Raw genomic sequence first — 57671 nt, forward strand, 5'->3', positions numbered from 1 at the left:
TTTGACGTACGATGGTGAGCGTTTGCCTTGGTAAGCGTTACGGTTTTTTCTCTGGTTTGCTGCGTCGGCAGCGTTCAGAGCAATAAATCACTGTCTCCCAATTTCGCGCCCATTTCTTGCGCCATGAAAAAGGTCGCTCACAGACGGGGCACAGCTTTGTTGGTAAGTGCGATTTAAAGCCTTTCATCATACTAATTCTCAAACGCTAACCAGTCCTCATTATTGTTCAAACAAGAACAAATAGTCGCCGTAACCCAATTGTGCCATTTTGCTTACTGGCACAAACTTCATCGCTGCCGAATTCATGCAGTAACGCAGCCCGGTTGGTTTTGGGCCGTCGGTAAATACGTGCCCTAGGTGAGAATCACCAAACTTACTGCGAACTTCTGTTCTAGGATAAATCAACTTGTAATCGGTTTTTTCGACGATGTAACCTGGGTTGATTGGCTTAGTGAAACTTGGCCACCCCGTACCCGATTTGTACTTGTCGGTAGAAGAAAACAACGGCTCACCAGTTACGATGTCGACGTAAATACCGGCTTCTTTATTGTCCCAATATTCGTTGTCAAACGGGCGCTCGGTACCTTCTTCTTGCGTTACGTAGTATTGCAACTCAGTCAACGTAGACTTGATCTTCGATTGAGACGGCTTGTTGTATGCTTTTACCTTCGACAGCAGCTTTTTCTCATCGATAAGCTGACGCAGTGTTTTCGGATGTTCTTTGCGATCGTCACCAAACACTTCATCCAAGTATTTGTCTCGACCGGATGCGTAACGATAGTACTTGTACTTTAGGCTGCTCTTTTTGTAGTAATCCTGATGGTACTCTTCCGCTGGATAGAATGTCTCAAACTTGATCAACTCAGTTTTAAGCGGTTTTGGATAAACCTTTGCATTGTCGATTTCCATCATAAACTGCTCTGCGATCTGCTTTTGCTCTGCGTTGTGGTAGAAAATAGCAGGTCGATACTGTGGACCTCGGTCGACAAACGATCCTTTATCGTCGGTTGGGTCAATGTGGCGGAAAAAGTAATCGAGTACTTGTTCGTAATTCACCACATTCGGGTCGTATTTCACTTCGATGGATTCAATGTGTCCGGTTTTTCCAGAAGATACTTGGCGATAGGTTGGGTTTTTCACGTGCCCGCCGGAGTAGCCAGACACCACATCCAAGACGCCAGGAAGCTGTTCTAAGTCCGATTCCGTACACCAAAAACAGCCGCCAGCCAGTGTGGCGATTTCTGCATTCTCTAAAGCTTTCATCTTATCCATCGTATCGGCGGTGCCTGTTTTACTCAAAAGTAGAAACAAGACAGGAAGTGCGAAAGAGAATCCGACCAATAACTTAGATATTTTCTTCATAGCTACCTCAACGTTGTTTTCCGTAGAAAGTGTGACTGAAATAAAAAGTGCTACGTAAATAGAAAGGCAACAGAGCGAAAAAATTACAGCGATTTTTAAAATTCCGTTGCCCTTTTTGATAAGAAAGATACAGTATCGGCACGAAATACACCGCTCAATCGGGCAAAAGTTACACCCAACGAGCGATGCCAAAATGAGGTAAACCATGCAAGCAGAAGTTAAATGGGTCGAAGATTTTAAATTCCTCGGTCAATCGCAATCCGGTCACTCAATCGTGATGGATGGTAACGGTGGTGCAACGGCACCAAGCCCAATGGAAATGGTGCTAATGGCCGCTGGTGGTTGTAGCTCTGTGGATGTTGTGGATGGTTTAAAAAGCGCAGGCCAAAAAGTGGTATCTGTTAACGCTAAGCTAACCACTGAGCGTCGTGAAACCGCGCCGCGTATCTTTACGCAAGTGAATATCCACTTTGAAGTGTCAGGTGATGAGCTTGACCCAGAAGTCGTAGCAAAAGTGGCGGCTGACTCGCTAGAAAAATACTGCTCGGTTTGCCTAATGCTTGGCAAAGGTGTCGAAATGACACACAGCTGGGAAATCGTGTAAATCGATACCCTCCGCAGAATGAAAAAATAGCAAAATAGGAAAGAGAAAAGTGCAGGCTTTTCTCTTTTTTTCTTGTGCAATTCGCGTACTGTGTGTTTGGTCTGAAGTAGTAGGAATTTTCCAATGACCGAACTAGAAAAAATGATGTCCGGCCAAGTATTTGATGGCATGGACAAAGAAATTGACGCCATTCGAACTCAAGCGACTCTTGCCCAGCGCGCCTTCAATAACAACACTGACGAAAGTAAGCGCGACGAATTGCAAAAACAGCTGTTTGGCAAAGCGGGTCTTTGCATTGTTCAAGCCCCTTTCCATTGCGAATTCGGTAAAACCATCGAAATCGGTGAAGAGACCTTTATCAACATGAACGTGGTCATGCTCGATGGTGCCAAAATTACCATCGGGAACCACGTGCTCATTGGCCCGAGCGTGCAATTGTATACCGCTTCTCATTCTGTGGATTACCGAAGTCGCCGACGTTGGGAAACGTTTTGTAAACCCATCACGATTGAAGATGATGTGTGGATTGGCGGTAACTCCGTCATTAACCAAGGTGTGACGATAGGTGCTCGCTCAGTCATTGCGGCGAATTCAGTCGTTAACCATGATGTGCCGCCAGATTGTCTATACGGAGGCACACCAGCGAAGTTGATTCGTCGTCTCAACGAAGAAGAGTAAGAATCGATAGTGATGGCATGATGACTCGCTTTACGGGCGTAAGAGAATCATGCCATCAGAAAGGGATAATTCGTCAAGGAGTCTAAGATGTCGAACAAGACAGAAGTCCTCATGTGCCCTACATGTGGGGTAGAAACGCATCATGTCGTGGTGTTAGTTAGAAAAAAAAGTGGCTATGAAGGCGATAAAAATCGCAACAAGAAAGAGTTCATCGCTGGCTTTCTCAAAAGTGTAGTGTTCGGCGCCTTCCTTGCTTCTATGGATGAATTTGAACGTCACTTGATCTGCGAAAACTGTGGTCATAAAACCATTCAACAGTAACTGATAGTCTTTCTTTCTCTGCATAAGTTCATAAGTGCGGTTTGAAGCACTGGTTATTCAAATCGCATTATCCTCTTTTAGTGCTTTTGCTCTTCTTATGTTCCTCTCTCAAAAATGAGTCACATTAGTACGCATTTTAACCGCTTGGATGCAGGTAACTCACTGCTATGTATAATAAATTTTGTTGGGAAATACGTGTTTCAGCTCGATGTTTAACCTCTGTTCTATCGACACGTTTTGAGTCAGTAAACACTTAAATTTCGTTTGCTTTATGTTGTACGCAGTGCAATTGTGTGAAATTGGTCACATTAATGTTTAATTTATGAAAAAATAATTAATGAATAGTAATTCACAAATATGCTGACCGTATGTGCTATTTAGTTTTGACTTATCTTTTGATTATTCACTTGGTGAATGTTTTGTTGTTTTTAAATTGACTGAAAGTTTGATTTTCTATTCAAACTTGTGAAAGGTTGAATCGATATATTAGAAAACATGAATTTGATCTTGTTTCTATCTTTTGTTTTAAATGCGAAATTCATTATTAACAACGGATGGTTTTGATGATTTCTCTTATGTGTATCCCACCAATTTTAGAAATTGAAAATTAAACTTTCTCAATACAATAACGACTAAAATTAAACGGAATGATGTTCTTATATTTTTATTGTATTTTAACTTATCCATTTTGATTCATTCATTTTAACTGTTTTTGTTGAATTTAAGTTGTTGATAATAATTGTCTTTTAACTTTTATTTTAATGGCGTTGCTTTGCTGCTTCTTTAATGTTGTGGTGAGTGGCTTTGTTTATAAAAAGTCATTTTAAAGTGCGTTTTTAAGCAAAGTAGAACGCGACAATACTCAGATAAATAGTATTAAAAAATTAAATAAGGATTTAACCATAAGAGTAATTTTATGGTTGATAGGTTTATTGGGGTTGATTATCTGAATTTTTATGGAATTTCATCCCAATAATCTGTTTGTCTTTAAGTTTATTCTAATGAACTTAATTCTCATGGAAGTTTCAAAACATGCAGCACACAACAAAGTGGATGATGACGCCGCTTGCAATGTTGTTGGGTACGCTGTTTTCAGCGCCATCATTCGCGGTGGAAACGAGTGTAATTGATAGCACCAGCACGCCTGAATCTACACAAAATGAAGGAGATACGTCCTGTATTGTTTGTAAGTTTAGTGGGGCCGTTTACCTATCTTACGATACAAACATTTACGATAAAGACGACTACCGTTCTGTCCGCAATTTCTCGTGGGGAGGCGATCTCGTTTATTCCTTTTCGAGCGACACAAAAGCCTATTTTTCTACGGGGGGCTATCGTGCCCTAGAAGATGAAGTCGGCACCTACGCGACAGATTCGGTGTTGGGCTTGCAATACACGAACCTATATCGCTTTGGAGATACAGGGAAAATCGGCGTTGCGGGTCAGCTCACCATTCCAACTTCAGAAACATCTCGTAAAGATGAACTGCACACCGCGGTTCGTTTAGATGTGCCGATCTCTTTTTCAGCTTGGAGCGTCGATTTTTCGGTTTCGCCAAGACTGAGAAAAAATTTCCACGAATACAAAACCATGGGGGGACGCTCGCTGACTGAGTGGACTTACTCATTGTTTGCTGTTGCGGAAAAGTCGTGGGAATCGTTCGCAGTGGGGATCACGGCGTTAGGTGGTAATAGCATCAGTTATCAAGGTACGCGCAGAAGCAGTTGGCAGTATGAAGGGGCGTTGTACGGCACATACGAGTTTGATGAAAGCTGGTCATTGCTACTCGCGGCGTCATCAACGGGTTTCTATCAAGATGCAGAGCGAGGCACCTTGGGCAACATCGATTTGTTGGACCAAGAGAAAGCATCTTACATCGCGACAGTGACTTACTCCTTCTAGGAAAATAACAACAATTAAGGATATCCAAATAATGTTTAAAAAATTGACTCTGGTGTCAGCAATAACGGCCGCACTTGCAGGCTGTGGCGCAGATGATCAGGCGTATGACTATGTCGAAAGAGATGCAAAAGAAGTCGCAGTAAAAGACCTTAAAGACGGTCGTTGGTTTTACGTTCCGACGACTGGTGCCGCGCCACGCTTTGCTCTGAACCAATTCCCATTCTTGCAAGGTTCACCTCGTTACGTTGAGCTTTGTTTTACCAAAGAAGGTCTGGAAGTTCGCAGTTACGATAAAAACTACCCAGACGCGCATCTAAGCAAAGATGCTAATAACTACTGCGGTGAAGAGAAATTTGTCGCAGACGACGACGGCGTTAACTTCGCGCAAGTGCTGACGATTCCAGGTGACTTTGCGGCGTATCGCTGTCAAGAAGACGCGCATGGTGATTGCACCAACAAAGAAGAAACCAATGAAGACGCAAGCCTAAACTACAAGAAGAAAACCCACTTCACTCCTCGTCCTGAAGATCTCGAAATTGCAGAATTCAATATGGAAGATCTGTATGGCATTACCGAGGGCATTGATGAAATTGGCGCACCACGATTGATCTCGTGGGACTTTGACCCTAAAAACGGTCTTCTCAATTTCGAACTAGAGCGCACGTTCCGTATCGATTTAGATAATATTTCCGACTACATTAACTTTGCAACGAAAGCGAGCTTGGATGAAGCGCTTGTAGATGGCGCATTTAAATCTCGTTTCTACTACTCGTTAGTGCACGAAAGTGAAGTGGCAACCGAAGGTTACCAACCGATCTTGTACCCAGTGGGTGATGAGAACGACATTGGTTTCTTCACCACGTCGACGAAAAAGCTTAACCCAGTCACGAATAAATACGACCGTGATGTGGTTTACCTCAATCGTTTCAACCCAGATCAAGGCTCTATCAAATATTACTTGAGCGACAATTTCTTTGAAGAGAAGAACAAGTTGTTCTTGGATGCAACGCTGCAATCGATCGACAAGATGAACCAAGCGCTGAATGTATTTGGGGCGGATGCAGGCAAGCCTGAAATCGAGATTGTGAACAAAACCAAAGCGGCTGGTATTCACCCAGGTGATCTGCGTTACAACGTGATTAACCTGATTGACGAGCCTCTAGCGAACGGTCTGCTTGGCTATGGCCCGTCGGTTTCTAACCCGATGACGGGGGAAATCATCAAAGGCCACGTGAACCAATACGCAGGTGTTGCAAGAACGGGTGTGCCTTTCTATTGGGACAACTTGGCGCGTTTCTACAATCGTAATCAACTGGACTTAGATGGCTTAGATCCATTGCCAACCAGCAGCGAATCTGTGAAAACAGAAGTCGCGGATAGAATTGAAGCGCTTTCTACAATGGCGGCGATGGCGAGCCTGAAATCGGATGAAAACATTCATGCGCCGCTCGTTTCAAAAGAAGACATCGTTTCTGGAAAAGCAGCGACGAAGAGCCCAACTCAGCTAATGAAAAACTTCAATGATGACATGGAGTTTGAAAAGGTGGTTGAAGCTGAAGAGAACCGTTTGTCTTTCTGGGCAGAGAACAACGTCTATCCAATCGAAGCGTCGTGGGTTTCTTCAACCAACAAGGCCATGTTGGACAACTTGAAGTTGGATGACGAGCGTTACTTTGAGATCAAACTCGATGACGCAGGTAACGAAGTATCGCGTCAGCTTAAGCGTTGGAAATACCTACCAAAAGAGTTGCAAGTGAAAGCCGCAGATGCGATTACGGTTGCGACTTACAGCAATACGCTTGTTCACGAGCTTGGTCATAACATGGGTCTGCGCCATAACTTTAAAGGCTCAAATGACAAAGCGAACTACTACACGCTAGAGCAAGCGCATCAACTTGGTTTGAACAACATTCCTGCTTACAGTTCGACGATGGACTACGCACCAAGCATGTTGGATGAAACGCCAACTTGGGGTCTGTACGATATTGCGGCGTTTAAGTTTGGTTACGGTCGTAAAGTCGAGACGATTCAAGATTCTTCAGGTTCAGCTCCTGCGCCTGTTGCGAAACCGGCAGACAGTGCGAGCGATGAAGACAAAGCGGCATACGCTCGTTACCTCGCTGATCAGCAAGCCTACCAACAAAGCTTTGCATACAAGTTTGGCAACAATCCAGACAACACATCGCTGATGGTGTGTTCTGAAGTGAAGGCACTAACGGGGAACGAGAAAGGCAAATCACTCTACAACTGTGACTTCAGCCGATTCGATACCGCCGCGTTGTCTGATGATCCAGAACTGAATGCGAAAACTCGTTATGGCGCACTTTACTACCTAGATAAAGTGAATGAAATTGAGCGTAAGTCTTACGATTTCTGTACCGATGGGAACGTTTCTCTAAACAGCGACTGTAACCGTTTTGACGAAGGTACAAACCTAGAAGAAATTGTTTCTTACGAGTGGCAGAACTATCTCGATAGCTATGATCGACGCAACTTGGAGTTATATGGGACGACGGGATTGTTCTCGTCCGATTATCCTGGTTACTTAGTGCGCCGTTATATGGAAATGAGCGCTATCCGTGACAAGATGGAAGATCTTGAGCGCATCGATAACCTGTACACCAATCTTGGTTACACTTCGTCAACGGATAAGCCGGGTGATTTCTTATTGCGCATTGCTTCAAACCCTCAATACTGTAGCGAAGGCAAAGCCGATAACTCATGGTTCTGTGATTACGCGAATGGGGCGAAAAAATCCGCGGCGTTCTTCCTTGATATCTTGCGCACACCAGAGCATCAATGTGTGATAGAAAATGCGGCAGGCAACCAAAAAGTGATTTCTTTTGGTCAACTGTTAGACAACAACTCACACCAAATTCCGGCTGATTACGATCTTTCAACAGCCAGCTGTTTTGATGATTTGGCAGCACGCTTTATCGAAGATTCAGATGAGGGCTATATAGCTGTTGCGGAAACTGCGAATGGACGCTTCCTAAACTCAATTGGTAGCTTTGACCCGGATTACCCTTGGTCAAATGCGGTGTCTGTGTTGGGTAACTGGCCAGACAAAGCGCTTGCGAGCCACTTCTTAGCACGTCGATTCTCGAACCGTTTTACCGATGAGGTGAGCTTTGCATCGCTGCTTGATATCCCTGGGGTGCAAGCTGAATACGAAGACATCATGGGCAACATCGTGGCAAATGATGCGTTAAATACGCCAGTTAAATTGGTGGGTAAAGACGGTAAGGAATACACCAATCTAAAAGGTGTTACCGTGAACCTACACATCACTGAGCAAATGGAGTCCCTACCACCAATGCCTCGTGGTATTGCAAGATTCCTTGATATTGGTGCAGAAGGCCGCGGACGTGTTGGCGATGTCATCTTGAGAATGGGTGTGCGCCAAATGAAGTCTTACGACTACACAGTGAAGACTCGTGGTCAATCTCAGTTTGATACGTTTACGAAGCAACAAGACCGCTACGGTATTATCGCGGGTGACAAAGTTGAGTTTGTTATCGACGGCGAGAAGTTTGTGGCAACAAAAGCAAACAAGCTGGCTTACGACTACGCAAACCAACTGGTGACGTCCAAAGGTTACGATCTAAAAACGTACCTAGATAGCTATGAGCCTGCAACACTAAACAAGGTTGCAGAGAGCATCGATAGCGCTTGGGGGCCATTCCGAACAGCGATTGTCCCAGCGTTCCACGATCCTGTATTGCTGCTGGATGCGCCAATGGTCAACGCAATGAAGCGAACCATTGATGCGGATATCGCGGCAGGTGTGCTGTCGTTCAGCCAGTCTTTCATCAACTTTACGACAGCGAATGTGACTTCGGGTGATTTGGTCATCGATGCAACTTCGGGCACATTGAGCTACAAAGGTGGTAAAGCGCACGATGAGCTGAAAGCGTTCGAAGCTTACACAGATGCGATGCTTTTGATTTACAACGATCACGCCGAAGACATGATGTTCGCGGTCGACAATGTGTACGCAGGGTACATGGCGTCTTCAGATGCTGACAAAGAACTTTGGTTGAAAGATCTCAATATGATTCAAGCGTATTTGCGTGGTGATATCGGCGCTGTGGCTGGTGATTACTACAAGATGCTTGATCGCCTACCAACGGCAGTGAGTTTCCAGTAAATAGCTCTTAATTCACTCATACAAAGGCCTGCAGCAATGCAGGCCTTTTTCGTCATAGGACTGATAGAATTTAGGAGTGAAAGATGATCTGTCCGTCTTCTGTCATCACAAGTGTCGCTTTGCTTTGTTCGATAAGTTGGGCAGCATAAGAAGGGGTAACGGCCTGCATATCACCTTTAGATCGAAGAGTTAAAGATTCCCACGCTTGATCTCGATATTTCCCTGCTTGGGTGTATTGAATCAGTACTTTCATAGCTTCAGGCTCCGGTGTGGTTGACGTGCTACTTAAGTTAACGATCTTAAGTTGGTTGCGCATCTGTTAAAAATGAAACATTAGTTTAACCAAATGTGTCTTTCCAAATATCGCGCATTGAGCAGAGCAATTTAGAATCCTTGTGATGGAGGGATGAAAAACACTCAATCTTTCGATTCATACTGCGCAATATAATGTTTGAGAGATTTGGTTTCCGCACTCTGAAACTCTTCATCATGCATACGCAGTGCTTGGATACGGTCGAGGCGGAACTGGCGGTAGTCATCGCGCAATTCGCACCAGGCGACCAGCGTCCAGACTTTGCCCCAAAAGAACTGGCCTAACGGTTGGATTTTTCTTTCGGTCACTTGTCCGCTTTCATCTTGGTAATCCAAACTGACCTTAAACTGATGATCAATCGCATGGCGCAGAAGCTGCCCTCGTTTGGCAGTCTCGGATTGGGTGTGATAATCGGGCACAATCAGCGGACAATCTTCCACTTGTTGCTTGAGCTTATCGGGCAATACCGAAAGTATTTTGGTGGACGCAGAGTGAGACGCTTCGGCGAGTTCAACATCCGACCAGGCTCGAACCATCCGCATACCCAGTTCAAGCGCCATCATCTCTTTTTCTGAGAACATCAAAGGCGGCAGATGAGAGCCAGCTTGCAACAGGTAGCCGACACCTGCTTCACCTTGAATCGGAACACCAGAACTGAGCAACGACTGAATATCGCGATAAATCGTACGTTCGCTAACTTCCATTCTTTCTGCGAGCTCTTTCGCTGTCACGGCGTAACGCTTTGCGCGCAGAAGCGTCAGTAGCTCAAACAGTCGTTCTGATTTGCTCATGATGTTCCTTATCTAGACCTACTGGTTGTTAGTGGTAGTGTGGCTGATTACTTCTCTAGCTCACTGCACATTTTTAAGTTGTGATGTTTAAGCTCGAAGCTTTCGCAGTCAATCATTGATAACAGAGGCTGAAATTCAACGGCTTGCTTAATCTGTTTTCCCGCCTGTTTTGCATCGTCCATTGAACGCCAGTAAATGATGTCTGTCCACACATCGTCCGTCGCTTCGTGACTGAGTGAGCGATACAAAAAGCCCGGCAGATTCTTCACAAACGTTTGTGACTGTTTGGCAGCAGCGATCACGTCTTGCTCTGTTGTGCCTGCGGTTGGACGAAATTGCACAGTTTCGATAACGGTTTCCATATTGTGATTCCTTATTGGTTTTGGCGGATTGCCTGTTGAGTTCCAAATAAGGTTACGCGGATGGAATGTCAGAACATGTCAGTAGTGAAATCTCACTCACTTATCATCAATATGGTTATTTTTCTGGGCTGCTGTAACGATCCCAGTAAGGTAAATCTGTGCCGAGTTTTTCGCTGATAAAATCGATAAAGGCTCTTACTTTCAACGGCATGTGCTTACGCTCAGGAAAAACCGCATAAATGGCGTGTTCTGGTAGAGAATACTCTTCCATCACCGGTTTTAGATTTCCTGCAGCAAAGTCTCTTCCTGCAATAAACGTCGGCAGTTGAGCAATGCCCGAACCTCTTAACAGCAATTGGCGAATGGCTTCGCTGTTATTGACGATAAAGTTTCCTTTTGGAAGTACCTTGTATTCGCTGCCGTTGTTGATGAACATCCATTCGACGCCGCCACGGAAATAGGAGTAGCGCAGGCAGTTGTGACTGACTAAATCACTTGGTTTTTGTGGTGTTCCAAACTCCGCTAAGTAATCTGGCGAGGCACAAAGCACACTTTTACAAGGGGCGAGACGTTTTGCGATTAGATTGGAAGAGGTGAGTTCACCAATACGGATCCCCAAATCAAAACCGTCTTTAACCAAATCGACCATTTTGTCTTCGAGGTTTAAATCCACTTCAATTTTCGGGTAACGAGCGAGAAACTCGCTGATCAAAGGCGCGATATGCAGTACACCGAAAGACATCGGCACGGTAATTTTGAGCCGACCTTGTGGAGAGCCTTGCAGCTCAGATACCGCGTCTACGCCTTGCTGGGCCAGATTGAGCGCTTGAGAAGCGTGCTCAAAATAGCGTTCTCCCGCTTCGGTCAGGCTCAGCTTACGCGTAGTTCGGTTAAGGAGACGAATGCCCAAATCGTCTTCTAGTTGGTTGATGCGTTTGCTGATCGCCGATTTCGTCAGATTCAGCTGTTTGGCCGCAAGGGAAAAGCTGCTGCATTCGACAACAGCAACAAAAACGGGCAGGGAGGCAATCGCGTTCACATCAATCTCCTATTATCGTGAAGCATTTATTGTTGAGCACAAGGATACAATTAATTTCCAATTATAGAGATTATCTTCAAGAAGAAAACAATCTAGACTATGCACCAGTATTACGACCTTGATTTTGGGAAGAAGAAAATGAAGTACGATTGGATCCTGTTTGACGCTGACGAAACCTTATTCCACTTTGATGCTTTCAAAGGTTTGCAGCTTATGTTTTCTCGCAAAGGCGTAGATTTTACTGAACAAGATTTTGCTTATTACCAAACCGTAAACAAACCGCTTTGGGTGGATTACCAAGACGGCAAAGTAACGGCAGATGAGCTAAAACATAAGCGTTTTACCGAGTGGGCTGAGAAGTTGAATACCACAACAGCAGATCTCAACAGCGCATTTTTAGAAGCAATGGCCGATATTTGCAGCTTGTTGCCAGGTGCAAAAGAGCTGATGGAAGCGCTGCAAGGCAAAGCTAAAATGGGCATCATCACCAACGGTTTTACAGAGTTGCAAGCGATCCGCCTTGAGCGCACAGGGATGACTGAGTACTTCGATAAAGTGGTGATCTCTGAACAAGTGGGCGTAGCAAAACCGGACTTAGGTATTTTTGAATACGCGATGCAGCAAATGGGCAACCCATGCAAAACGCGCGTACTGATGGTGGGTGACAACCTGCATTCCGATATTCTGGGTGGTAATAATTTTGGTATTGAAACTTGCTGGTTAAATACCACAGGCGCAAGCGTCGATGAGCGTATCGCACCAAATTACACCGTTGAGTCTTTGAGTGAACTAAAGAACATTTTGGTGGCGTAACCGAATCGGGTATTATTCCGCAGTAACCCTCAGAAAAATCAAGGAATAATCATGTCAGATATCAAACAGCTAGACAGCAAAGTCGTTTACCAGAATAAGTGGATGACGGTGCGTGAGGACAAAATTTTACGTCCGAGCGGCGCAGAGGGCATCTATGGTGTGGTCGACAAACCTGATTGTGCTGCGATTCTGGCTATCGATAACGGGATGATTCACTTGGTTCAGCAGTACCGTTACACCGTAGGTCAACGTTGTTGGGAGATCCCACAAGGGGCGTGGGAATCAAATCCAGATGCGGATCATCTTGAGCTTGCCAAAGGCGAGCTGCGTGAAGAAACGGGCATGCAGGCGAGCGCCATGGCGTATGTCGGCGCGCAGTTTATCGCATACGGCTTTTTGAATCAGACATGTCACGTCTACTTCGCCACTGATTTAACGGACGTGGGCAATCAACTCGACAGTGAAGAAGAGGATTTGATCACTCGCGCTTTTTCTGTTGAGGAGTTCGAACAGATGATGATCGACGGTACGATCAAAGATTGTGTCACCATCGCTGCTTATGGTTTGGCGAAGCTGAAGAAATTCATTTAGTTATTCATGACGATTTTTTAATGAAAACAGCGGCCTAGTGCCGCTGTTTTTAGTTTGGGTGAGTTCGTTGAGCCATCGCTTACTCGTCGATTTTCTTACCTAAGATTTCCACTTGCGCTTTTTTGGTCACCCCCGCGACTTGCAGCGCAGTGCTGCCAACCGATTCATAGTTCAACTCGATTTTGTCTAACTTCGCGTTATCTTTTGTTGGTAGGCTTAAGCTTCTTGATGACATGCCTTTAGTCAGAACCCCTAAACTGTCGAACGTCTTTTCCTGACCATCTTTCATGATTACTTTAACGCTTTTCAGATCGACCGTACCTTGCGTACATTTTATTTTTATGTGGCTGAAACGAGCGTTAGCAAATGGTGACAGTGGATTGACTGTGTCGGTTTCCGATTTAAAACTGACGGTCTTATCTGCAATCTTGTCCCAATCGTTGTCTCCAGCAACCGATTGGAAAGAGGCTACAGCCGCTAAAAGACAGAGTGCGATGGTGTTGAACAGTTTCATAGCTTTTCCTTACCTTAGGTTTAGATATTCTGTTTAATCAGTTCGATGACGTGTGTGACTTCGTCTTGAGTTAAAGCCCCTTCTTTCACGAATAAAATTTCGCCTTGTTTATTTTGTACGATAATCGCAGAACTTTCTTGCTGCAGATCCCAAGTTGTTGCTAATACGCCATTTTTGTCTAACACCATGGAAGACCAAGAGAATGTCTTTTTGCTGTCCTCTGCCGACGATTTTACAAATGTACCGGTTCCCCATATGGCGTCTTCTTGGTTGATTACGGTTGTGGTCTGATACTGATCTTCAGGAAAGTGAGCGGCAGTGATTGCTGACATCAGCGGCGCGTTCATCTCTTTAGCTTTACTACGACCTGCAATGGCTTGTATCACACGGACTTTGCCTAACATCTGCTGAGTTGCCCAAGGTTGATAAGCCACATCGTCTCCTTGCAGCGTCATTTCGCCATAGGTATCAATGCTGACGGAAGGGGTGGTTTGACCGACAGAAAGGTTATGAGAGAAGGCGAGTGTCGGGGCGAGTGCGAGTAAGAGTGACAGAACAGATGGAGTTTTCATTGGGGGTTCCTGTAACGAAGTGAGGTTAGAGCGAATCAAAATAAGGGGCAAATACGATGCCCCTTATCGGATGTGGCGTTTAGTTAGAAAGTACAACGCGCGCATTTAGCGGTTGCAGCGGACGATTGTTTTGTCCCATGACTTCCATCAGTTTCGCGGCTTGATCTTTGGATAAGGTTTGAGTGTCTTTAAGCACAAACCAGCGCACACCTTCTGAACATGGCGGTGTGGTTAAAGAGCCGTTAAATCGATAGTAGTTTGCAGTTTTTGGCAGTAAGTCGTTAATCTCAAACGTATCTTTAAAGAAAGTGGTTTGATTCTCTTGTGGGATTGCGTTGATCAGTTTAGACAGTGCTGCGTTTTGATCGCCAGCATCAAACATCACCGAAATTACCGCCAACTCGCCGTCTGCGTTGGCGTGCACAAAGTGCGCTTCAAGTGGATATTGGCGGCCTTTGATTTGGTTTTCTGAAGGTGTGTGGAAATGGAACTGTTGCAGCTCGAACGTCTCGCCATCGATGGTGAAGCTGTTACGTCCGTTCACTTGCGCTTGCAGCGTATGACCATTGTTGGTTAAACCAATGACCTGACCAGTGTACGAAAGGTTCAGTGCTTCCAGTTTTGCATCGGCTGGGTTGTCGATGTTGATTGGACTTTGGTTTTTCGTGGTTGCGCAGTCTTTGGCGATTTCTCCCCAGTGCTCTGGCCCGTGTTTGTCATTGCCATAGCCCCATTCTGAAGCCTGAGCCGCGCCTAGAGTGAGAAGTGAGAGTGAAAAAGCAAGTAGTGTTTTGTTCATAATAATGTCTCTGTTCGGTCGCTTTGATAAGCGTTGTTACAAGGCAATGACCTAGAGGTTTGATCACTGCCTGACAAATTAGAAACGGTGGCTGAGTTGGGCACCAATTAGGAACGCATTTGAATGGGTCACGCCCGTTACCATCGGTGCAGGAACACCTTCATACGCGTACTCTTCTACGTTGACATCTTCACCAATCAAGTACGTCATGCCGATGTCAACCGTGGTATCTGATGACCATTGGTAAGAGGCACCCGCAGATAACCAGTGACGGTTCGAATCTGGGATAGAAAGCGAAGTCAGCTCATCGACAGGTGTTTTGTCGAACATGTAACCCGTGCGAAGTGTCCAACGTTCATTGGCGTACCAAGTCGCACCGATGGAGTAGTGCGCTGAGTCTTGCCACTGAAAATCTTTTAGCAACTGATCATCAGCTTTCAAGCTGTCAAATGCTGACCAACCAATCCACTGCACAGAATAGTGCAGGGCAAATTTAGGTAAGACGCGGTGATAACCGGAAAACTCCGCAATATCCGGTAGCGGCATAGCAAGTGAGTCGTACGATTCGCCAGCAAAGTGGATGTCACCCTTGGCATCGATGTTAGGGCTGTGCTTGTAGCTCAAACCCAAGCGATGACGTTCGTTAAACTCGTACATCATGCCAATGTTCGCGCCAAACCCAATGCCGCCAGCTTCCACATCAAGTGCGTTGCCTTTTACGGATCCACAGCGTTGTTCTAGTTCGTTTCCAAGTATGTTCCCACCAACGCAAACACCCACGTCCATATCGCGGTACAGCTCACCAGAGCCGTAAATCACATCAATACCACCACCGATACTAAAACGATCGTTCACCTTGTATGCCAAGCTTGCGCCAAGGTTGACACTCGCTACGCTGGTGACACCGCCAAAAACAGGTGCGCCATAGTTTGGTTTAAACTCCATGTCGGTTCCGAAGTTGGAGTATGCCGATAAGCCTAGATACCAGTCGTCGTTGATAGGGTGAATAAAGTAAAAATTGGGTACAACGGCTGGTTGACCAACGCCATCGACGTCATCAATGTCGGTCACGGTTTGAGAGAAGGACGGGGTAATGTCAACTTGAGGGGACGGAGGAAAACCGCCCATACCAACATTGACATCCGCATTAATATTAGCTCGATGATATTGCGCATTTTTAACGGTAACGTCAGGTTTGACGTAAGTGACACCGAACGATAAGGCATTTTGTTTAAACAGCGTCATCGCTGCGGCGTTGCGGCTGACTACAGACGCATTATCACCAATAACAGCATCACCAGCAAAAGCACGACCAAGACCCGTCGCCGAATGTTCGTTAATTTGAAAACCTCCGGCATACGCCGTCGAGGAGGCTAAACCGATTAATAAATAAATCGGTGAAAGAGTTAATTGTCGCTGCATGTTTTTTCTCATGAATTAATTAGAGGTTGTATTGCAACTAAAAGCAGTAAAATAAACAAATCTGACCAGTATATTTAGGGGTAAAACTAACAGTATGTTGACAATAAATAAATTTAACTTAATAAATATTTATTGATGAATTTATTAATGGTTCATGTCGTGAATGTGGTGATTATTTTACGTGTAAATTAAACTCAGAGCCCCTATTTTTATTTTTGCGGTATTACTTCTCTATTTTTATTGTGCTGACCGTTCCCTAACAAACAGAGGCAAATCCAGCGATAAAGTGTCCGTGATGGAAACTCTGAGTCATTTGTATTTCCATTGCATCCCAACGTTGGTAGTTCGAATCAGCAAGAGAACTATCGTTTTAAACCCACATGACACACTCCTCTCGGTCTTACCTGTGTTATGTGGGTATTTTTTATTTAACTTGCCACTTAACTCCTCTTTAAACTCAATCATCAAAATGACCATAATGAAATTTAAATGGATGGCATATTGAATAAGCTTAGATTTTACTGGTTTGTTGGTATTTAAAAGTTTTGTTTATAATACTTATAACTTAAATTTCTATATTAAAAATGATCTTTGTTATATTTATTGAATGATAAAGTTTTGAAGTGACTATAATATCTCGGATTTTTCACGTTAGTGAAGTTATTCCTTCAGTATCTTGACGTTAATTTACCTATCTTTACGTCTCGTACCCTGTACGGCTAAGACAAATAGCAGTATAAAATCAAAACGATTATTTACTTCACTCCTGCTATGAAACTCAATAAAAAATGGCTCGTTTTGTGTGGCCTACTTGCTATTGGTGCTGGTGGTTATCATTATCTGCAACGTCCAGAACCCATTTCTTCTTACGCGACAGAAGTCGTTCGCAAAGGCAATATCGAAAAGGCGGTATTAGCCAACGGCATGTTGCAAGCGTCCAAATTGGTGAATGTAGGTGCGCAAGTATCTGGGCAAATTCAACGCCTCGCTGTGAACTTAGGGGATGAGATCAAACAGGGGGACTTGATTGCACAGATTGACAGCCTGACTCAGCAAAACAGCCTCAAAGAAGCCCAAGCGTCTCTTAATAGTCTCAACGCTCAGTACCAGGCTAAGCAAGCGCAGATTAAACAAGCAAACTATGAATACGTGCGTCAAAAAGGCATGTTGGCAGCGAAAGCGAGCTCACGAGCTGATTACGAGAATGCCGAAGCGACGCTCGCCATCTACAAAGCCGAGTTAGCGCAACTGGATGCCGAAATCGAGAAAGCCAAAATCAACGTCGACAATGCGCAGTTAGATCTCGGTTACACCACCATCAACGCACCGATGGATGGCACGGTGGTCTACACCGCGGTGGAAGAAGGACAAACCGTAAACGCCAATCAAACCACGCCAACTATTATCGAGTTAGCTAAGTTAGATACGATGACGGTGAAAGCCGAAATTTCGGAAGCCGATGTGATTTTTGTTCACCCCGGCCAAACGGCGCTGTTCACCATTTTAGGTAAACCGAATCAGCAGTTTAAAGGTACATTGCGCGCCATTGAGCCGGGGCCAACCATCATGGATGGCGATGACAGCGATTTGAGCATTTCAGATAGCGACGCCATTTACTACAACGCTGTATTTGATGTGAAGAACCCGCAAGGCATTTTGCGTATTGGCATGACTGCGCAAGTTTCGATTGTCCTTGAGCAATCGGAAAATACCTTGATTGTCCCTTCACAAGTGCTGCAAAAATCTGGCGGCAAAGGCAACTATACCGTGCCAGTGCTTGAACAGGGCCAAGTGGTGCAAAAGCCCGTGACAGTGGGTATTAACAACAAAGTGAACGCAGAAATTCTCTCAGGTTTGAAGGAGGGCGACCAAGTTGTTCTTGGCAATGCTATGGATGGAGAATCATCAAGCCGAGGTGATCGTCGTCGACCTCCGATGAGGTTCTAAGATGAGTGACGTGCTTTTAAAAGTTGAGGATTTAACTCGACGATTTGTCTCTGGCGACGAGTCGCTTACCGTGTTGAACCACATTAATTTAGAGATAAAACGCGGTGAAATGGTCGCGATCGTGGGTGCATCAGGCTCAGGTAAATCGACGCTGATGAATGTGCTCGGCTGCTTGGATAAACCGTCCAGTGGTCGATACTTCATTAATGGGCAAGATGTCTCGACGTTGGAATCCGACCAACTGGCGGAACTGCGCCGCGAGTATTTTGGCTTTATATTCCAGCGTTACCATTTGCTGGGGGACTTAACCGCGGTGGCAAACGTGGAAGTACCTGCGGTTTACGCGGGAGTTCCTCATCGTCAAAGAACGGAGCGAGCGCAGTCGTTATTGGCTCGCTTGGGGCTGGAAGATCGTTTGACTCACAAGCCCAGCCAACTGAGTGGTGGCCAGCAACAGCGCGTGAGTGTTGCTCGTGCACTGATGAACGGTGGTGAGGTGATTCTTGCTGATGAGCCCACTGGCGCATTAGACAGTCACAGTGGGCAAGAGATGATGGCACTGCTTAAAGAGTTGCATCAACTTGGGCATACGGTCATCTTAGTGACTCATGATATGAATGTGGCGAACTTTGCGGATCGCATCATTGAAATCAAAGATGGTGAAATCATTGCAGATACGCCAAATGCACAAGTTGTAATCAATGAGCAAGCAGTACAGACACCGAGCGCGTCTTTTCATCGCCCAGCGCAAGTCGCCAGTAAGTGGTGGAAGTGGGACAGTTTTATTGACGCGCTCAAAATGGCGCTGCTGGCGATGTCTAGCCACAGAATGCGCACGTTTTTGACCATGCTCGGCATCATTATTGGTATAGCCTCGGTGGTTTCCGTGGTGGCACTAGGTAATGGTTCACAACAGCAAATTTTGTCGAATATTTCATCCATGGGAACAAACACCATTGATGTCAGGCCGGGCAAAGGGTTTGGTGACCGCCGCTCCGGACGAGTGAAAACGCTAACCGCCGACGATGCTAAATCGTTGGAGAGTCTACCTTTTGTCGACAGTGTCACGCCGTCTTTATCCAACAGCTTAACCGTGCGTTACGCCAATCAGGATGCAACCGCGTCTGTGGAAGGGGTTGGGGAAGATTATTTCCGTGTGCGCGGTTATGAGATCGCCAAAGGTCAGTTTTGGGATGAAGAGAGCGTGAACTCACTCGCCCAAGAAGCAGTGATTGATGACAACACCAGAAAGGAAATGTTTGCGGATAGAAATCCGATTGGTGAAGTGATTTTTCTAGGTTCATTGCCAGTGCGTATTGTGGGTGTCACGCAGAAAAAAGAAGACGCGTTTGGCAACAGCGACGCGCTGAAAATTTGGGTGCCATACACCACCATGTCGGGACGAATGATGGGACAACGCTACCTCAACGGCATTACTGTACGGATTGATGAGAACGCCCCAAGCGCAGCGGTAGAACAGAGCATCATCAACTTGTTAAAAATGCGTCACGGTACAGAAGATTTCTTCACGATTAACACTGACACCATTCGTCAGAGCATCGAGAAAACCACCGCAACCATGACGTTACTGATCTCAGCGATTGCGGTGATCTCCCTAATTGTCGGCGGAATTGGCGTAATGAACATCATGTTGGTGTCGGTGACAGAGCGCACGAAAGAGATCGGTGTGCGAATGGCTGTGGGTGCGCGGCAAGCGGATATTTTGCGTCAGTTTTTGATTGAAGCGGTACTAGTGTGTTTGTGTGGTGGCATTGCTGGTATTGGCTTGGCATTTTTGATTGGTTTTGCATTCAGTACCTCTGGCAGCAGCTTCCAAATGATTTACTCAATGAACTCGATCATCTGGGCGTTTATTTGCTCAACGTTGATTGGCATCGCTTTCGGCTTTTTACCCGCTCGCAATGCCGCCAAACTCGATCCGATAGAAGCGCTAGCGAGAGACTAAAAATGAGTAACACAATGAAATTCAAAACTCGATTGGTCGCGGCTGCCTTAAGCGCAGTGTGGTTGTCAGGTTGTGGTTCCCTTATGCGTAGCGACTATCAAGCTCCTGAGGTGCAAGTGCCTGCAAATTGGCAACAGATGCATGTTGCGGATGATGTCAGTATGGATCCTTGGTGGTTGGCGTTTAACGACCCAACGCTTAATCAATACATTACTCAGGTGTTGGCTCAAAACAACGATTTGACGCTGGCAACGCTAACGCTAAAGAAAGCGCGTTTACAGCTGGGTTTAGCGCAAGATGACCTTTTCCCTACGTTGAGTTCTTCCACATCAGGACAAGTTCAAAAATCTCTTGATAGCGGGGAATCGGCAGATAGCTACAGCACTAACTTGTCCGTCAATTACGAGTTGGATTTGTGGGGAAAAATCTCGGCAGACGTTGACCAAGCCAAGTGGACGGCGATGGCAAGTCAACAAGATCGTGAGGCGACCGCACAAAGTTTGGTGGCAACGACAGCATCGTTATATTGGCAAATCGGCTATCTAAAACAGCGCTTAAACCTCAGTCAGCGTAATGTGGAAGACGCAGCTCAAACGCTACAATTGATTGAAAAACAGTACCAACTTGGCGCTGTGGATCAGTTAGATGTGCTTGAAGCCAAACGTACGCTGGCAAGCTTACAAGCGCAGCAAAGTGAGTTTGAACAGAGTTTACTTGAGGCAAACAACGCCTTTGCGATTTTGTTCAATCAACCGCCGAAGAGCATCAGTGCAAACATCCAAATGCTGCCTGAAGGCGATATGCCATCGTTGAGTGTTGGTGCTCCGTCTGATTTATTGATCCGCAGACCCGACATTAAAGCAGCGATTTATGAAGTCAAAGCCGCGCTAGCAAATAAAGACGCAGCAGATTTGGACTACTTGCCCAAGCTGACGCTCACTGGGGCTCTGGGGGGATCGTCACAAGCGCTCAAAGACCTGCTTTCCAACCCGATCGGCAGTTTAGGTGCAGATATGACGCTACCGTTTTTGCAGTGGAATGAGATGAAAAATAGCCAAGCCATTGCCGATTTAGACTATCAATCGGCTATTGTGAGTTATCGCCAAGTGTTGTACGCCGCATTCCAAGATGTCGAAAATGCCTTGTCGGCACGCGAGAAATTGAAGTATCAGGCGGCGCGTTTACAAGAACAGTATGATGCCGCAAGTGCCGCTGAGTCCATTTATGCTGCGCGGTATCAGTATGGCTCGACGTCGATCATGGACTATTTGAATGCACAAGAAGAGACCAGAAACGCGCAAGCTTCTTTGTTGGAAAACCGCTACAACCAGTTTCTCACTCAGGTTACGCTTTACCAGTCTTTAGGAGGAACCGACGTCACGCCACTGTAACTGTTCAGCGCTGCGACTGCTGTGACCACAAAGTTCCTTCGATAAAAATGGCCACGATGTGTCGTGGCCATTTTGCTTATCAACGTGTGTACGAAGATAAGGTTTCAACTCAGAAGCCGTGTCTGGTTAGAAACGGTACTCGGCTAAGTTGTTGCTACTTTCTAGCATTTTCTCTGCAACATAGCGGTGAGTTGCTGTTGTTGGGTGCGTGACATCCCAGAACACAAACTTCTCAGCACCAGACGCCGCACACTCAGAGCGCAATGCGTGGGTGTACATGTAATCGACAGACGATGAGCGGTTGATGTCCAAACAAGGATCACTCGCGTTCACGAAACCGTGCTCTTCGGGCGCAGAAGTTAGCGTCTCGAACAAGGCGTGAGTATCAAACAACGTGATGTTGTAACCTTGCGCTTTGTAGTACATCGCTTGTGCCTTGATGAACTCGTTCATCTCAAGCACTTTCGCACGAATTTTGTCGATCTCTTCTTGTGTTGAGTACTTAAACTGAGGCGCTTTCGTCGCGTCTGGCAGTGTCATCAACATGAAGTTCTTCGCACCTGCGTCCGTCAAACGAATCAGTGCTTCTGCATAATCCGCTTTCACTTCTGGAACGCCACGGTTGTAGTTCATGAAGTCATTCAAACCAAACTCAAGCGTAAACAAGGTGTTTGCTGGTTTGTAGTTCTTCGCCAGTTTTGCGTAGGTTAAGTACGAAGAAACTTGATCACCAACCCCTGTTAGCGCGATGTATTGGTTCTCACCAGCCGCGCCGCCAACTGCCCAGTTGTAGAGCGGAAGGTTCTTCGCTTTGGCAATGTATTCTGTCCACACAAAACCGTTGGAGAAGTGACCTAAGAACCAGCTGTTCGGGTTAGGGAAGCGCCATTGTGATGCGTTAAAGATGTTGCCTGTATCAGACAAGCTGTCACCGAGTGCAACCACTTTGTTGATTTGATCTGGCTGCATTGCTGCGTCGTTGCTCCAGATCGTGTGGTTGTATGAGAAGCGATTGTCAGCGGCGAAGAACGTAATGTCTGCGTTCTCGTTCGCCAAATCTAATGTTGCTTCACAACGCTGACGGATAACGTTTTGCGACGTGTTGGTGTAGAACATGTTTTTAAATGAAACGGAGCTCCACCAGTAGCCGTCAATGGTGAAGTAGCTACCATCTTCGTTTTTTGCCCATTCCCAATCGGTCGCCGGATCATCTTTCGAGTAGCTGGTGCGATACCAACAGCGAACATAGGTATAGGTTTGGTTTTCTTGCGTGCTGATCACTTCAGACGCTGAAACCATTTCTGGTGATAAGGTTGGCTCTTCGGCAACTGCAGAAGCAAGCGGGAGTAATGCAGTTAATAGTGTGATTGTTTTTTTCATCATTCACTCTTCTTGTAATGGTTATTGACCCAAGCACATTGAAAAAATACTTGGCTATAACATTGTTTAGATGAGAATTTTTCTCACTAAACCCTCTAATTCTGAGTAAATACTCCAGACAGTCAACAACTAAATATTCATTATTTTGATTTTGGCATCACGGTCAAAAAAATCATTCAGCATAGCAATCGATTAAATGGCTCATATTTAGAATAATTACTCACTAACATTAATTTAACATGCACTTTTTGTTAAATAAGTGATTGCTTTATAAGGTTTTGTTGATGCTTTTTGATGTTAACTAAAAATGTTGATTGAATGATATTTTGTACAAATTTGTATATTCATGAAACAAATTGTTTGGCATTTTTGGACGATGAACTATAGCTGAGTGACTCATGTATACATCGCAATGATGATTTTTCATGAGGATATAGTGAATAAAAATTAGCTCAACTAAGGAATAGGGCAAATGCACTACACAACAAGTAAAAAACAAGGCTTATTTACATTGTCTGCTGTCGCCGTCGCGCTGACTGCTTCCATGTCAGCATTCGCGGCTCCACCGATGGGATTCGACGAATCCAAGTTGCCGACGAAATACATCGTCAAATTCAAAGAAGATCCGGTAAGCCGATCTTCGATGGGTGGCAACTCGTTTTGGGGACCACGTATCGCGCAAGAATCTGTTTTGCAACAGGTGAAAGCACGTAAAGTGGAAAAACTAGGTAACCGTGCCATTTACAGCGTTGAGCTGGATAGGGATGATCTTGAACCACTGCGTAACCGTGGTGATGTGGAATACGTAGAAGTCGATCCTCCGCGTTACCTGCTAAGTGAAACGGTACCTTGGGGTTACAACGCAGTGAATGCTCAGCAGTTGGATGACTTCAATGCAGGTAACCGCACGGTTTGTATCATCGATTCTGGCTACGATCTGTCGCATAACGATCTGAGCGGTAACCGTGTTGCTGGTACCAATGACAGCGGCACAGGATCATGGAGCGATCCTGGCAACAACAATGCGCATGGTACTCACGTAGCGGGCACAATCGCTGCGATCGCGAATACTGAAGGCGTGAAGGGCGTGATGCCAAACCAAAACGTGAACCTTCACATCGTGAAAGTGTTTAACGAAGCGGGCTGGGGTTACTCTTCTGGTCTTGTGAAAGCGATACAAACGTGTGCTGATAATGGTGCAAACGTGGTGAACATGAGTCTCGGCGGTAGCCAATCGAGCCGCACGGAGCAAAATGCGCTGAAAGCGATCTACGATCAAGGCGTACTGTTAATCGCTGCGGCGGGTAACGACGGCAATACTGCGCACAGCTACCCAGCGTCTTACGATTCTGTTATGTCAGTTGCAGCGGTCGATAATCAAAATGATCACGCGGCGTTCTCGCAAGCGACGGATCAAGTTGAAATCGCGGCGCCGGGTGTGGCGATTTTGTCCACCGTAACAGTAGGCGAAGGTAAGTTGTCTGACATTACGCTAAACGGTGTTAGCCAGTTTGACCGTGGCATCGTGCCTCATAACCGTTTGGTCCACAACGGCACTGAGTTTGTACCAGCACCAGTTGCAGGTTCAGTCACCGCGACATTGGCAAGCTGTGATGTGTCTGGTGGCAACTTCAACTGTGGCGACATGTCAGGCAAAATCTGTCTTACTGAGCGTATTGGTAATCAATCTTCAGGTACATACCCAGAGGTGGATGCAGTCCGAGCATGTTACAACGCAGGCGCAAGCGCGGCGATTGTATACAGCAACGCGGCATTGGCTGGGTTACAAAACCCATTCTTAGTTGACCAAAACAACGCTTATCGCATGGTGTCGGTGACAGTTGATCGTGCATTTGGTCAAGAGCTATTGGGTTACGTAGGCCAAGAGATCACGGTTGCAACTACTTCAGGTGAAGACTACGAGTACTACAACGGCACTTCGATGGCGACTCCGCACGTAACGGGCGTAGCTGGCTTGGTGTGGAGTTACCACCCAACGTGTACCGCAGCGCAAGTACGTAACGCGTTGATCAAAACCGCGACAGACATTGATGTTGCAGGTCGAGATAACCGCACAGGTCACGGCCTAGTGAATGCGGAAGCGGCGAAGCTGTTCTTGGATGCGGGCTGTAATGGTCCTGACGGTGGCGGTAGCTCTTCAGATTCTAGCTACTCAAACACTAACTCTGTTGCGATTCCTGACAACAAAACCTCTGGTGCCATCAGCGCACTGAATGTCGATCGCACTGGCGACTCAGGTACTGTAAGCATTGACGTAGATATTAGCCATACTTACATCGGTGACCTACGAGTGACTCTGACTTCACCGACAGGTGGACAAGTCGTGCTTCACGACAATACAGGCGGCAGCGCTAACGATATCAAAACCACTTTCCAAGTTGATTTCTCTGGTTTTGAATCACAAGGTTCTTGGGAACTTAAAGCCGTCGACAGTGCCAGAAGAGACACAGGTACAATCAACAGTTGGTCTCTGACATTTCAATAAGGAGTGACTATGAAGAAGCTGACCTTACTTTCCGTAACGGCGGGGAGTTTGACCGCGCTATTGGCGATTGGCATGAGCGCCACCAGCCTTGCCAACAACCAAGGCTTTCCTCTTGTGGATGAGCGTCCAACAAGTGCAGAGCAACAACCGGCTCGCTATTTTGTGAAATATCACAAAGGGAAAGAAAGCGAAGTGAGAGCGCTTCTTCGTCACAACAACCTTGAAGTGGTCGATGCTTTGGTGAAACAGCAAGTGTTGGTAGTAACCGGCTCTCAAGAAGATGTCGACAAGCTTTCCACCAGCGATGCGGTTGAGTACACAGAGCAAGAACCAACGAGAAAGTTGCTGTCCCAATAAGATAGCCTCAATAATAAAAAGGGGGGCTTTTTTTTGAGTGCTTTTCTATGGCTAAAGCCTCTCAGAGATGAATGCCGACGAGCCTAATTCCGCATTCATCAGAGAGAAAACTTAGCGAACAATCAAACCAAGTAGGATACCTACCGCGCCGAAGTCAGCATCACTGAATGTTGTGTTTGCAAAGCCAAGATCACCCAGTACTGGCATTAGGAATACAGGTAGGAAAGTAATCAGTAGACCTTGTGCAAACGCGCCTAGAATTGCGCCGCGACGACCGCCTGTAGCATTACCAAATACACCTGCCGCAGCACCCACAAAGAAGTGTGGAACGACACCTGGGATAATCACAGTAAGACCCATCACGTACAGCAGGAACATGCCCACTAGACCGGCTGCAAAGCTCGATAGGAAGCCCACCAATACCGCGTTTGGCGCGTATGGGAACACAACCGGACAATCCAGTGCAGGTTTTGCGTTTGGAACCAGTTTGTCTGAGATGCCTTTAAATGCAGGAACGATTTCTGCGATAACCATACGTACACCTTGCAGGATGACGTACACACCACCGGCGAATGTGATGGACTGCATCAGCGCAAACATAGACCAATGTTTACCACCACTGACTTCACGGACAAAATCACCGCCAGCGAACAAACACGTCACCATAAAAATGATGCCCATGGTGAACGAGATAGCCACTGGCGTATCGCGTAAGAACAACAAGCTCTTAGGGACATTCATCTCTTCAGTTGAGTGCTCTTTGTTACCAAACTTGCTGCCAATGAAACCAGCTAGGACGTAAGAAAGCGTTGAGAAGTGACCAATCGCAACGTCGTCTGAGCCTGTTACTTGCTTCATGTATTTGTGCGCAATTGCAGGGAAGAACACCATTACAGAACCCACAACCACAGAGCCAAGAGCGATCAGTGGAACACCTTTCATGCCGCTAGATGCCAGAATCGCCGCCACCATCATCGACATAAATAGCGTGTGGTGACCTGTTAGGAAGATGAATTTCCACGGCGTGAAACGAGCGATCAGAATGTTCACCAACATACCGAAGAACATGATCATCGCCATCTCTTTACCAAACGCTTCTTGCGCGATAGAGACGATAGCTTCGTTGTTTGGAACCACGCCTGTAATGCCAAATGCGTGTTGGAAAATCGTCGCAAAGTCGCCTAGCGAGCTCACAACTAAGCCTGCACCTGCGCCAAGCACGATGAAACCAAGAATGGTTTTTACCGTGCCTTTAATGCACTCGGTGACTGGTTTTTTCTGGGCAATTAAGCCGATTAGAGCGATGAGACCGACCAGAACCGCTGGCTCTGATAGGACATCGTTCATTAAGAAACTGAAGAATTCCATAACGCCACCTTATAGAGCGCCAAGCTCTTGAAGTGCCACAGATAAACGCTCTTTCATTGCGACTTTGTCGACCATGTTATCAAGCGCTACGATACGTTGCTCAACGCCAAGAGCTTCCAACTGTTCTGCAATGTCTTTTGTGCCGATGAAAATGTCGCAACTTGTGCCTTTTGCTGAGCCAAGATCGATGTGATCCACAGCGGCATCGACATTCAATTCTTTTACGATGCTTTTGATGCTCATTTCCATCATTAGGCTAGTACCAAGACCGTGACCGCAAACAACCATAATTTTCATAATTCAGACCTTTTCTTTTTTATAGGGGGTATACCCATTTGTGAATGGGGTATGTCAGGAGTAAAACTCAGTATTTATCGATGATCGCAAGAACATCTTCTTTGCTTTGAGCGTTGCAGATGGCCTCTACGTGCTCTTCATTCATAAACAATTCCGCCAGTTTCGAAATCGCATCAACGTGGCTATTACTGTCCGTTGCCGCTAGCGTGACCAGCATTTTTACAGGGTCATTTTCTTCAGAGTTAAAGTTGACGCCGTTTTGGATCACCGTGATCGCCAGTGACAAACGGTTAACGCCATCTTCAGGGCGAGCGTGTGGCATCGCCATACCCGGACCTACCACGTAGTAAGGGCCAAGCTCTTCGTGCGAGCGATAAATTGCTTCAACGTAACTTGGTTCTATCGCGCCATTTTCAATCAAAGCTTCACAAGATTTGCTGATCGCATATTTCCAGTCGGTTGCGTCAGAATGGATGCGAATGACATCAGAGGTAATCAGTTCACGTAGCATTGGAATGTTTCCGATTTGTTGTTTTGTTGCTGCGTACTTTATCGATCAATTTGCCAGAAAAACCTGAGAGTGATCACAAATGGTAGCGCTATCTGATAGCGCTACCATTAATTGTGATAGCGCTATCATTTTTATCAGGCATCGAAGTTTCATGTGCTGGTGTTCGAGTTCTAATGCGCTAATATCAAAACCATTAAAGCGGTGTGATAAGATGTCGCAGCTGAAATTAGAGAACATTAAATAAAAACAATGAGCGAACCTCGCAAACGAAGAAGTACCGGCAATGTCACTTTGGCTGATGTCGCCAAACAAGCAGGCGTAGGCACGATGACGGTGTCGCGAGCATTACGAACGCCAGAGCTGGTATCCGATAAGCTGAGAGAAAAAATTCAACAAGTGGTTGATGAGCTCGGCTATATCCCGAACAAAGCCGCAGGGGCACTCGCATCTGCAGAAAGTTATTCCATCGCTCTTATCATTCCGTCACTGTTTGAAAAAGCATGCGCGCATTTCTTACCAAGCTTCCAACAGGCGTTAAACAAAGCGGGTTATCAACTATTGCTGGGTTACAGCGACTACTCGATTGAGCAAGAAGAAAAGTTGCTTTCGACTTTTTTAGAGAGCCGTCCTGCGGGCGTTGTACTGTTTGGAAGTGAGCATAGTCAGCGAACGCATCAACTGTTAGAGGCATCAAATACGCCAGTGTTAGAGATTGCCGAACTGAGCTCAAAGGCCAGTTATCTCAACATTGGCGTGGATCACTTCGAAGTGGGTAAGGCCTGTACCAGACACCTGATTGAACAAGGTTTTAAGAACGTTGGTTTTATTGGGGCGCGCGGGAATCACTCGACGTTGCAACGCCAGTTACACGGTTGGCAAAGTGCGATGATTGAAAACTATCTCACCCCAGATCATTTTCTGACGACTCATGAAGCGCCATCTTCACAATTGGGTGCGGAAGGATTGGCGAAGTTATTGCTGCGCGATTCAAGCTTGAATGCTTTGGTGTGTAGCCATGAGGAGATAGCAATTGGTGCGCTCTTTGAGTGCCATCGCCGTGTTCTCAAAGTCCCGACCGACATTGCCATTATTTGCCTTGAAGGTTCTTCTATGGGGGAGCACGCTTACCCAAGTTTGACATCGGCAGAATTTGATTACGAGCGCATGGGCACCAAGGCGGCAGAAAAACTGTTGCATGCCATCAAAGGTGAGCCAGAAGAAAGGCCAACCAGTATGGGCTTTAAGCTAAAGCGTCGAGCAAGTACCGCGATTAATTGACCCCTCCGCTTTCCATAAATACAAAAAGCCTCTCAATATGGAGAGGCTTTTTACATTCTGAATTCACGAGCGAAAACTACGGACGTTCGCCCGCGGCTAGGCGTTGTTCGATATCTACGATCACCTCTGGCAGATCGGAGATGGTGTCGATTAAGTAGTGAGGTGCACTCTTGATAAACTTCGCGCGTGCTTTTTCACGAGCTTTCTCTAAGGTTGCTTCGTCTGCGGCTTGGTATTCTTCAAATGTCAGACCCGCTTCGTTACCAGAAAGCAGCAGACCCACCGTCCACATGCCCGCATTGTGACCTTCAAAGATGCCTGGTGCTGAATCGTCCACTTTGACGCATGCTTTAACGTCGGTTACACCAAGCTCAATCACGTTTTTCAGTGCCATAAACGGCGCAGGGCGACCACCTTGGGGCAGATCGTCTGTCGCGACAACATAATCTGGTTGGTAGCCGTAATCCGCTGCAACTGGAATCAGTACGTCCATCACCTCACGCGGGTAACCCGAACAAGAACCGATCTTAATGCCTTTGTCTTTCAGACCGTTTACCACTTCAACTGCGTTGAGGATTGGTTCTGCGTGGTCAGCCACTTTTGCTTTTTGCAAAGGCATAAATGCTGCGTAAATTGCGTCGATGTCTTCGCTGGTCATTGAGCGACCAAACTTTTCATTCCAACGCTTATCAACCGCAGGAATGCGACCCACAGCTTGGATGTGGTCCCACTTACCAAGCCCCATCGGCTCACGCGCTTCTTCAAGGTTGATGTCAAAATCAAAGCCTTGTTTAAACGCTTCCACAAAGATGCTGGTTGGCGCAAAAGAGCCGAAATCGACGATAGTACCAGCCCAGTCAAAGATCACTGCTTGAATTGGTGAGTTGCTCATGTTCAATCCTTTTCCTTGCTTGCCAGGGCGCTTGCCTCCACGTTGGAACGGCGCTCTGGATACATTGGTTTTTGTTGAGGTCAGTTGACCTTAAAAGTAGTTAAAGTCTTTACACACTTTGGCGATCGCTTCTTCGAAGATCGCCAATGCTTCTGTCAGTTGTTCGCGGGTGATGATCAGCGGTGGGCTGAGTTGAATCACGTTACCTTGCGATACCTTGAAACTCACTCCGTTGTTGAGGCATTGGTACAACACAGCTTCCGCTTCGTCATACGCGCGTGCTTTGCTCTCGTGGTCGGTGACCAACTCAATGCCCCACAACATGCCGATGCCACGCACATCACCAATCACTGGGTATTTGGCTTTCATCTCTAGCAGCTTTTCACGCATGAACTGGCTGTCGGCTTTGACATTATCTAGCAAGCCGCCTTGTTCAATGGCTTCCATGGTTGCCAGTGCTGCAGCACAACCGATAGGGCTTTTCTCATGAGTGTAATGACCCATGGAGATTTGCTCGGCAGTGTTGTATTTGTCTTTGGTTACCATGGCAGCGATAGGCACTAAACCTCCGCCCAAACCTTTACCGACGCAGAGCATATCTGGCTCGATGTCGTAGGCTTGGTAGGTGAACCATTCACCGCTGCGACCCATGCCGTTAGGAATGTCGTCGATGATCAGCATGACATTGTGTTTGTCACAGATTTCACGGATGCGTTTCCAGTAGGCTTTACTCGGCACTTGTACGTCGGTATTGCGAACCGCTTCTGCGATAAACGCGCCCACGCCACCTTCTTTTTCAATCACGTATTCAAGGTAGTCGGCGTAATGCACATCGCTACCATCAGCGACTGGGAAAGCGCCACGATAAGACACCGCGGGTGGAATGCGCTCAACGCCTGCCATTAATGGTCCCATGCCTTGACGGAAACACGCTTCACCGCCCACTGAGATGGCATCCAGCGATGCGCCGTGGAAGGAGTCCCACAGAGACACCACCTTGTAGTTGCCCGTGATGTGGCGCGCTAGTTTAAGTGCCATGCCAACCGCAGAGGTACCACCTGGAGCAAACAACACACGGTTCAATTCGCCACCACAGATTTGGGTGAGCTTTTCGGCACATTCAATCGCGGTTTCATTGGTAAAACGACGTGGAGAAAACGGCAGTTTGGCAATTTGCTCTTGCACACGTTTAATCACATGCGGATGACCGTAGCCCAACTGATGGACGTTATTGCCATGGAAGTCCATGTACTTTTTGCCCGTAGAATCTTGGATGTAGATGCCTTCTGCTGCTTCCAAGGTATCTAAGCAAGGCGTCGACATGGCTTGATGAAGAAAGACCTCCGAATCACGCTTCAACAATGCTTGCGTGCGTTCGTCGTCCATCGATGCATTCCAAGCTTGGCGCGCCGGTGTCGTGTTGACATCGCCTTCACTACGAAAATGGGTCGGTTTGATGTTCTGAGTCATAACGCTCTCTCAACCAGAAGGCTGCTTTACGCAACTTGCCAGTACATTGCTTTTTCAATCGCACCGATTAAGCGCTCGATATCTGCTGGGTAAACTTCACCAATGTTGCCGATACGGAAGCAATCTGCGTTCGATACTTTACCCGGATAAATCACGAAGCCTTGCTCTTTCAAACGCGTGTAGAACGCTTTGAATTGGTAATCACTGTGTGTTGGAGAGTAGAAAGAAGTGATGATTGGCGAGTGAAGGTCATCACTCAGTAGCGGTTCGAAACCAAGAGAGCGCATACCTGCAACCAGTGTTTTCTGGTTAGTTTCGTAACGGTTATGACGAGCCTCAATGCCGCCTTCTTGTTCCAGCTCTAGTAATGCTTGGTAGAAAGCGCGAACCGTGTGCGTAGGAGACGTGAAACGCCATTTGCCGTGGTTCACTTCCATGCAGTGCCACTGGTCGTAAAGGTCAAGGCTCAAAGAACGTGCCTGACCTTGGCACTTTTCGAGTTCCGTTTGTTTCGCAATCACAAAGCCAAAGCCCGGCACGCCTTGAATACATTTGTTTGCAGAGCTGATCATAAAATCGATGCCTAGTTCTGCGATATCGATAGGAATCCCGCCGAAGCTCGACATGGCATCGAGAATCACCACTTTGCCGTGCGCTTTTGCAGCAGAAGCAAATGCCTCAATTGGGTTAAGCATGCCAGTGGTTGTCTCACAGTGAACAATCGCCACGTGTGTGATAGCAGGGTCCGATGCCAATGCAGTTTCCACCTCGTTCAAGTGTGGCTGTGATGTTTCGCCTGGGGAAACTACATGGCATGGAATATTTAGGTAATCAGCGATCTGGGCGATACGCGCACCGTAAGCACCGTTGTCGACAACTAATAATTTCCCCTCTTTGCCAATGGCGCTGCCAATCGTGGCTTCTACCGACGCAGTGCCGCTGCCTTGCATTAGTACGCTGGTGTAGCCGTCTTGGTTGGTTGCCAGTTTTACAAGCTTAGTGCGGATCACTTCGACAATGTCTTTGTTGTATTCATCATCCCAAGTACACCAGTCTTTAAGCATGGCTTCACGAACGCTTTCAGAAGTGGATAAAGGACCTGGAGTCAGTAGTAGGTATTCGTTTTTCATCTCGATTTCCATCAGAATAATTTAATTGGTCTACACCAGAAATTGGATTCACTCTAGCAAGGATGAAAAAGGGTCGTAAATAGCCATTCAGTGAATTTCATAAAACTTTCATATCCAAAATTTCACCGATCAGTTGGTCGCCTATTTATCGATAATTTTCTCAAAACTGCCATTTTATGGTCATGAATTCGTCACATTGGCGAAGTAGGGTAATTAGCGTCAACTGGTACAGACCAAAATGAAAACTTAGCCAAATTAACTGGAGAAAATGATGAAAAACCGTTTGATGAAAGGATCGCTGGCTGCGCTTGTCTCTCTGCTTGCTACCAATGCAATGGCTGCACAGGAAGTGACGGTTTACACCGCTTTCGAAACTGACATTCTTGCTAAATACAAGTCTGCGTTTGAGAAAGACAACCCAGATATCAAGATTAAGTGGGTTCGTGATTCAACAGGTATCATGACGGCGAAATTGCTGGCAGAAAAGAATAACCCTCAAGCGGAAGTGGTTTGGGGGCTTGCTGGCTCGTCAATGGCACTGCTTAAAGATGAAGGTCTTCTTAAGCCTTACACACCAAAAGGTTTGGAAGAGCTGCACGCGAACCTAAACGACCCTCAATCAAACCAAGCTTGGTTCGGGAATGATGCGTTCTTTAACGCAGTTTGTTTCAACGAAGCGGTAGCGAAACAACTTAACCTGCCTAAACCAACGTCTTGGGAAGACCTAACGAAGCCGGTTTACAAAGGTCACATTGCAATGCCTAACCCAGCTTCTTCGGGCACTGGCTACATGCAGGTGTCTGCTTGGCTACAAAACATGGGTGAAGATCAGGCATGGAACTACATGCGTGACCTAGACAAAAACATTGCACACTACACACATTCTGGCTCTAAGCCATGCGTTCAAGCAGGTATGGGCGAAGTGGCGATCGGTATTTCGATGGCGAGCCGCGGCGCGAAGCTGAAAACACAAGGTGCACCACTTGCGGTTATCACACCTAAAGGCATTGGCTGGGAATCAGAAGCGGTTGGCCTAGTGAAAGAGTCGGATGCAGCCAAGCGTGTTGTCGACTGGTCAATCTCTAAAGCAGCAAATGAGCTTTACGTAGAAATGTACCCAGTGGTTGGACATAAAGAAGTGAAAGCGACCGTATCTAACTTCCCGAACGTTCAAGAGAACATGGCGAAGATGGACTTCGCGCAAATGGGCAGCAAGCGTGCAGAAATCTTAGCGACATGGTCTGAGAAATTTGACGCGAAATCAGAGCCAAAATCATAAGGGTTACGACAAATCCGATTGTCAAAAGGAGAGCGGTTGCTCTCCTTTTTGCATCTTGCGACAAGTAGAGGCACATTAATGGCCGGATACTCAGGTTGAAAAGAGGAAGTGCATGGAAATCCAACGTATTAATGCGGAGCAGACACTGCCGCTTCGACAGCAGGTTTTATGGCCAAGCAAAAGCATTGAGTTTTGCAAGGTTGATGAAGATGAAACTGGCTATCATTACGGGAGTTATGTGAACGGAGAGCTGGTGGGTGTGACGTCAGTCTTCTTCAACAATGGCGCAGCAAGACTAAGGAAGTTTGCTGTATCTTCAAGTCAACAAGGTAAAGGGATCGGCTCTCGAATGTTGGAGATGATGATTGAAGATGCTAAGGCGTTGAACGCAGAGGTATTCTGGTGCGATGCGCGTGAGTCTGCGTTGAGAATTTATCAGAAGTTTGGATTACAGAAGGAGGGCGAGCGCTTTTATAAATCAGACATTCCGTATTTCAAGATGAGTTTAGATTTAAGCGTTTAATATGGAGGGCGTTCATCTATTTGTCATCTTCTGGCTATAAATTTGTCATTGGAACGTAACACATAAAAACTAAAGTTGGTATATACCATTTGGAGTGTGTGTTATGTCAATTAACCAACCTTATCTGAACATTAAAAATGTAGTGAAACAATTCGGACAGTTCACTGCATTAAAGCAAATCTCACTGGCGATCGAAAAAGGCGAGTTCGTTTGTTTTTTGGGCCCTTCTGGCTGCGGTAAAACTACGTTATTACGTGCCATTGCAGGTTTAGATCTACCTACTTCTGGCGCGATTTTTCAAAACGGTCAAGAGACCACATTTCTACCACCAGAAAAGCGTGATTTCGGCATTGTGTTTCAGTCTTACGCGCTGTTTCCAAACCTCACCGTACAAGAGAACATTGCGGTGGGTTTGAAAAACCAAGGTATGTCAACCAAAGAGGCGCTGGAGAAAGTAGAGCAGTGGCTCGAAACGATAGGCTTACCAACCTCAGGGCAGAAGTTTCCTAACCAGTTGTCGGGCGGTCAGCAACAACGTGTGGCGTTAGCGCGAGCGCTTGCTTTATCTCCGGGACTGCTTCTTCTTGATGAACCTTTATCTGCGTTGGATGCGAAAGTACGTGTTCACTTACGTGATGAAATTTGTAAGCTGCAACGAAAGCTGGGCATCACTACCATTATGGTTACGCACGATCAGGATGAGGCGCTTTCGATGGCGGATCGCATCGTGGTAATGAACCATGGCGTAATTGAGCAAGTCGGCACGCCTCAAGAAATCTACCAACAACCGGCAACGCGCTTTGTGGCCGAGTTTGTCGGCAGCATGAATTTTATCGAGACATCTGTTGTGACCGAATCTCAGGTGCGTATTGCTGAGACTCTACTGCCAGCACCAAGTTTAACCAATCGTAAGATTCAACGTGGTGACCGCTTTGATTTGGCGGTACGTCCCGAGAACATCAAGTTTGTCGAAAACTACCGCAACTCGCTGCCTGTACGCATTACCGCTACCGAGTTTTTGGGCGCATTTTTCCGCGTGGATTGTGAGCTACAAAACGACAGCCAAGCGAAACCAATCGTTGTTGATGTGCCAGTCGAGACGGTGCAAAACCTCAATATTCGCATTGGTGATGTGCGTTACATCCAGTTCTTGGAAAGTGGCTTGCACGGCTATGTAATCCCTTCTCAGGGGAATGCGTTTACAAAAGCGTTGGCGGCATAGGTGCAAACATGGATGCGAAGACAATGACGATGAATAGCCTGACGACTCAAGACAAAGCGAAATCAATGATGGGACGCATTAGCCGCGACAATATCGTGCTGTTTGGCTTGTTGGCGGGTCTTTCCACGATGATGATTTTGTTCATCTTGATGCCATTGTGGGCGATGCTGGCCAAAAGCGTACAAAACAGCGATGGAGAGTTTGTTGGGTTAGCCAACTTTGCGACTTATTTTTCTTCTTCAAGTTTGTGGGTTTCCGTTGGTAATACGTTTAGTTTGGGACTCGTTGTAACGACGGTGGTCGGTATTCTGGCCTTTGGTTACGCTTATGCACTCACGCGTTCATGCATGCCATTTAAAGGTCTATTTCACATCTTAGGTACCGCGCCAATCCTTGCTCCCTCACTTTTGCCTGCGATCAGCTTGATCTTCCTCTTTGGCAATCAAGGGGTTGCGAAAGAGCTACTTGGTGGTCACTCAGTGTATGGTGTGATTGGTATTTCAATGGGGTTGATCTTTTGGACCTTTCCTCATGCTCTGATGATTTTGACCACTTCGCTGCGTACTTCCGATGCCCGTTTGTATGAGGCCGCTCGTGCTCTAAAAACCTCACCGATGAAGACCTTTTTTATGGTGACGTTACCTGCGGCGAAATACGGTTTGATCAGCACTCTGATTGTCGTATTCACGTTGGTGATTACCGATTTTGGTGTGCCGAAAGTGATTGGCGGAAGCTATAACGTTCTGGCGACCGACATCTTCAAACAAGTGGTGGGCCAGCAAAACTTTGCCATGGGTGCAGTAACCAGCATCATGCTGTTATTTCCTGCGGTAATGGCGTTTGGTGCAGATCGTTGGGTGCAGAAAAAGCAAAAGAGCTTGTTTGATACTCGCTCTGTACCTTATCAACCAGAACCCAACAAAACGCGTGATGGCCTTTGCTTTGTATACTGTTCACTGATTTCTGTCGCAGTACTGGCAGTGTTAGGCATGGCGGTGTACGGCTCTCTAGTGACATTTTGGCCGTGGAATAAAGCGCTGACTCTAAACAATTACAACTTCGCAGAGATGAGTACCTATGGCTGGAGCCCGTTCTTTAATTCTCTCACTTTAGCTGGTTGGACTGCGCTGATTGGTACCGCTGTGATTTTTGTCGGTGCCTACTGTATTGAAAAAGGTCGTGCGTTTGGGCCAGTTCGTCAGGCGATGCAAATGCTGAGCGTGGTGCCAATGGCGGTGCCGGGCATGGTTTTGGGTTTAGGATACATCTTTTACTTCAATGATATGAACAACCCATTGAATGTGCTTTACGGTACGATGGCGTTTCTGGTGATTAACACCGTAGTGCACTATTACACAGTCGGCCACATGACAGCGTTAACCGCTCTCAAGCAACTGCCTTCAGAGATAGAAGCGACGGCAGCATCGGTCAAGCTGCCTCAGTATAAGTTGTTCTTCAAAGTGACCTTACCGGTTTGTATGCCTGCTGTTTTGGACATCGCAACCTACTTGTTTGTTAATGCATTGACCACCACTTCTGCGGTAGTATTCCTGTACTCAACCGATACGATTCCTGCTTCGGTATCGATTCTAAACATGGACGATGCAGGCCAAACGGGCGCAGCTGCTGCGATGGCCGTGATGATCATGATTGCAGCCGCGATTGCGAAGATCGTGCAGATGACGTTGGGGAAGTGGTTAGAAAGTCGCACTCAGGCTTGGCGTAAAAGATAAGGACACCTCGTGCAGTACGTAAAAATTAAAGATTCGATTGTTGAACAGATTGAAGCGGGCATGCTATCACCGCGTCAGAAATTGCCTGCGGAGCGCAAGTTGGCGGAGTCGTTCGACACAACCCGAGTTACGTTGCGCGAAGCGTTGTCGTTATTGGAAGCCGAAGGACGAATTTATCGTGAAGATCGCAGAGGCTGGTTTATTTCACCTGAGCCACTACGCTACGACCCTACTCAAACACTTAATTTTCCGAACATGGCGAAAGCGCAAAATCGCGTGCCAAAAACGGAGCTGATTGCGGCAAAGGGGACTTTAGCTAACAAGCAATCTGCGCGCTTGTTACAACTGCAGCCGTTCTCTGATGTTTTTCGTGTCGACCGCGTTCGATATTTGGAAGACAGACCTGTGGTGTATGTGACCAACTATATTCGCCCAGAGATCTTCCCCAATTTATTGAGCTTTGATTTGACCAACTCGCTGACCGACATTTATCGCGAGCACTTTGGTGTGGTGTATCAGAAGACGCGTTACCGTATTTCTACCAGTACCTTGCTTGGTGAAGTCGCGCAAGCGTTGCGAGCAACCTCTGGCACTCCTGCAATGGTTGTTGAACGTACTAACTATAACCAACATGGCGAGTTAATTGACTGCGATATTGAATACTGGCGTCACGATGCCATCAGTATTGAGTCGGTAGCAGAGCTCAATCACTAATGTTCGCATTTTCATATTCAAAGGCTCCATCTCGGAGCCTTTGTTTTATCTAAACAGGAAAACAAATGGATTTTTTGGCAATCGCACTCGTTGTATTTTCTGCGGTTTTGCATGCTGGCTGGAATATCTTGGGTAAAAGCCATTCCGGATCAGGCGTGGCATTCACGATGGCTGCAAGCCTGTCTGCTTGTGGAGTGCTTACCCCATATCTGATTTGGTATTTAACCACGCTCGGTTGGACTTCGTTGCCAGTTGAGTTTTGGGGAATGCTGGCTTTTAGTGGAATAGCGCAAATTGTGTATCTCGTCGGTTTGATCATGGCGTATAAACATGCCGATGTTGGTGTGATTTACCCAATTGCACGCGCTTTGCCGGTCATGATGGTGGGAGGGTTCAGTGTTGCACTCGGCCATGCGCTTTCATCTCAACAGTGGCTTGGTTTTGTGTTGATCACCTTTGGCTGCATTTTGGTGCCGTTGACTCATGTTCGCCAAGTTTCTTTGGTGGCATATCTAAATGTAGGCGTGTTTTGGGCGTTGATCGCGGCAATTGGCACGACAGGTTACTCTGTGGTGGACAAAGAGGCGTTAATACTACTGACTCAACAAGCATCAACTATGTTTGACGATCCATACAGCGCGATCTTCTATCTTGGTGCGCAGTTTTGGGCGATGGGCTTACCCGTTTTACTTTGGTGTCTGATCACCAGAAATGATCAAGAGTTGCAAGCAGCTTGGCGAATCCGAAAAAGTGCAAGTATGGCTGGCATTATGATGGCATCGACTTATGGATTGGTTCTGTTTGCGATGACGATGACAGACAACGTGAGCTTAGTTGTCGCGCTGCGCCAGATCAGTATCGTATTTGGTTTATTGATGGGCATTTGGTTGCTTGCGGAAAAATGGTATCTCACCCGAGGTATCGGTGTGGCTTTCATCCTGGCAGGCATTGTGTTGTCTTTAGAAGGTGCTTGAAGCACATAAACTAAAGGCACCGGAATTCAGGTGCCTTAGAAAAGAGGGATGAGTTAGAAACGCATTTGTGCGCCAAACATCACGCCACCAGAATCAAAATCGCTGTTTTTGGCGTAATTGTATTCTAAGTTCAAACCAAAGTGTTTATAGCCCCAAGCGACACCTGCTGCGGCTTCTCCGCCAAGGCTAGACTCGTCATATTCTTTATTTTGGCCATTGTTTTTAAGCGTGTAACTTAACGTGTAGTAAGTGATACCGCCTTTACCGTAAAGCTCAAAACCAGCACCCAAAGGGTAGCTTACGTAACCGCTGATTCGCGGACCGCCATAACTCACGTCGGTGATTTCTGATATTGGGCTAATGAGTACAGAACCAATGCCGTTAAACGCGCCTTTGTAACCTGCTTCAAGGCCGAAGTTTTGGTCGAACATGTAACGGTAATACACATCCCCTAAGAACATGTCGCCGTCATCATGGCCATTATTGACGTCGTAACTGACGTCACCATAGCCTAAATTCGCCCCCACAATGTGTTTGGTTGGCTCGGCATGAGCGGTGACAGAAAGTGCGGACAACAAGTATGCTACGGCGTATTTGTAAGACATAAGGACTCCGAATAGTAAACGAATAAACAAGATGTCGCGTGATACGCTGGATTAACGCAGACGCGTCGCAAACTCAGCTTTGGTGTTGTCTAGCCACTCATAACGACGGCGGTACATCGAGCGTTTAGAGCGAGACATTCCCTCAGTATCGCGGCGCGTATCATTCACTTTTAATGCGTAGAAATGGCGGTTGTATTCAATGCCTCCCAACTCTTGCCATAGTGCGTCGTAGTCAGTTTTGATGCGTCCTTTACTGTAACGTCGTGCTGCGTATGTGTGAGATTGCGTTTTTACGGCGAGTATGGTGTTTACTTCCCAGACTTGAGCGATGAGTGTTAGCAAACTCACCATCAAGCTTTTTGGTCGCTGACCGTACAGTTTTCGAGTCAGTTTTTTGATTTTTGCGTTGTTTTCTTCACTGCTTCGAGGGCCTTGTAGGCCACCAATCATAATGCAGCGCCCAGTGTCTACATGACCAACGGTAAACGAAAGTGTGTAGAAGTTGCCGTCTTCAGCGCTGTGCAGCACAAGACTCATGTCGCCTTCTTTTTGGTAACGTGCTTCGTAAACCAATCGAACCGAGTACTCGATGTCATCGATTTCAAATGAGGTCAGCGTTAAGCCTTTTGAATCGGTGTAAATCTCGGCAATGGTCTCTTTAGAAAGCAGTTCTGAAATCGTTTTGTAGTGATCAACCACCAAGTTGGAGCGATCAAAAGCAGAGTTATTCTTAATGATGTACGGGCGAAACGGTTTTTCTAGGAATCGGTGTGTACGCGTACAAAGCATGTCTAACAAAGACGATTCAATGTTGTTCGCAAGGTGTTTGAATGCTCGTTTGTAGTAAAGCGCACGCATGATGAACTTCATTCTATATACCCAAATAGGGTTATAGGTGTTGGCGTACTCATCAGCATAGATCACTTTGGTATGATCAAAAATGGATTTATTTGCAGTCATTTTCACTCCCGACTCACTTAAGAGCTTGTCTTAACTGGGGTTCTGTTTTAACAGCACGAGAAATAACAGCGAGGAACACGAAAATGGAGAGATGCACAAGGCATAAATAGGAGGTGTGTTCTTGCTGATTCCAACGTACTCAAAATTAATTTTGAACAGTGTTCGTTTGTTCGGGATTCTAAGAGAAAAACCACGGCAGGTATTGTATGAGTGAGTAAGGAAGTGTCAGGACACTTTGCCGCGTGGCGTCATTTTTTCTTACGCGCAGCGATAGTTTTTCTTGCTCGTTGAAACTGCGCATCGTTTGTACAGTGAGTTTCTCGAAAACAAGTTCATGAATGACACGAAGGAAAAACAATGGCACACCTATCTTACTGGTTTAAGCAAGCGCTTGAACTTGAACAGCCTCAACCAGCTAAGCCACTGAATGAAGATATCGACGCTGATGTCGCGATTATTGGCGGTGGTTACACCGGACTTTGGACCGCCATTATGATCAAACAGCAAGCACCGAAAAAACATGTTGTTGTGATAGAAAAGGGTCTGTGCGGCAGTGGCGCGTCTGGAGCGAATGGTGGTTGCATGCTGACTTGGTCGACAAAGTTTCCGACCTTAAAACGTTTGTTTGGTGAAGCTCAGGCTGCTTGGTTAGTCAAAGAGTCCGAACAAGCCGTGCTTGAAATTGACGCGTTTTGTAAACAGCACCATATTGATGCTCAGTTGTCGCTTAAAGGCGTGTATTACACTGCAACAAATCACGCGCAAGCGGGCTGCATGCAACCTGTCGTCGATGAGCTTTCACGTTTAGGCGTCAATAGTTGGCGTCGCTGCAAAGAAGATGAGCTGCACGCGAATACAGGCTCGCCCCGTCATCTTGAAGGTTTCCATTCTTCGGTTGCTGCTAGCGTCCAGCCCGCCTTGCTGGCTAGAGGTTTGCGCCGAGTCGCATTAGAAATGGGGATCGAAATCTTCGAAAACACACCAATGACCAAATTGGATTTTGGCCAACCAGCTACCGTGTACACCCCTGACGCACAAATAAAAGCGAAGCAGGTCGTGCTGGCATTAAACGCATGGATGGTGGAGCACTTTACACTGTTCAAAAACAGTATCGTGGTGGTTTCTTCCGACATGGTCATCACCAAACCGCTTGGTGAGTCGTTACGGAAAACGGGCTGGCAAGCGGGAACGAGCGTGTTGGATTCGCGTATTTTTGTTCATTACTACCGCGATACGCCAGATGGTCGCCTCATGTTAGGCAAGGGAGGCAATCAGTTCTCTTTCAACAACCAAGTGGACGTGATGTTCAATAAACCAACTCGTTATCAAAATCTTCTAAGGAAGTCATTCGATAAACTTTTCCCGAGTTTGAAAGAGGCGGAGTTTGAATACTCATGGACAGGAGGATCCGATCGCTCAACTTCCGGCTTTCCATTTTTTGGGAAGTTGAACGAGCAACGTAATGTCTTTTATGGTTTTGGCTATTCAGGTAATGGTGTTGCGCAGACTCGCATGGGCGGAAAAATCCTCTCTTCTATGGTGTTAGGGTTGGATAACGAATGGACTCGAAGTGGCTTAGCCAAAGGACCATTGGGGCATTTCCCTCCAGAGCCGTTTCGCTGGATTGGCGCAATGACGGTGCGTAATGCGGTACGCCGAAAAGAAGAGGCAGAAGATTGTGGTCAAAAGCCATTTATCTGGGATAAGTGGCTGGCAAAACTTGCAGGGCCAGCAGGCAAAGCGGATAAGCTCGACTAAACTGAAGACTTTAGCCACAAACGAGACAGTTTGCAGTGAAAGTCGTTGGGGCGGGCTTTCGCCTTGTGTTAGCCTCTCTCTTTCAAGCTCAGATTCAAAAGGTGAGTAACAGAATGAAAATATTCAGCAACTTCGACAGCGGTAGCATCCATGTCGTTAAAGCGGATGATAAAAATGACATCCAACTGAAAATCCCTAACGACAACATGTCGGAATTCTACCAATGGTTCCACTTCCGCTTAGAAACTGAAGCAGAGCAGTCTCACACCATCAAACTGCTCGATCTAGCGAAGTCAGCATACCCTGAAGGTTGGCAAGGTTACGACGTTGTTGCGTCTTATGACCGTGAAGAATGGTTCCGTATTCCTGCTGAATTTGATGGTGACACATTAACGTTTACTGTGATCCCAGAGCGCAGCTCTATCTATTTCGCATACTTTGCACCGTACACTTATGATCGCCATCTCGATCTACTGCACATGGCGCAAAGCGCGCACCACTGCAAGCTGGATACACTGGGTCATACCCTAGATGGTAACGACATGAGCCTACTGATTTTTGGTGAGCCAGAAGAAGGCAAAAAGAAAATCTGGATGATCGCGCGTCAGCATCCGGGCGAAACCATGGCCGAGTGGTTTATGGAAGGTATGATTCAGCGTCTGCTGGATGAAAACGATACGGTTGCCCGTGCATTACTTGAGAAAGCAGTGCTTTACGTTGTACCTAACATGAACCCAGATGGTGGTATTCGTGGTCACCTACGCACGAATGCGGTTGGTGTAAACCTAAACCGTGAATGGCAAACGCCTTCAATGGAGAAAAGCCCAGAGGTGTTCCTTGTTCGTGAACGCATGCTCGAAACGGGCGTGGATATGTTCTTAGATGTTCATGGTGATGAAGCGATCCCATACAACTTTGTTGCAGGCTCTGAAGGCATCCCATCGTACGATGAAAACTTAGCGGCGCTGGAAAATGCATTCAAACAAGCACTGTTGACTATTACGCCAGAGTTCCAAGATGAAATTGGCTACGACAAAGACGAACCAGGCAAGGCAAACCTGACGGTTGGTTCAAACTGGGTTGCCGAGCAACTTAAGTGCTTATCGTACACAATTGAGATGCCATTCAAAGACAATAACAACCACCCTGATCCGTTGTACGGTTGGTCTCCTGAGCGCAGCGTGATGTTTGGGCAAGACGTGCTTGCAGCAACACTTGCGGTGAGCGACAAAATTTAAATGCAATAGTTCCACTGCATTGATTCATTACCGAACAGCTCATCTTTGATGGGCTGTTTTCTTTCCTGTTATTCGCATTTCTTATTGTAAAAATTAGTTGCCATTCATCCATTTACTGAGTTCTTCTCAAGTTTGAGAAACTGCAAAAATAGGGTGATTTGCCTCACAGAAAAGTGCTAAGAGTGTGATATTCTCCGCAACGAATTGACTATGGCTAAACCAATGTCGTTGGATTTTCTCCTCAAATGAGAGCCCACGTTTAGATAATTAACGTGTGATCGAGAGGTGGTGGTATCCGTGTTACATCATTGGCGTTCGAATATCATTTTTTTGATTCCTTCCTACGAAATTTAGCTGTTTCTATTCAACTAAAAAGAGAAAGTTGCGGCTTCACATGATAAGCAGCGACTTGCTTAATTTGTGTTGCTTTGTGTACAAGAAAAAGGAAAAAAATAATGAAAAAAATCGCTATTGCAGTGGCTACTGTACTTGCTGGTGGTGTGATATCTAACGTTGCACTTGCTGACACTTACATTGGCGGTAAAGTAGGTTACAACTCTCTAAATGATGCATGTTACCTAAACGAACCTTGTGACGACGACAGCTTTGCAGCTGGTATGCACATTGGTTACAACTTCAACGAATACGTTGCTGCAGAATACGGTGTTGATTACCTAGGTGATTTCACGGCTAACTTCAAAAAGCCGGGTTTAAACACAGTTGATGGTGACCTTTGGGCGTTGACTCTAGCTCCTAAATTCAACCTACCTCTAACAGATTCTTGGAACCTGTTTGCTAAAGTAGGTGCGGCTTACATGATGGCTGGTGATGAGAAAGACTTCGTTCCAACTGGCTCGCTTGGTGCAGAGTACAAAATCAACTACAACTGGAGCCTACGTGCTGAATACCAACGTTACCAAGACATGTCTGACGACATCATTGATGACATGGATTCTGACTTCTTCGGTATCGGCTTCAACTACAAGTTTGGTTCTGAGCCAGTAGTTCAAGAAGAAGCAGTTGAAGAAGTGGTAGAAACACGTCCATCTACTCGTATCGTTGAGCACGTGTACCCAGCTCAAACAGCAACAGTACAATTCGGCCTAGAAAGCGCAGAAGTGAAAGATGCATCAGCACTTTCTGGTACAGTTGATCTAATGAACACTTACCCACAAGCTAAAGTTGAGATCACTGGTTACAGTGACACAACGGGTTCTGCTCAGTACAACCAACAGCTAACTGAAAAGCGTGCTAAAGCGGTTGCTAATGAATTTGAAGCGAAAGGTATCGCTGCTGACCGTATGACAGTTAAAGGCATGGGTGAAGCAAACCCAGTTGCTAGCAACGAAACTCGTCAAGGTCGCGAAGCGAACCGTCGTGTAGAAGTAGTTGTTCCTGCGTTTGAATACCAAACGACTGAACAAGCTCAATAATTTGTTGCTATAGCCAACAAAGCAAAAAGCCAGCGTTTATCGCTGGCTTTTTTGATCTTGTCTTCAAACTTATGCTTGCATGGAACCGAGACGGTTGTTGGGCTGTATATTGAAATGACGGCGGCGGCGTGCGCTTTGCTTGTTGTTCATCATTCTGTCATCACAGATTCATAATATCGATGCTCCGTTTAGTAGGAGAGCATGATGCAAAACCTCCCACCACTTAATGCCCTGAAAGCCTTTGAAGCAACAGCCCGTTTGCGAAGCTTTACAAAAGCTGCAAAAGAGCTAAATGTCACTCGCGCGGCGGTTAGCCAGCAAGTTAAATCATTGGAACTTCAGTTAGACGCGATACTTTTTGAGCGCAATGGTGCGCAGCTTTTGTTAACACAAGCGGCCCAAGCCTATTTGCCTGTTGTTAGCCAGACTTTGCAGATGCTATCTGTAGCAACTCAACACCTTTTTGCTCGCCAGAAAAATACTCAACTGACGCTTCATGTCGCTCACAGCTTTTGTTCTCAATGGTTAATGCCGCGCTTGGCCGATTTTCATCGTCAGCACCCTGATGTCGTGGTAAAAATTTCAACGACCGCCAACACGGTACCGAATGCTAGCGCCATTGCGGATGTGGAGATCATCAACGGTTATGGAGATTGGCAATCAGAGCAGGCTGTTCAACTTACCCAAGAAAACTGGATAGTGGTGGCGAGCCCTGGTTTTTTAAATCTTAATTCGGTCATTCATCTCACCGATATCGCGCTAGCGCCAAAACTGTGCACGGGCGGATACCATGAATCGTGGCAAGCTTGGCTGCGTTTTCAGGGCTATAAAGGCAAAGTGAGTAAACCTATCGCCGAGTTTGAACATTCCTTACTAGCCATTCAAGCGGCGGTGAATCAGTTAGGCATACTGCTTGTAAGGGACTTTTTAGTGGAGGATGAGCTACAACAAGGACTTTTGGTTCCGATTGGTGGATGGTCCATGCCAAGCGCCAGCGCGCATCATATAGTGGTAAGGGAAAGCGATAAACCGCAAGTTGAGGCTTTTACTCATTGGGTCATGCAAAGTCTATAAGCTTAAAAGTCCTGCATCTTCGAATAAGTGAAAGTGGTTTCCTGCGATTGAGCTAACAAAGTTGGGTGCTTTTTGGTCGGTAGTTAAAACAAGATTCGTTACTTAAGGTATAAAATGACGCTTGTTTCAATCGTCGCCCCAAATCTGATCGAACAAGGGAAAGTCATGGAAATGCTACAAGGTGGTCGGGATAATGCCATTTATCGTACAGGTGATCGCGTTAGTCGTCCGGCAAGCTCTTGGACGATGACCGTCCACCAGTTGTTAAATCACCTTCATTCCAATGGATTCACGCAATGCCCCAAAGTGATTGGGATTGAGGGTGGTAAAGAGTGGTTGAGCTTTGTGGAAGGAGATACCTTCAACTATCCACTGCAAGGTTCTATTGCTTCTGTTACTGCACTTTTATCCGCGGCCAAAATGTTGCGTAGAATGCATGATGCTTCAGAAGATTTTCTCATTTCACATCAAAGCGAAGTGTGTCATTGGATGTTACCTGATCGCGCTCCCCAAGAGGTGATCTGTCACGGGGATTTTATGCCATACAATGTTGCACTAAATGGTGAAACCGTGGTTGGTGTATTCGATTTTGATACCGCACATCCTGCTCCTCGTTTATGGGACGTTGCTTTTTCCATTTACGGTTGGGCTCCTTTTAAAACGGATGAAAATGACCGAATGGGCAACTTGGAACAGCAAATTCAACGTGCCAAGCTGTTTTGTGACGCGTATGGCTGCTCGAAACTAGAGCGAGAAAATCTGGTGGATGTGATGACGTTAAGGCTCACGGCTTTGGTTGATTACATGAGATTCATGGCAAGCAACAGGGATGAGAGATTTCAAGCCAATTTGGAAGAGGGACATCACATCGCGTATTTGCAAGATATCGATTATCTGCGTCAACATCACCAAGCGATTACTTTGGGCATACTAAAAGAACGTTAGTTTGCAATCACGTGTTTAACCTTATCAAATAACCATAGATTTAATGGTGCATGTTGCTGTGAACGCCGACAACTCATCACGTAGCTGACATTCAATTCTAAGCGGTTCGGTAGTGCGATACTTCTGCATCCTTGCGGGACATGGTCACTCATCGTGATACCGAAATGATCGGTTTGAAGGATGATTTTGTGGATCATCGCTGGGTGTTCTATTTCCACTTTTGGCGACGCATTAAAACCAATGTTCTTCAAGCGTTCCAACAGAGGGTATCGGTAGTCATTCCATCCTGGTGTTTTGAAGAGTAAAAAGGGGTAGAGCTGCAAGTCATCAAAATCTTGCGCTGGATGCTCTTTGCGAACAAAAAAGACGGCCTTTCCTTTTCCCAACTCTTTTTGTGCGACCGATTGAGGTAAGTCCTCATCAAAGTAGTGGATTGCGACCGCATTTTTACCATCTATTAAACGGTTTTTAGCTTCGTTTCCCCAGCGCAGAAACGAAAATTTGGCTCGAGGTGCTTGTTTTAGCAGGCTCAAGTAAAGCTCATCGCCGAAGTAATCCCAAAATAGCGTGTTGGCATAAATCGACAGTTGCCCATCAAAGGTCTCTGGGGAAAAGTTTTGCGGCTTAATGGAGTCCACACTCATCAGAATCTGTTCGAAGTGTGCCATGTTTGTTTCGACAAACGTCGTCGGCTCAAAGCCATGTTTCGTTTGCACAAACAGAGGATCATCGAACTGGGTTTTCATCTTGGTGAGGTTTTTACTGATGGCTCCGGATGTTTTTCCTAACGACTCTGCGACTAACCGAACATTGCGCAGCTCATACATGCGCTTCAGCACAAGAATGTTTTGAATATCCAGATTAATCGCCATTCTTTACTCCAACAATTCGGCTCGCTTCACATCATAGCGTTGAGCTGATCATCCAAAGACATCAAACGGTCAATTTTATTGAGGCATCTATCCGGAAGTGAAGAAAGGGGATTTCCATTTGGTAAATCAGGAGTTTCCTCGTCTTGCCCCCTTTACGTTGATACTGTTTCTACATCGAAACAGGTACAGACAATAACAGAGGTGATGTATGAAAAAACTAATCGCATTAGGCTTGATGGTTTGCTCAGCGAATGTGGCATTTGCGGCGGATGGCTCATACACAGGTACCATTGACATGACAATGAGCAATACGAACCAAGTGGATGTTGAACGCGCAAACTCGCAACTTACGTTGAAAGGCCGTAATGAAGCGATGTACGGCGGCGTGATGATTCAAACCGATGCATCTACCCAACCGATTGAACTTCGTGGCCGCCGCGATTAATCGGTCACGTTGTCATTACGAAAATGCCGCGATGAATTCGCGGCATTTTTGTTTGTTGATTGCGTATGTAATCAAGTGGCGGTGCGAAAGCGATTAGCTCTGTACCTCGACACCCGCTTCAATCTCGACAGGTTGCGCTTGTGCTTCGCTTTCTTTTGCCGCATCCAGCATTTTGCGAATAACAACCGACGCTGCCATAGCAATCGCCACCATCACAACCGCTAGTACAGTAAGCAGTTGGAAGTAATCACCGTATACGGTTTGTACGATTTCTTGAGTGATCTCTTGGCCTTTTTCCATCGCAATTGACGTTGAGAAAGCGGCACCAACGATACCACTCAGTGCGATAGCAACGGAGAATAGACTAACCGAGAAGTTCTCGATGTGTTTTGGTGCAACAGACAGAATGAATGCCACAACCATTGAACCAACGATAACTTCCGCAATGGCTTGGAAGAAGTGAATCGCCAAGAAGATTTCAGGCATGATCACCACATCTTCACCAACGGTTGTGACCGCAAACGTTAGGATGCCAAATGCAATTGCAGTGAGTACAAACGCCATCGCGATTTTAGTCGCTGTCGAAAGGTGAACGTCGCGTTTTTCAAGCATACCGAAGAAACCCGCAACAATAGGGCCACCAACCATACACCAAAGTGGGTTCATTGCCATTGCTGCTTCTGGCTCAAGTGGGATAAAGCCAAACAGTGAGCCTTTCAAAGTATTGATTGCCACCATGTTCATTGACGTCATCATTTGTCCGTAGTAGACGAAGAAACACGTAGTCAAGAAGGTCACAATGAGGATGGTGCCCATCTTCAATGACTCGGCTTTGCTGGCTTTCAGCATTAAAGAGACGAAGTAAAGAATCGCAGCGCCACCGATGGCATAAACGATGTTTTGACCAATATCCATGTTTGAGAACATGAAGAACACCAACGCGATCATGGCGACGGAAATCAGTGCGAAGAATACCCAGTTTTTCAAGCTTACCGCTTTTTGGTCAAGTTCAGCGGCTACACCAGTTAGGCCCTTTCTGAACATCAATAACATCACAAGCGCAGCGCCTGCCATGACGGCAGAGATGGTAAAGCCGCCGTTAAAGCCAATTACCAGCACGATCATCGGGAACAGGTACTGGCCTAAAAAAGCGCCGACATTGTTCACGGAATAGTTGATTGGGTAACCTTTTTCGAAATCTTCTTGTGATTTAAAAGTGCGTTTGTAAAGACTTGGGTAAGAAGGCGACATCAAACCACGGCCGTAGCTTGCTAGAGCGATACCACACATCGATAAAGGAACGTTTGTCGCCGAAGCACCAAGTACCAGCAAAACGTAACCCGCAGCGAACGCCAGAAAGGCGATGGACAGAGAGCGGTAAGCTCCTAAAAACTTATCCGCAATAAATCCGCCAGCGATGGCAAACAATGGCCCAATGGCAGAAAAAGCGCCCACGATCATCATCGTATCGGCTTCGTTGTAATTTAGATCTTCTAGAAAAAAGCGAGTTAAGCTCACTAACACGCCATAAAATGATAAGCCAAACATCATTTGGCAGAACATCATAGATTTGTTTAGTTTATTCCACATAATTTTGTACTCACATTGGCGGAGAAAGATAGTGATTATTTCTGTTAAATGTTACTTAAACGAGATATTGAGTATTGAAATAATTGTCGCATAACTAACAAAAGACGCACTATATTTTCTAATGTGAAGTTTGTTATTTGCTTATCCGTTGTTCTAGATCAAGTTGATAAATGTAGTTATAAAAACCAATTTATAAATTATTATCAAAACAAAATGCTAATAACGAATTTAACGTATTGAAAAATAAATGATGGAAAGCAGGCGAGTATTGATACAAGGAAGGGAAGAAATCGCACTGTTGATGCTAAGTGCCACCAACAATGCGATGTGTAAAGAAAGATGCAAATTATGCGTACTTATTATTCACATGGTGGTGCCATATGGATGATTGCCAAACCACCTAGAGATGTCTCGCGATATTTCTTATTCATGTCTTTACCAGTTTGGTACATGGTTTCGATAACTTTATCTAATGAAATAAGACATTTGCTAGTGCGCTTTAGTGCCATTCGTGATGCGTTAATCGCTTTTACTGCGCCCATCGCGTTGCGTTCAATACAAGGCACTTGAACCAGTCCCCCTATTGGGTCGCAGGTCATACCGAGAGAGTGTTCCATTGCAATTTCAGCTGCGATACAAATTTGCTCGTTGCTGCCTCCTCGCAAGGCGGTTAGGCCAGCCGCTGCCATAGAAGAGGAAACTCCCACCTCACCTTGACAGCCCACTTCCGCCCCAGAAATGGACGCGTTGGTTTTGTATAAAATACCAATCGCTCCAGCAACGGCGAGAAAGTCTTTTAATTGCTTAAGGTCCAGCTCTTTGATGAATCGATGGTAGTACATCAATACTGCTGGGATAACACCTGCGGCACCGTTAGTTGGTGATGTGACGACTTGCCCGCCTGCCGCGTTCTCTTCGCTGACCGCAAAGGCAAACAAGTTAATCCAGTCCATGATCTCCATTGGATCATTTTCTACTGCTGCATTCGCTTCTAGTTTTTTCAACAGATTCGGAGCTCGGCGAGTGACGTTCAAGCCCCCTTCAAGGATCCCTTCAGTATCGAAACCACGCTGCATACACAGTGACATCACTTTCCAAATTTGTTCAGCTCTTTGGTCAATTTCTTCTTGCTCTCGAAATGCCAGCTCATTTTGCAGGATCATGCCACCAAGGCTGAGGCCATTTTTCTCTGCTTTTTCCAACATTTCGTCCGCGGATGAAAAAGGGAAAGGTACTTCTGCGCTGGCTTGTTGGCCGCCATGTTCGAGCTCTGCCGCTGTCGCAATAAAGCCACCACCGATAGAGTAGTACGTCTCAAAGGCGACTTGATCTCCTGCGGCATCGAGCGCGGTGATCGTCATACCATTTTCATGCAGCGGCAGGTTGTCGCTGTGAAATACAATGTCGTGGTCGTAGCTAAACTCAATTTGATGAGAGCCAGCTAACGATAATGTATGGTTTTCGATGGTGTGTTGCAGTGCACTTTTGGCACTGGTCATTTTGATGGTATCGGGCTTATTGCCCATCAACCCTAGCACCGTGGCTCGGTCGGTGTGGTGTCCTCTACCAGTCAGTGATAAAGAGCCATATAAGTCAACTTGCACCCGACGCACTTTCGCCATAGAGTCGCTAAGTAGTTGAGTGAAATGGAATCCGGCGAGCATAGGACCGTTAGTGTGGGAGCTGGATGGCCCAACACCGACCTTAAAAATATCGAAAATCGACAGCATAATTGACTTCCTTCAGCAATGAACCTTTCATAGGTCTCTAGAACAATGTTGTTAACTAGATGTTAATGCCTGTAAGGCGGTTGGCAAAGAAGATTTTTGTAACTATGCCAAAGACCACACAACAGTGACTTTGTCGCAGGGGAAATTGAGAGAGAAGTATGAAGTTAGGTAACGTGGTCATCGTACTAGGTAAGCGATTGGTTAACAACCAATTGAGTGCCGAAGGCATCTCGAGAGTCGAAGCTCTAGCCGCTAAGATCCGCGAAATGCCAATGGAGAATACTGCTCTCGTATTTTGTGGTGGAAAAACGCAAGGACAAAGCATTTCGGAAGCTGACGCTATGTATGCATATTTTCAGACCCTGAATACGTCGCTGGCCAAGCCTTTTCCGACAAGCCAAACTCTGCTTGAAAATCGCTCTTTGAATACGTTTGAAAACATGCGAAATGCAGCGAAAGTTCTGTGTGAAAGCGGTTTATTTCCGTTACCGTCTCAAGCGGCGGTTGAGGTCATTTTGCTATCAAACGCCTATCATCTTGAGCGCATATTAGAAATTCAAACGCTAATGGATGAGCAAGGCTTACTGCGCGTGCTCAAATCTCAATGTGCGTCCGTGGGTTTAGACTTACACATTTCTCTAGATATTCAGAAGCACATTAGCGTGCCATACCCACATCAAGGGCCACAGGCAGAAGCGTTTCTTTTACTTGATGAACTGACGACGTATCGAGTGTATCTGGAGGGCGTTAAAAGTGGGGCATTTCAACGAGATTTAACTAGCGTTCGAGCACAGCCTTTGCTGCGGGCTAAACAAGCAATAAATCAACTTCGCGCTTTACCGTTAGAAATGGATGTTTTGCAGCAAATTGCGGAAATGAAAAAGGCCATCGAAATGACGGCCTTTGATGAATCGGTTGCAACAGCAGAGCTAGCATTGGAAGTGTTTCATCCCATTTTAACTGCGCTCAATCACCGTTTAGATCCCGAGTCTATTCAGTGATTTCGCGTCGCATACGAACAGCACTCAACGCAATCAGACAGTAGCAAAGCAGCTCCATGCCTTCTTCCGAAATGTTCTTAACATCGCGGATGTAGCTTTCATTCATGACTTGCTGCCAGAAGCTTCCCATGCCGTAAAGGCGAGAGAAAACAAGCAGTAGAACGACGGCACCAATCAAGAGCTTCATGTGCGGAACTTGTAGAATGCGTGCCATTTCGTTCACTGTACCTTTACCACCTTGGTAAGCTTTTGCGCAAGCCAGAGCAGTGACGGTTAACGCAGGGAATACCCACGATCCGTGACGGATCATATCCATCCAGTAGTCCAGTTCGCGAATGATCAACACAGCGAAGAAGCCGGAAATCAAAATAGCGGCGTGTTTAACTTGTTCTTCTTGCTTAGAAAGTTGGAAGAACGACCATGAAGCAATCGCCAGCATGATCACTTGTAAGGTTTCAGTGATAGAGACTTCACCCAAACTTGATCCCAATACTACGTAATCAAGACGAATACTCAGATTGACGAGAATACTGATCGCAACAATCATCAATGCGCTTAAACACGATTTGTAGATGATGCGTTTTGACTCATCAGTAATCACGTTGTTTTGTGCCGTTTCGGCTTGTTTAACTATTTGTGTTTTCATCCTGACCACCTGTTTCCAGAAAAATGTGGAAGAAATGTGAATTTGTGTGATGTTGGGCATGATTTTATTGACCAAGTGGAAAGTATTGTCAGGGGAATGTCAGGAATAGAACGCTGTTCGATATTATATTTGCATACGGTAAAGTCAGAGTAGTGTGAAGTTCCTGTAGGAAAATGCGGATATCAAAGAACAAAAAAGGAGCCGATTGGCTCCTTAGTTATTGAATAATATTACTATTTATTAGATTCGAGTTTATTGCTCGTCACTCTCTTTGTGGTTGTTACGGTAGTATTCCCACTGTTCAACACGTTCATCGTCAGAAAGCACACAGTAAGTTACACGCTCACCGTTCTCTGACACAGTGTCCAGTTCGCCACCTTGTTGTACACAGTAAACGGCCGCCGGATTGGCAACAGAGGTGTACTCTGTTGAGCGAGTTGCGCCGTCATAAGTTGAACAACCAGCAAGTACCATTGTCCCTGCCATAGCCATCATTAAACTTGTTTTTTTCATCTTTATCTCCGCATGGGATAGGCGAGTATTGCCTTGATTATAGGCAACTTTCGTCAATTATTGTCTTATCGATGTTAAAAGTAAGAAGGGCGTAGACATATTTAGAAGAATTTTAGACATTTCTCATAAAGAGCTTGCTAGTACGTCACATCTGTTGCGGATACATAGTGAATGTATCGAGCGTAAGCCGCTCAACAAAACGCGATCTCGTGAACGGTTTAGTACACTTTAATTGGGTTAGGTATCGCTACTTTGGCTTGCTTATTAACACAACGATGATTTAAAGGGTGAACTCCGGTAGTATGCGCGCATCATATTTACGGCGGTATTTTCGATGAGACATTTACAATCGACCATTCATCCAGAACTCGATCATCTGGACGATAAAATTATCTTTCAGCGTAATGCAGCGCGTGCCATTGTACTTGATGGTGAAGATGTGTTGTTGCTCTACACAGAGCGTTATCACGATTACACGCTACCTGGTGGCGGAATTGATGAAGGTGAAGACGTTATTGCTGGGCTAGTCCGTGAACTCGAAGAAGAAACGGGGGCGAAAAATATTCATAGCATCAAACCATTCGGCATTTTTGAAGAGTTTCGTCCTTGGTACAAAGACGATGCCGACGTGATGCACATGATTTCGTACTGTTACACATGCAAAATCGATCGTGAGCTGGGCGAGACAGCGTATGAAGATTACGAAGTGAAGAATGGCATGCGTCCAGTTTGGATGAATGTCTATGAAGCGATAGCACATAACGAAAAGACGATGGCAGAAAGCCCGAAGAAAGGAATGAGTATCGAACGTGAAACGTTCTTACTTCACCTGATCGCTAAAGAGTTGCTTTAGCTGTCACCAGAGTGCCGAAGACTGAGCTCATACCTATTGAATGGGAATGAGCTTCAGTAAGCGTTTTTAGAAGTGTTTAGGGATTTCATCATTCACTTCTTTACGCAATTAAGCGCAATAAAAAAGTCCGAGCTCCCCCCCGGAACCCGGACTTATTCCAGACGCGCAAGCGAAGCGTCATCTCGATATTCTGAGTTTTGTTTCAAACTATGAAAACAATAGCCGTTTTATATTTAGTGTGTAAATAATTAATAGGTCCAACCATTGGTTTTCATCTTTTTTGCACACGTAATGTGATGCATATCTATCCAATAAACAAGTGCAAATTGGACTATTATCAGTAAACCACTACTCTTTCTTATTCTTGAGATACATTACCTTAACTTTTTTGCACACGTTTGCATCGAGATCACGAGTTTTTAAATTAGCAGAACAGGATCTTGTAATTTTACGTTCTTCTGACATTCGTTTTTTTGGTGATTATTATCACAAATTAACGAGTGGAGGAAGTCGACTAAAGTCGATCAGAGGCTGTGATGGTGCCGCAGACTCAGCAGCAAATAGAAGCAATGGCTGAAAAGAAGAGTGTTGTAACTGCCCGATATCTATCAGTTTTTCCAAGGCAAAAAAACGACTGACGTATTGATGTGTTTCTTTTGGCAGAGTGAGCTGTTGGAAGTCATCGGAGCCCGCTTTCTTTATAGCGCGAGTAATTCGGCCTTCTCCTGCATTATAGGCCGCCAGCGTTAATGCGAGGTTTTGATCAAACTTGTTGTATAAAAACGCCAGATAGTCCAATGCAGCTTTCGTGCTGGCTTGGGTATCGAAACGCTCATCCACATTCGAATCAACCGTTAAACCAAAGCGCATCGCTGTTGCAGGAATCAATTGCCATAATCCCGCGGCGTTGGCGTGAGAAACGGCTTTTGCGTTGTAAGAAGATTCTAGCATTGGCACCAAAACGAGACTTTTGGGCAGTGACTTGCTTTTGAGTTGCTTAAAGATGTGGTCGAGAAGTGGATTGACGGAAGTGAGACGTTGGTCGATTTGTAATTTGTAAGGCGCAAGAACCTCATACTGCTGCTCTATATCAGTAGTATTGGGTTTTGCCTGGCAAAGAAAAGAAGTGCTGAACAACAAACAGGCAGAAATAAAAAGGCCTACAGTATCCAGCCGAGATGGCGGCTGAATCTGTAGGCAAGACGACCATCGTTTAAAACGATTTATCTTCATAAGTGTGTTGCACAGGTTGTTTGAGTTGACTGACTAACTCATGGAACGCAGCAGAGCTTTGGCCATTGCTCTGGTTGTATTGTTGGCACTGCTTGATGAGTGTCTCCAATAACGTCCACTGTTTTCTCGCTTGCGCACCAATCTTGGCAGGCAAAGCGTTGAAAATTCTTGTTACGCTGGAGTCATTACACGGTAACCCCAGCTCACGCATGCATTGGCTTCTTTCATTAGAAGAGCGGCTCAGCTTATTGAGTATTGGTGTTTGTTGCTGAACGTTGGTGTTCAGTGCTTCACCATCAAACTTCAAATACAACGCCTTTTGTTGTTGAAGTAGGGTCAATAATTGCTGATACAGTTTGATGTCTTCAGAAATTGAACGAACAAAATACTGAATTCGCTGCGATGCCGCGCTTGCCATGGGTGTATTCCTAATGCTGTGCTTTTACTCGTGACCAGTATGGAATTGCATAATTGCCTTAGATAGCGCTTTTGTATCTAGGCTCAATTCGCCGCGTGCTAGCGCGTTACGAACTTGCTCAACTTTTTCCATATCGACGTCTGGTAGCGATTTCATTTCTGCTTGGGCACGATCAATTGCTGCTGTGTTTGCTTGAAACGCAGGCTCGCTTACCTTGGTTTGTTCCATTGTTTCAACAGGCTTTTTGCTTGCTTGTTGGAAATTTGTTTGTGGGACATGACCGCCCGCGACTTTGTCGATTTTCATGCTGTGGTCCTCATCATCATGTTCTAAATCCAATAGGCGACAAGGATGTGGTGAACATTAAATTTTATTTTTGTACTCGATACTCACGCGATGTGACGAGAGGCAAAATTGAAAAATGTTACGTTGAGTCCAAAATCAAAACTGAGTATGAACTTGGTTTCTTCCTGTCACAACCGCTCGAATGACTCTTCCAGAACTGAGGTTTTCTACCTCAATCTGTTGGCCTTTCGCTCCATCTTCTAAGGCGACACCTTTGGTGCTTGCACTAAATCCATCTTTGCTAGCAATGATGATGATTTCATTGCCTTTCTCAATCAAAGCGGGGGCACTTAAGTTGGTTGGATCGACGACTTGTCCGGCGCGGAGTCGACGCGTGGTTTCCAAGCCGATGGCGTGTTTAGGATCGGTGTAGAAATCGTCCGAGCGCGAAATGGTTCGAGTTTCCAATTTCAGATGATTGGCTGTCACCACTTCACTGCGACCTACAGTCGTCGCCGCAACCACCACTGGCAGTGTGACCGAGGATTTGATCGTGACATTGATTCGCCAAGGTGCAGTAAGGTCTTCGCAACTGACGGAACGCTTTAAGTTACCGACTGGTAAAGGTTGGTTATCGCGACCCGTGATCACCAATTTGGCATCGCATTTGGGTAAATGGTTGGCAGAACCTGGCACCCACAAATCGTACTCCAGTTGGTACTCGCCCCACTGGTTGGATTTGGCTACGCGGTCTACTTCTTGTTCAAAATGTTTCGTGACAACGGCCTTTAGCTCCTCCGATGAGAAGGTGGTTTGGTCCGTGTTAGCGAAAGTTTGTCCTGCCGAAAGAATTCCTAATAACAGTATCCACTTTGAGGAAATTAGAGTTTTCCCCCTAATT

The 57671-nt window shown here is 46.0% G+C and carries 55 protein-coding genes (1 of these 55 running past the window's edge); 27 read left to right on the forward strand and 28 right to left on the reverse strand.

The annotated features are described in order from the left end of the window. Window positions 1-37 precede the first annotated feature (37 nt). Window positions 38-187, reverse strand: a complete 150-nt coding sequence (locus OU793_RS10910; RefSeq protein ID WP_071653083.1) for a DUF2256 domain-containing protein — start codon at window positions 185-187, stop codon at window positions 38-40. Between the two features lie 32 nt (window positions 188-219). After that, on the reverse strand, window positions 220-1362 hold the full coding sequence (msrB, locus tag OU793_RS10915; protein ID WP_005479994.1) for a peptide-methionine (R)-S-oxide reductase MsrB: 1143 nt from the start codon (window positions 1360-1362) through the stop codon (window positions 220-222). 205 nt (window positions 1363-1567) lie between these two features. On the opposite strand from msrB, the gene OU793_RS10920 reads away from it, so the two are divergent. From OU793_RS10920 to OU793_RS10940, 5 genes are all read left to right on the forward strand, one after another. After that, window positions 1568-1966, forward strand: coding sequence for an OsmC family protein (locus OU793_RS10920; protein ID WP_005459319.1), 399 nt, complete (start codon window positions 1568-1570; stop codon window positions 1964-1966). A 123-nt stretch (window positions 1967-2089) separates the two neighbouring features. Further along, window positions 2090-2644: a sugar O-acetyltransferase gene (locus tag OU793_RS10925; RefSeq protein WP_159404269.1), complete on the forward strand. Its 555-nt coding sequence runs from the start codon at window positions 2090-2092 to the stop codon at window positions 2642-2644. 87 nt (window positions 2645-2731) lie between these two features. Then, entirely contained in the window at window positions 2732-2965 is a 234-nt protein-coding gene (locus OU793_RS10930) for a hypothetical protein (protein WP_005497910.1), read from the forward strand. A gap of 1032 nt (window positions 2966-3997) precedes the next feature. Next, the gene (locus OU793_RS10935; protein ID WP_005479976.1) at window positions 3998-4867 is read left to right on the forward strand and encodes a hypothetical protein; all 870 of its coding nucleotides are present in this window, start codon (window positions 3998-4000) and stop codon (window positions 4865-4867) included. Between the two features lie 31 nt (window positions 4868-4898). Next, window positions 4899-9017 (forward strand): M66 family metalloprotease, encoded by a 4119-nt coding sequence (locus tag OU793_RS10940; RefSeq protein ID WP_021450304.1) that lies wholly within the window; start codon window positions 4899-4901, stop codon window positions 9015-9017. Between the two features lie 70 nt (window positions 9018-9087). Here the strand turns inward: OU793_RS10940 and OU793_RS10945 are convergent, their stop codons facing one another. The 4 genes from OU793_RS10945 to OU793_RS10960 form a co-directional block, all read right to left on the reverse strand. Next, window positions 9088-9270, reverse strand: a complete 183-nt coding sequence (locus OU793_RS10945; RefSeq protein WP_005393690.1) for a hypothetical protein — start codon at window positions 9268-9270, stop codon at window positions 9088-9090. A 164-nt stretch (window positions 9271-9434) separates the two neighbouring features. Continuing rightward, the gene (locus OU793_RS10950) at window positions 9435-10121 is read right to left on the reverse strand and encodes a YafY family protein (protein ID WP_005374113.1); all 687 of its coding nucleotides are present in this window, start codon (window positions 10119-10121) and stop codon (window positions 9435-9437) included. A 47-nt stretch (window positions 10122-10168) separates the two neighbouring features. Next, window positions 10169-10483, reverse strand: coding sequence for a hypothetical protein (locus OU793_RS10955; protein WP_140103967.1), 315 nt, complete (start codon window positions 10481-10483; stop codon window positions 10169-10171). A gap of 115 nt (window positions 10484-10598) precedes the next feature. Continuing rightward, window positions 10599-11522 carry a LysR family transcriptional regulator gene (locus tag OU793_RS10960; protein WP_159404270.1) on the reverse strand — a complete coding sequence of 308 codons (924 nt, stop codon included), beginning with the start codon at window positions 11520-11522 and terminating at the stop codon, window positions 10599-10601. Window positions 11523-11660: 138 nt separating this feature from the next. On the opposite strand from OU793_RS10960, the gene yjjG reads away from it, so the two are divergent. Next, window positions 11661-12335 (forward strand): pyrimidine 5'-nucleotidase, encoded by a 675-nt coding sequence (gene yjjG / locus OU793_RS10965; protein ID WP_140103965.1) that lies wholly within the window; start codon window positions 11661-11663, stop codon window positions 12333-12335. Between the two features lie 51 nt (window positions 12336-12386). Next, window positions 12387-12926: an NUDIX hydrolase gene (locus tag OU793_RS10970; protein WP_017635078.1), complete on the forward strand. Its 540-nt coding sequence runs from the start codon at window positions 12387-12389 to the stop codon at window positions 12924-12926. A gap of 79 nt (window positions 12927-13005) precedes the next feature. Here OU793_RS10970 and OU793_RS10975 read toward each other — a convergent pair whose 3' ends face one another. The 4 genes from OU793_RS10975 to OU793_RS10990 form a co-directional block, all read right to left on the reverse strand. Further along, complete coding sequence (locus OU793_RS10975; RefSeq protein ID WP_005480927.1) at window positions 13006-13440, reverse strand: hypothetical protein; 435 nt, start codon at window positions 13438-13440, stop codon at window positions 13006-13008. A 20-nt stretch (window positions 13441-13460) separates the two neighbouring features. Further along, complete coding sequence (locus tag OU793_RS10980; RefSeq protein WP_005374105.1) at window positions 13461-14012, reverse strand: YtfJ family protein; 552 nt, start codon at window positions 14010-14012, stop codon at window positions 13461-13463. Window positions 14013-14091: 79 nt separating this feature from the next. After that, a complete protein-coding gene (locus tag OU793_RS10985; protein WP_017819741.1) occupies window positions 14092-14811 on the reverse strand; it encodes a carbonic anhydrase in 720 nt (239 codons plus the stop codon). Between the two features lie 78 nt (window positions 14812-14889). Further along, entirely contained in the window at window positions 14890-16233 is a 1344-nt protein-coding gene (locus OU793_RS10990; RefSeq protein ID WP_180793935.1) for an OmpP1/FadL family transporter, read from the reverse strand. A 771-nt stretch (window positions 16234-17004) separates the two neighbouring features. Between OU793_RS10990 and OU793_RS10995 the strand changes: the two genes are divergently transcribed. Genes OU793_RS10995 through OU793_RS11005 form a run of 3 tightly spaced genes read left to right on the forward strand, consistent with a single transcriptional unit; the run spans window position 17005 to window position 21537 of the window. Further along, complete coding sequence (locus tag OU793_RS10995; RefSeq protein ID WP_053300743.1) at window positions 17005-18180, forward strand: efflux RND transporter periplasmic adaptor subunit; 1176 nt, start codon at window positions 17005-17007, stop codon at window positions 18178-18180. Between the two features lies 1 nt (window position 18181). Further along, window positions 18182-20146 (forward strand): MacB family efflux pump subunit, encoded by a 1965-nt coding sequence (locus tag OU793_RS11000; RefSeq protein ID WP_070226160.1) that lies wholly within the window; start codon window positions 18182-18184, stop codon window positions 20144-20146. Window positions 20147-20160: 14 nt separating this feature from the next. Continuing rightward, window positions 20161-21537 (forward strand): efflux transporter outer membrane subunit, encoded by a 1377-nt coding sequence (locus OU793_RS11005; RefSeq protein ID WP_180793961.1) that lies wholly within the window; start codon window positions 20161-20163, stop codon window positions 21535-21537. A gap of 126 nt (window positions 21538-21663) precedes the next feature. Here the strand turns inward: OU793_RS11005 and OU793_RS11010 are convergent, their stop codons facing one another. Then, window positions 21664-22920, reverse strand: a complete 1257-nt coding sequence (locus OU793_RS11010; protein WP_017448010.1) for a type 2 secretion system lipase — start codon at window positions 22918-22920, stop codon at window positions 21664-21666. A 469-nt stretch (window positions 22921-23389) separates the two neighbouring features. Here OU793_RS11010 and OU793_RS11015 point away from each other — a divergent pair, with 469 nt between their 5' ends. Both OU793_RS11015 and OU793_RS11020 read left to right on the forward strand, forming a co-directional pair. Continuing rightward, entirely contained in the window at window positions 23390-25423 is a 2034-nt protein-coding gene (locus tag OU793_RS11015) for a S8 family serine peptidase (protein WP_159404271.1), read from the forward strand. A 9-nt stretch (window positions 25424-25432) separates the two neighbouring features. Then, window positions 25433-25780, forward strand: a complete 348-nt coding sequence (locus OU793_RS11020; protein WP_005464009.1) for a hypothetical protein — start codon at window positions 25433-25435, stop codon at window positions 25778-25780. A 111-nt stretch (window positions 25781-25891) separates the two neighbouring features. Here the strand turns inward: OU793_RS11020 and OU793_RS11025 are convergent, their stop codons facing one another. From OU793_RS11025 to OU793_RS11035, 3 genes are all read right to left on the reverse strand, one after another. Further along, on the reverse strand, window positions 25892-27148 hold the full coding sequence (locus tag OU793_RS11025; RefSeq protein WP_005463995.1) for a PTS ascorbate transporter subunit IIC: 1257 nt from the start codon (window positions 27146-27148) through the stop codon (window positions 25892-25894). A 9-nt stretch (window positions 27149-27157) separates the two neighbouring features. After that, entirely contained in the window at window positions 27158-27445 is a 288-nt protein-coding gene (locus OU793_RS11030) for a PTS sugar transporter subunit IIB (protein ID WP_005463968.1), read from the reverse strand. Window positions 27446-27512: 67 nt separating this feature from the next. Beyond that, the gene (locus OU793_RS11035; protein WP_159404272.1) at window positions 27513-27956 is read right to left on the reverse strand and encodes a PTS sugar transporter subunit IIA; all 444 of its coding nucleotides are present in this window, start codon (window positions 27954-27956) and stop codon (window positions 27513-27515) included. A 249-nt stretch (window positions 27957-28205) separates the two neighbouring features. On the opposite strand from OU793_RS11035, the gene OU793_RS11040 reads away from it, so the two are divergent. After that, window positions 28206-29234 carry a LacI family DNA-binding transcriptional regulator gene (locus OU793_RS11040; protein ID WP_005463961.1) on the forward strand — a complete coding sequence of 343 codons (1029 nt, stop codon included), beginning with the start codon at window positions 28206-28208 and terminating at the stop codon, window positions 29232-29234. Between the two features lie 76 nt (window positions 29235-29310). Here the strand turns inward: OU793_RS11040 and phnX are convergent, their stop codons facing one another. The 3 genes from phnX to phnW form a co-directional block, all read right to left on the reverse strand. Further along, window positions 29311-30126 (reverse strand): phosphonoacetaldehyde hydrolase, encoded by an 816-nt coding sequence (phnX, locus tag OU793_RS11045; protein WP_140173235.1) that lies wholly within the window; start codon window positions 30124-30126, stop codon window positions 29311-29313. 90 nt (window positions 30127-30216) lie between these two features. Further along, a complete protein-coding gene (locus tag OU793_RS11050) occupies window positions 30217-31596 on the reverse strand; it encodes an aspartate aminotransferase family protein (protein WP_159404273.1) in 1380 nt (459 codons plus the stop codon). A gap of 26 nt (window positions 31597-31622) precedes the next feature. Continuing rightward, window positions 31623-32726: a 2-aminoethylphosphonate--pyruvate transaminase gene (gene phnW / locus OU793_RS11055; protein ID WP_159404274.1), complete on the reverse strand. Its 1104-nt coding sequence runs from the start codon at window positions 32724-32726 to the stop codon at window positions 31623-31625. Between the two features lie 268 nt (window positions 32727-32994). On the opposite strand from phnW, the gene OU793_RS11060 reads away from it, so the two are divergent. From OU793_RS11060 to OU793_RS11085, 6 genes are all read left to right on the forward strand, one after another. Continuing rightward, on the forward strand, window positions 32995-34005 hold the full coding sequence (locus OU793_RS11060; RefSeq protein WP_025533230.1) for a putative 2-aminoethylphosphonate ABC transporter substrate-binding protein: 1011 nt from the start codon (window positions 32995-32997) through the stop codon (window positions 34003-34005). A gap of 112 nt (window positions 34006-34117) precedes the next feature. Further along, window positions 34118-34528 carry a GNAT family N-acetyltransferase gene (locus tag OU793_RS11065; RefSeq protein WP_159404275.1) on the forward strand — a complete coding sequence of 137 codons (411 nt, stop codon included), beginning with the start codon at window positions 34118-34120 and terminating at the stop codon, window positions 34526-34528. 103 nt (window positions 34529-34631) lie between these two features. Next, window positions 34632-35750: a putative 2-aminoethylphosphonate ABC transporter ATP-binding protein gene (locus tag OU793_RS11070; protein WP_005481435.1), complete on the forward strand. Its 1119-nt coding sequence runs from the start codon at window positions 34632-34634 to the stop codon at window positions 35748-35750. A gap of 8 nt (window positions 35751-35758) precedes the next feature. Next, window positions 35759-37483: a putative 2-aminoethylphosphonate ABC transporter permease subunit gene (locus tag OU793_RS11075; RefSeq protein ID WP_069511688.1), complete on the forward strand. Its 1725-nt coding sequence runs from the start codon at window positions 35759-35761 to the stop codon at window positions 37481-37483. A 9-nt stretch (window positions 37484-37492) separates the two neighbouring features. Then, window positions 37493-38197: a phosphonate utilization transcriptional regulator PhnR gene (phnR, locus tag OU793_RS11080; RefSeq protein ID WP_005463955.1), complete on the forward strand. Its 705-nt coding sequence runs from the start codon at window positions 37493-37495 to the stop codon at window positions 38195-38197. Window positions 38198-38262: 65 nt separating this feature from the next. After that, window positions 38263-39171: an EamA family transporter gene (locus tag OU793_RS11085; protein WP_140103345.1), complete on the forward strand. Its 909-nt coding sequence runs from the start codon at window positions 38263-38265 to the stop codon at window positions 39169-39171. Window positions 39172-39224: 53 nt separating this feature from the next. On the opposite strand, the gene OU793_RS11090 is transcribed toward OU793_RS11085, so the two are convergent. Further along, a complete protein-coding gene (locus OU793_RS11090; RefSeq protein ID WP_058966303.1) occupies window positions 39225-39776 on the reverse strand; it encodes an outer membrane beta-barrel protein in 552 nt (183 codons plus the stop codon). Between the two features lie 51 nt (window positions 39777-39827). Beyond that, window positions 39828-40736: a VirK/YbjX family protein gene (locus tag OU793_RS11095; protein WP_005481513.1), complete on the reverse strand. Its 909-nt coding sequence runs from the start codon at window positions 40734-40736 to the stop codon at window positions 39828-39830. Window positions 40737-41093: 357 nt separating this feature from the next. On the opposite strand from OU793_RS11095, the gene OU793_RS11100 reads away from it, so the two are divergent. From OU793_RS11100 to OU793_RS11120, 5 genes are all read left to right on the forward strand, one after another. Continuing rightward, window positions 41094-42494 carry an FAD-dependent oxidoreductase gene (locus tag OU793_RS11100; RefSeq protein ID WP_140103346.1) on the forward strand — a complete coding sequence of 467 codons (1401 nt, stop codon included), beginning with the start codon at window positions 41094-41096 and terminating at the stop codon, window positions 42492-42494. Between the two features lie 113 nt (window positions 42495-42607). Next, entirely contained in the window at window positions 42608-43732 is a 1125-nt protein-coding gene (locus OU793_RS11105) for a carboxypeptidase family protein (RefSeq protein ID WP_180793875.1), read from the forward strand. A gap of 455 nt (window positions 43733-44187) precedes the next feature. Continuing rightward, window positions 44188-45165 (forward strand): OmpA family protein, encoded by a 978-nt coding sequence (locus tag OU793_RS11110; RefSeq protein WP_015312861.1) that lies wholly within the window; start codon window positions 44188-44190, stop codon window positions 45163-45165. Between the two features lie 204 nt (window positions 45166-45369). Further along, the gene (locus tag OU793_RS11115) at window positions 45370-46239 is read left to right on the forward strand and encodes a LysR substrate-binding domain-containing protein (protein WP_005497957.1); all 870 of its coding nucleotides are present in this window, start codon (window positions 45370-45372) and stop codon (window positions 46237-46239) included. Between the two features lie 165 nt (window positions 46240-46404). Beyond that, window positions 46405-47184: a phosphotransferase enzyme family protein gene (locus OU793_RS11120; protein ID WP_025622331.1), complete on the forward strand. Its 780-nt coding sequence runs from the start codon at window positions 46405-46407 to the stop codon at window positions 47182-47184. Here the strand turns inward: OU793_RS11120 and OU793_RS11125 are convergent. Further along, a complete protein-coding gene (locus tag OU793_RS11125) occupies window positions 47181-48056 on the reverse strand; it encodes a LysR family transcriptional regulator (RefSeq protein WP_140103348.1) in 876 nt (291 codons plus the stop codon). The genes OU793_RS11120 and OU793_RS11125 overlap by 4 nt on opposite strands. 208 nt (window positions 48057-48264) lie before the next feature. Between OU793_RS11125 and OU793_RS11130 the strand changes: the two genes are divergently transcribed. Then, window positions 48265-48501 (forward strand): hypothetical protein, encoded by a 237-nt coding sequence (locus tag OU793_RS11130; RefSeq protein WP_005464033.1) that lies wholly within the window; start codon window positions 48265-48267, stop codon window positions 48499-48501. A 93-nt stretch (window positions 48502-48594) separates the two neighbouring features. Here OU793_RS11130 and OU793_RS11135 read toward each other — a convergent pair whose 3' ends face one another. Together OU793_RS11135 and OU793_RS11140 are read right to left on the reverse strand one after the other, a co-directional pair. Further along, window positions 48595-50091 carry a peptide MFS transporter gene (locus OU793_RS11135; RefSeq protein ID WP_005463935.1) on the reverse strand — a complete coding sequence of 499 codons (1497 nt, stop codon included), beginning with the start codon at window positions 50089-50091 and terminating at the stop codon, window positions 48595-48597. A 359-nt stretch (window positions 50092-50450) separates the two neighbouring features. Next, the gene (locus OU793_RS11140) at window positions 50451-51821 is read right to left on the reverse strand and encodes an L-serine ammonia-lyase (RefSeq protein ID WP_025499386.1); all 1371 of its coding nucleotides are present in this window, start codon (window positions 51819-51821) and stop codon (window positions 50451-50453) included. A gap of 158 nt (window positions 51822-51979) precedes the next feature. Here OU793_RS11140 and OU793_RS11145 point away from each other — a divergent pair, with 158 nt between their 5' ends. Beyond that, on the forward strand, window positions 51980-52822 hold the full coding sequence (locus OU793_RS11145; protein ID WP_140103349.1) for a YdcF family protein: 843 nt from the start codon (window positions 51980-51982) through the stop codon (window positions 52820-52822). Here OU793_RS11145 and OU793_RS11150 read toward each other — a convergent pair. Together OU793_RS11150 and OU793_RS11155 are read right to left on the reverse strand one after the other, a co-directional pair. Further along, on the reverse strand, window positions 52812-53468 hold the full coding sequence (locus OU793_RS11150; RefSeq protein WP_005481502.1) for a hypothetical protein: 657 nt from the start codon (window positions 53466-53468) through the stop codon (window positions 52812-52814). The genes OU793_RS11145 and OU793_RS11150 overlap by 11 nt on opposite strands. A 252-nt stretch (window positions 53469-53720) precedes the next feature. Continuing rightward, the gene (locus OU793_RS11155) at window positions 53721-53981 is read right to left on the reverse strand and encodes a DUF333 domain-containing protein (protein WP_005463993.1); all 261 of its coding nucleotides are present in this window, start codon (window positions 53979-53981) and stop codon (window positions 53721-53723) included. 334 nt (window positions 53982-54315) lie between these two features. Here OU793_RS11155 and OU793_RS11160 point away from each other — a divergent pair, with 334 nt between their 5' ends. After that, on the forward strand, window positions 54316-54834 hold the full coding sequence (locus tag OU793_RS11160) for an NUDIX hydrolase (protein ID WP_140103350.1): 519 nt from the start codon (window positions 54316-54318) through the stop codon (window positions 54832-54834). A 486-nt stretch (window positions 54835-55320) separates the two neighbouring features. Here the strand turns inward: OU793_RS11160 and OU793_RS11165 are convergent, their stop codons facing one another. The 4 genes from OU793_RS11165 to flgA form a co-directional block, all read right to left on the reverse strand. Further along, the gene (locus OU793_RS11165) at window positions 55321-56067 is read right to left on the reverse strand and encodes a lytic transglycosylase domain-containing protein (protein ID WP_025559436.1); all 747 of its coding nucleotides are present in this window, start codon (window positions 56065-56067) and stop codon (window positions 55321-55323) included. Next, complete coding sequence (flgN, locus tag OU793_RS11170; protein ID WP_005463929.1) at window positions 56048-56485, reverse strand: flagellar export chaperone FlgN; 438 nt, start codon at window positions 56483-56485, stop codon at window positions 56048-56050. The genes OU793_RS11165 and flgN overlap by 20 nt, the downstream gene beginning before the upstream one ends. 24 nt (window positions 56486-56509) lie before the next feature. Beyond that, window positions 56510-56791 carry a flagellar biosynthesis anti-sigma factor FlgM gene (gene flgM / locus OU793_RS11175; protein ID WP_005464040.1) on the reverse strand — a complete coding sequence of 94 codons (282 nt, stop codon included), beginning with the start codon at window positions 56789-56791 and terminating at the stop codon, window positions 56510-56512. Window positions 56792-56926: 135 nt separating this feature from the next. Further along, window positions 56927-57671, reverse strand: partial view of a flagellar basal body P-ring formation chaperone FlgA gene (flgA, locus tag OU793_RS11180; RefSeq protein WP_140103351.1) — the 3' portion only. Its footprint extends 53 nt past the window's final position; the window shows 745 of its 798 coding nt (coding positions 54-798); the start codon falls outside the window, past its right edge; its stop codon occupies window positions 56927-56929.

It is taken from the genome of Vibrio sp. VP6, from assembly GCF_028823755.1.
GTDB lineage: Bacteria > Pseudomonadota > Gammaproteobacteria > Enterobacterales > Vibrionaceae > Vibrio > Vibrio parahaemolyticus.

Coding starts and splice junctions, on each gene's coding strand:
- OU793_RS10910 (WP_071653083.1), bottom strand. CDS start 187: ATGAAAGGCTTTAAATCGCACTTACCAACAAAGCTGTGCCCCGTCTGT.
- msrB (WP_005479994.1), bottom strand. CDS start 1,362: ATGAAGAAAATATCTAAGTTATTGGTCGGATTCTCTTTCGCACTTCCT.
- OU793_RS10920 (WP_005459319.1), top strand. CDS start 1,568: ATGCAAGCAGAAGTTAAATGGGTCGAAGATTTTAAATTCCTCGGTCAA.
- OU793_RS10925 (WP_159404269.1), top strand. CDS start 2,090: ATGACCGAACTAGAAAAAATGATGTCCGGCCAAGTATTTGATGGCATG.
- OU793_RS10930 (WP_005497910.1), top strand. CDS start 2,732: ATGTCGAACAAGACAGAAGTCCTCATGTGCCCTACATGTGGGGTAGAA.
- OU793_RS10935 (WP_005479976.1), top strand. CDS start 3,998: ATGCAGCACACAACAAAGTGGATGATGACGCCGCTTGCAATGTTGTTG.
- OU793_RS10940 (WP_021450304.1), top strand. CDS start 4,899: ATGTTTAAAAAATTGACTCTGGTGTCAGCAATAACGGCCGCACTTGCA.
- OU793_RS10945 (WP_005393690.1), bottom strand. CDS start 9,270: ATGAAAGTACTGATTCAATACACCCAAGCAGGGAAATATCGAGATCAA.
- OU793_RS10950 (WP_005374113.1), bottom strand. CDS start 10,121: ATGAGCAAATCAGAACGACTGTTTGAGCTACTGACGCTTCTGCGCGCA.
- OU793_RS10955 (WP_140103967.1), bottom strand. CDS start 10,483: ATGGAAACCGTTATCGAAACTGTGCAATTTCGTCCAACCGCAGGCACA.
- yjjG (WP_140103965.1), top strand. CDS start 11,661: ATGAAGTACGATTGGATCCTGTTTGACGCTGACGAAACCTTATTCCAC.
- OU793_RS10970 (WP_017635078.1), top strand. CDS start 12,387: ATGTCAGATATCAAACAGCTAGACAGCAAAGTCGTTTACCAGAATAAG.
- OU793_RS10975 (WP_005480927.1), bottom strand. CDS start 13,440: ATGAAACTGTTCAACACCATCGCACTCTGTCTTTTAGCGGCTGTAGCC.
- OU793_RS10980 (WP_005374105.1), bottom strand. CDS start 14,012: ATGAAAACTCCATCTGTTCTGTCACTCTTACTCGCACTCGCCCCGACA.
- OU793_RS10985 (WP_017819741.1), bottom strand. CDS start 14,811: ATGAACAAAACACTACTTGCTTTTTCACTCTCACTTCTCACTCTAGGC.
- OU793_RS10990 (WP_180793935.1), bottom strand. CDS start 16,233: ATGCAGCGACAATTAACTCTTTCACCGATTTATTTATTAATCGGTTTA.
- OU793_RS10995 (WP_053300743.1), top strand. CDS start 17,005: ATGAAACTCAATAAAAAATGGCTCGTTTTGTGTGGCCTACTTGCTATT.
- OU793_RS11000 (WP_070226160.1), top strand. CDS start 18,182: ATGAGTGACGTGCTTTTAAAAGTTGAGGATTTAACTCGACGATTTGTC.
- OU793_RS11005 (WP_180793961.1), top strand. CDS start 20,161: ATGAAATTCAAAACTCGATTGGTCGCGGCTGCCTTAAGCGCAGTGTGG.
- OU793_RS11010 (WP_017448010.1), bottom strand. CDS start 22,920: ATGATGAAAAAAACAATCACACTATTAACTGCATTACTCCCGCTTGCT.
- OU793_RS11015 (WP_159404271.1), top strand. CDS start 23,390: ATGCACTACACAACAAGTAAAAAACAAGGCTTATTTACATTGTCTGCT.
- OU793_RS11020 (WP_005464009.1), top strand. CDS start 25,433: ATGAAGAAGCTGACCTTACTTTCCGTAACGGCGGGGAGTTTGACCGCG.
- OU793_RS11025 (WP_005463995.1), bottom strand. CDS start 27,148: ATGGAATTCTTCAGTTTCTTAATGAACGATGTCCTATCAGAGCCAGCG.
- OU793_RS11030 (WP_005463968.1), bottom strand. CDS start 27,445: ATGAAAATTATGGTTGTTTGCGGTCACGGTCTTGGTACTAGCCTAATG.
- OU793_RS11035 (WP_159404272.1), bottom strand. CDS start 27,956: ATGCTACGTGAACTGATTACCTCTGATGTCATTCGCATCCATTCTGAC.
- OU793_RS11040 (WP_005463961.1), top strand. CDS start 28,206: ATGAGCGAACCTCGCAAACGAAGAAGTACCGGCAATGTCACTTTGGCT.
- phnX (WP_140173235.1), bottom strand. CDS start 30,126: ATGAGCAACTCACCAATTCAAGCAGTGATCTTTGACTGGGCTGGTACT.
- OU793_RS11050 (WP_159404273.1), bottom strand. CDS start 31,596: ATGACTCAGAACATCAAACCGACCCATTTTCGTAGTGAAGGCGATGTC.
- phnW (WP_159404274.1), bottom strand. CDS start 32,726: ATGAAAAACGAATACCTACTACTGACTCCAGGTCCTTTATCCACTTCT.
- OU793_RS11060 (WP_025533230.1), top strand. CDS start 32,995: ATGATGAAAAACCGTTTGATGAAAGGATCGCTGGCTGCGCTTGTCTCT.
- OU793_RS11065 (WP_159404275.1), top strand. CDS start 34,118: ATGGAAATCCAACGTATTAATGCGGAGCAGACACTGCCGCTTCGACAG.
- OU793_RS11070 (WP_005481435.1), top strand. CDS start 34,632: ATGTCAATTAACCAACCTTATCTGAACATTAAAAATGTAGTGAAACAA.
- OU793_RS11075 (WP_069511688.1), top strand. CDS start 35,759: ATGGATGCGAAGACAATGACGATGAATAGCCTGACGACTCAAGACAAA.
- OU793_RS11085 (WP_140103345.1), top strand. CDS start 38,263: ATGGATTTTTTGGCAATCGCACTCGTTGTATTTTCTGCGGTTTTGCAT.
- OU793_RS11090 (WP_058966303.1), bottom strand. CDS start 39,776: ATGTCTTACAAATACGCCGTAGCATACTTGTTGTCCGCACTTTCTGTC.
- OU793_RS11095 (WP_005481513.1), bottom strand. CDS start 40,736: ATGACTGCAAATAAATCCATTTTTGATCATACCAAAGTGATCTATGCT.
- OU793_RS11100 (WP_140103346.1), top strand. CDS start 41,094: ATGGCACACCTATCTTACTGGTTTAAGCAAGCGCTTGAACTTGAACAG.
- OU793_RS11105 (WP_180793875.1), top strand. CDS start 42,608: ATGAAAATATTCAGCAACTTCGACAGCGGTAGCATCCATGTCGTTAAA.
- OU793_RS11110 (WP_015312861.1), top strand. CDS start 44,188: ATGAAAAAAATCGCTATTGCAGTGGCTACTGTACTTGCTGGTGGTGTG.
- OU793_RS11115 (WP_005497957.1), top strand. CDS start 45,370: ATGCAAAACCTCCCACCACTTAATGCCCTGAAAGCCTTTGAAGCAACA.
- OU793_RS11120 (WP_025622331.1), top strand. CDS start 46,405: ATGGAAATGCTACAAGGTGGTCGGGATAATGCCATTTATCGTACAGGT.
- OU793_RS11125 (WP_140103348.1), bottom strand. CDS start 48,056: ATGGCGATTAATCTGGATATTCAAAACATTCTTGTGCTGAAGCGCATG.
- OU793_RS11130 (WP_005464033.1), top strand. CDS start 48,265: ATGAAAAAACTAATCGCATTAGGCTTGATGGTTTGCTCAGCGAATGTG.
- OU793_RS11135 (WP_005463935.1), bottom strand. CDS start 50,091: ATGTGGAATAAACTAAACAAATCTATGATGTTCTGCCAAATGATGTTT.
- OU793_RS11140 (WP_025499386.1), bottom strand. CDS start 51,821: ATGCTGTCGATTTTCGATATTTTTAAGGTCGGTGTTGGGCCATCCAGC.
- OU793_RS11145 (WP_140103349.1), top strand. CDS start 51,980: ATGAAGTTAGGTAACGTGGTCATCGTACTAGGTAAGCGATTGGTTAAC.
- OU793_RS11150 (WP_005481502.1), bottom strand. CDS start 53,468: ATGAAAACACAAATAGTTAAACAAGCCGAAACGGCACAAAACAACGTG.
- OU793_RS11155 (WP_005463993.1), bottom strand. CDS start 53,981: ATGAAAAAAACAAGTTTAATGATGGCTATGGCAGGGACAATGGTACTT.
- OU793_RS11160 (WP_140103350.1), top strand. CDS start 54,316: ATGAGACATTTACAATCGACCATTCATCCAGAACTCGATCATCTGGAC.
- OU793_RS11165 (WP_025559436.1), bottom strand. CDS start 56,067: ATGAAGATAAATCGTTTTAAACGATGGTCGTCTTGCCTACAGATTCAG.
- flgN (WP_005463929.1), bottom strand. CDS start 56,485: ATGGCAAGCGCGGCATCGCAGCGAATTCAGTATTTTGTTCGTTCAATT.
- flgM (WP_005464040.1), bottom strand. CDS start 56,791: ATGAAAATCGACAAAGTCGCGGGCGGTCATGTCCCACAAACAAATTTC.